Source organism: Salinisphaera sp. T5B8, assembly GCF_040361255.1.
GTDB lineage: Bacteria > Pseudomonadota > Gammaproteobacteria > Nevskiales > Salinisphaeraceae > Salinisphaera.
In genome coordinates this window covers 57,672-114,476 of the sequence record NZ_APNG01000015.1, presented here as the reverse complement: position 1 = coordinate 114,476, position 56,805 = coordinate 57,672, and the positions used below count along the sequence as shown (strand labels likewise).

Genomic DNA, 56,805 nt, shown 5'->3' with positions numbered 1-56,805 from the left:
GGTGCCGCCTCCTTCAATCGCTCATACACCAGAAATGAGCGTAGCTCCGCCACTACCCATCTCCCCTAGACTATTTCCAACGATTTCTATCCCCTTAGAACATTTTTCCGGTATCAACTCATATAGTTCTAAGTAGTTAGAAACAGCAACTGTTAACGCCTTATCCCATACAGCCCGTATTTCTCGGTTATTCTTGGCCGCCCGAAGATTAGCTTCAGTTTCCTCCAATCCCGGCCCGTAATTTTCAATCATGTCTCGGTATGTGTAGTCGACGAGATAAAGACCAGGGTGGTTTGGGTGAATTTGTATCATAGGCGGCTTTCCGTAATAACCTGGGCCCTTGGTCCCGCATGCGGCCGTAGCAAGGGCTATCAGAGCAATTACCGCCGCTTTTCGGCCCATCGGTTTCTCCGACTATCCTTGCAAATGGTGTACGAGAACGTCACGGGGTCAGGCTCGGCATTTTGCGCACAATTCAAGAGCCGACCCCATAACTACCCCATAAGCTGGCTGGTCTTGTATTACAAGATCTGCTTCTGCACTTCATGACCGTTTTGATAGGCGTTATTGAACAAGAACGTCTTCAACGGCCGTGTGTACGCTAGAGGGGAGCCCGTTTCATACGGGCTCCCTTGCCCTGGAGCAGGTCTTTCTTACCGTGAGCCCGCGCGCCAACGGCGACGCATGAGCACCAACACTGCCGCCATACACAATACCGCGAACAACGGATCGAACGGCACGTGCGCATCCGTCATGGTGCAACCGCCCCCGCCGCCGTCGCTATCGTCATCGCTGCCGCCGGTGCCGGAGTCCGAGCCGCTATTTGCTTGACCAACCGCGAACACGACGCGATCGGTGTTGTTCCCGTTACTTTCGTTCGAGTCGAACTGATCGGCGCTAGCCTGCACGCTCGCCTGCAAGGACGACTTGTTGTCGTCGGGCGCGGTGGCGGTGATACGCGCCGACACGCTTTCGCCTGTGTAGAGCACGCCGTTTAGCGTACAAGTGACCTTGCCGTTGGCGGGCTGGCCGCAATCGAGCGAACGCCCCGTCGGGGCCGCCGTATCCGCTACCGCCACACTGCTCATGTCGGCCGGCAGCACAGCGGTCACGGTAAGACCTGTAGCGCTTCCGATCGCGCGGTTGACGATGTCAGCCGCGGCCAACGCGCTGGGCAGCGGGGCAACGGAGTCGTGATTGTTATCCACGAGCACGTCAAAGGCGACGACCGAGCCGGGGTCTACGGTATCCGAAGCCGTCGTAATGGTTGCTGCGATATCGACATTTTCTCCACCGACGAACCGGCGCAGAAAGACACTTCCGTTGTCGTCGAATCCATCCTCTGTTACTAACGTTGCGTAGTCCCAATCAGCATCTGAGGAGATGCGTACGAGATCCGGATCGTCCCCGCTGTAGGCCACCACCGGATCGGTAAGCGATCCATCAGTTGCCAACCTTCGTACAAATACGTCGTCGTCCCCCTCCACTACCAAAACGAAACCGCCAACACTTGAAGCGACCGCCCACGACGTCTGCAAGGCGGTTGAAATAGTGAATTGATCACCTTGCGGGACGCCGTTCGCGGAATAGAGTCGACCTACGACCGTGTCATCGATAGCACTGGGCTCCCAGGCCACGAGTATCGTTTCATTCCCAGCGATCTCTACTCTGAGAGCCTCGCGACTGGGAAAGCTCAAAGTCCCAACGGTTTGCTGCGCGCCAATTTCGCTTCCATCAGCTGCGAAACGTCGCAGAATGATCGAGTTGGTCGAATTCGCGCCTTCCACGAAATAGGTCACAGCGAAATCGCCCGATTCTGATATGGCGATATCGCCGCCATTGGCGGTGGCATTGATCTGCTGCTCGGTGCCCGCGGGGTTGCCGCTGGCATCAAAACGCTGCGCAGCCCAAACCGACGCAGAATTGCGAATCGTGGACCAGAACATTGCAAACTCGCCGCTACTGTTCATGTCGGCACGTACCGAGCGACCACCTTGTGAATCTATAACAAGCCGACTGCCGACCGTGTTTAGCTGCGTGTCATACCTCTGGCCATAGAGCGTTGTATCGGTCGATGACGCATCGCCGGTCCATAGCAGCGCGAACTGGCCATCGGCGCGCCCGACGGCGACGGCTTCTCGGCGACCACAGTCGCCACAAAGTGTTTGAAGAGTTTTCTCGTCGCTCGGCGATCCATCAAGCGGATAGCGGCGCGCGAGGATGTCACCACCATCAAACGCGAAATCGGAAAGATAGACCGCCACCGTATTATTGACGGCATCGCTGACAACATCGAGCGTCGATTGCACACCGTTGCCAGCCATATCCACCTGTTGCGAATCCTCGATCGACGTATCGAGTGTCGAACTGCTCATGGCAGCAGTCGCAAAGGTCAGCGCACTCAAACCGACGAAACTGCCCACAACGCTTCGTCGGACGATATGTCCTAATAGCATTCCCAAATCCCCCTTTTACAGAATATAAACGTCATACCGCCGTACGACCGCACCCAACTAATCACAATCACCTATGTGGCGCAATCGCGTTGCGATGTCGTGCCTACCCGCGCCGACCTCCCAAACAAAAAAAGCCCGGCCGAAGCCGGGCTTTTTCATAACGGGATAGTGGCTGGTATCAGCCGTTGGCCCGCTTGGCCTTGAGCTCGCGACGGCGCGCGTGCAGGACCGGTTCGGTGTAGCCGGAGGGCTGTTCCAGACCCTTGAAGATCAGGTCGGAGGCCGCCTGGAAGGCTACGGAATCGTCGAAGTTCGGCGCCATGTTGTGGTAGTTGGCGTCGCCTTCGTTCTGGCGATCCACCACCGCGGCCATGCGTTCGAGGGTTTCGCGAACCTGCTGTTCGTTGGTTACGCCGTGATGCAGCCAGTTGGCCACGTGCTGCGAGGAGATACGGCAGGTCGCGCGGTCTTCCATGAGCTGGGTGTCGGTGATGTCCGGCACCTTGGAGCAGCCCACGCCCTGATCGACCCAGCGCACGACATAACCCAGGATGCCCTGGCAGTTGTTGTCGAGCTCTTTCTGGATCTCGTCGTCGGACAGCTCACGATCCAGCAGCGGAATGGTGAGCAGGTCGTCGATATAATCCTCGTGGCGCGATTCCAGCTCGGCCTGGCGTTCCAGCACGTCGCAGCGATGGTAATGGATCGCGTGCAGCGTGGCGGCGGTCGGCGACGGCACCCAGGCACAGTTGGCACCGGCCTTGGGATGGCCGATCTTGGCTTCCATCATGTCGGCCATGTTATCCGGCGCGGGCCACATGCCCTTGCCGATCTGGGCCTTGCCGCGCAGCCCGCAGGCCAGGCCTGTGTCGACGTTGTTGTCTTCGTACGCTTTGAGCCACGGCTGGGACTTCATCTCGCCCTTGGGCAGCATCGGGCCGGCTTCCATGGAGGTGTGCATCTCGTCGCCGGTGCGATCGAGGAAGCCGGTGTTGATGAAGATGGTGCGCTCGCGGGCTTCCTTGATACAGGCCTTGAGATTGAGCGTCGTGCGCCGCTCTTCGTCCATGATGCCCATCTTGAGCGTGTTCGGCGCCATGCCGATGGCCTTTTCGACGGCGTCGAACAGTTCCACCGTGAAGTTGACCTCGGCCGGGCCGTGCATCTTGGGCTTGACGATATACACACTGCCGGCACGGCTGTTGGTATGCGGGCCGTTGCGCTTGAGATCGTGCAGAGCGAGCGTGCCCGTGCACAGGGCATCGAGAATGCCTTCCGGGATCTCGTTGCCGTCGCTGTCGAGCACGGCCGGCGTGGTCATCAGATGGCCGACATTGCGCACCAGCATCAGGCTGCGTCCGGGCAGCGTGAGCGTGGAGCCGTCGGGCGCGGTGTATTCGCGATCGTCGTTGAGCTTGCGGGTGATCGTCTTGCCGCCTTTTTCCAGCGACTCCTGCAGATCGCCCTTCATCAGGCCGAGCCAGTTGCCGTAGGCCAGCGCCTTGTCTTCGGCATCGACCGCGGCGACCGAATCCTCGCAATCCTGAATCGCGGTGACGGCGGCTTCCATGAGCACGTCTTTCACACCCGCTGCATGATCCTTGCCGACCGGGTCGTTCGCGTCGATCTGGATTTCGGCATGCAGGCCATTGTTGACCAGCAGCACCGCCTTGGGCGACGCGGCATCGCCCTGGTAGCCGGCGAACTGCTTGCTGTTCTTGAGCGTGGTGTGGCTATCGCCCACGTCCACAGCCAGCGTGTCGTTGTCGATACGATAGGCGGTCGCGTCGGCGTGCGAGCCGTCGGCCAGCGGGAAGGTGTCGTCGAGGAACTTCGCCGCCCATTCGACCACTTTCGCGCCACGTTTCGGGTTGTAGCTGGTGCCCTTCTCGGCGCCGTTGTCCTCGGGAATGATGTCGGCGCCGTAGAGCGCGTCGTACAGGCTGCCCCAGCGCGCGTTCGCAGCGTTGAGCGAAAAGCGTGCGTTGGTGATCGGCACCACCAGCTGCGGGCCCGGCACCGTGGCGATCTCGGGGTCGACATTGTCGGTGGACACCTTGAAGTCGCCCACATCGCCGACGATGTATTCCAGCTCTTCGAGCAGCTTGCGGTATTCGCCCTTGTCGAAGGCATCGCCGCGGTGTTCGCGGTGCCACTTGTCCAGCGTTTCCTGGATATCCTCACGGTGGCGCAGCAGCTGCGCGTTGCGATCACCGAACTCGGCAACCAGCGAGGCCAGCGTCTGCCAGAACGTGTCGGAGTCCACACCGGTGCCCGGCAGGGCTTTTTCGATCAGGTCATACAGGGGCTTGCCAATCTGCAGGCCCGCTTTTTCGATACGGTCGGTCATAAAACGCCTTTTCTTGTGCCAATCGTCACCGTCTTTGCAGACGGCCACGAAAATTTGTCAGGCCGGCATCATAACAAAGCACTGCGGCCGTGGGTTTTACGGCGGGCTGGGCCGGCGGCGCACACGTGAACGGGTGCGTTGCTGTAGTCGGTGCAGAAACTCGCCCATGATGCGGTCGTAGAGCGCATCGCCCAGCACCGCGTCCTCGATGCCGGCATCCAGGCTCGGGTTGTCGTTGACCTCGATTACGCGAATCCCGTCGGCGGTCTGCTTGAGATCGACTCCGTACAGCCCGTCGCCAATGAGATTGGCCGCGCGGACCGCAGTTTCGATCACCTCGGCCGGCGCATCCTCGACCGCCAGGGTGGCCGAATCGCCTTCGCTGTAGTCGCCGCTGTCCTCGTGCTTGACGATCTGCCAGTGCCCGCCGGCCATCGCGTACTGACACACATAGAGCGGCTTGCCGGCGAGTACACCCACGCGCCAGTCGAATTCGGTGGGCATGAACTCCTGGGCCAGCGCCAGCTCGGAATCATCGAGCAGCCGTGCGGCGATGGCATCGAGTTCCGCGCGATCGTTGGCCTTGAATACGCCCTTGGAAAACGCGCCTTCCGGGGCCTTGAGCACCATCGGAAAACCCAGCAGCTCCGGCAATCGCTCGACCTCGCGTTCGCCAAAAATACAGGCCTTGGGCGCGGCCACCTTGTAGCGCGACAAGAGCTCGGCCAGATAGACCTTGTTGGTACAGCGCAGAATCGAGGTGGGGTCGTCGATCACCACCAACCCTTCGCGCTCGGCCCGCCGGGAGAAGGCGTACGTGTGATGGGCCAGGCGCGTGGTTTCGCGAATGAACAGCGCATCGAATTCGGCGAGGCGGCCGAAATCGCGCCGGCCGATGATTTCCACATCCAGGCCCAGGCGCTTGCCTGCAGCCACGAACTTGTCCAGCGCTTCGATGTTCGAGGGCGGCTGCGGATCGTCGGCGTCCACGAGCATGGCCACATCGAAACGCGCGGCCCGGCGCTTGCGTGCGCCGCGCCAGCCCTGGGCGACATGGGCCTGCAGGGCGCGATCGAGAAATGCCGCCTGTTCGGCGTCCAGCGAACGGATCGACAACGTCCGCAGACCATCGACGGCGACCCGGCCCTCGCGCCGACGCAGCTCCACATGCAACAGCGGCACCGCGAACTGCTCGAACAACCGGCGTGCCAGCGGTGCGAGCAACGGATTCTCGCACTGGCCCAGATATACGTTGAAGGCCGCCGGCAGCTCGGCGCGCTCGGCCTCGCTCAGGCGATCCAGATACTGGGCCAGCGCCGGAATTTCGCTGCCGTAGATGATCTTGCGCGACAAATCCTGAAGCGTGGCCACCGAGGCGAGCACACGATGCCCGCGGGCCTCGGCGAGCAGCGAGCAGTAATAGCCCAGACTCTGGTAACGCGTGCTGCGACACAAATTGATGACATGCAGCTCGGCCTCGGCAAAGGCCGGATCGGCCAGATAATCGTCGGCGAGCACGAGCCGCACCGAGGGCGCGGGCGCTTTCCAGTCCCGCAGGGATTCCACCACCACGATCGGTTCAGCCATAGAGGCGTTCTACTCGTTGTTGTTGAGATGCTTCAATTGTCGAGATGCTTTTGCAGGCGTACGCCATCTTCATGGCCACCACCGGCGCTGGGATAATAATCCGCCAGCCGTGCGGTTTCGCGATAACCCGCGGCGGCGAACAAGCCGCGCGAGGCCGTATTCGACCAACGTGCCTCGGCGCGCATGACAACACAGCCACGTGCGATAGCGTGCCGTTCGGCCTGCGCGAGCAGCGCGGCGGCTACACCGCGCCCGCGTGCGGCCGGGCCGACCGCAATCGAATACAGCCGAGCCACGCGACTGCCGCGCCGATAGAGCACGACGACATCCGCCACGATTGCATCATCGATCACGGCGACCAGAAAATCGCCATGCGCGCGGGTGAGAAGATGTCGCAGGCTACGCCCAGTCTGTGCGTCCAGCGCGAAACAGGCCTGTTCCAGTGCGACCACAGCGGCCAGATCGGCGAGCGTGGCGACACGAATCGTAGGCGATGAAAGCGCGGGCATGGCGCGAGTATACGCGCAGCAACGTGCTATTTCGGTTGCAGTTGGGCGATGAGCGTACGTGCGGCCGCGGTCGATGAGGCCGGGTTCTGACCGGTCACCAGATTGCCGGCCACCACCACATGCGAGGCCCAGTCCTTGCCGCTGGAAAACTGTGCGCCCTGGGCCACCAGCATGTCCTCGACACGAAACGGCACCACATCCGCCAGGCCCACGGCCTGTTCTTCACGATTGGTGAAACCGGTGGCTTTCAGCCCGTGCACCAGTGGCCCGCCGCTGGCGTTTTTCGCATGCCGGAGCACGCCCGGCGCATGACAGACCAGTCCCAGCGGCGTACCGGCCGAATACTGGCGTTCGAGCAGGCCGATGGAGTCTCGATCCTCGGCCAGATCCCATAACGGGCCGTGCCCGCCCGGATAGAAGATGGCATCGAAACGGTCCGTAGCCACGTCCGCGAGTTTTCGCGTTTCCGCCAGCGCGCGTTGCGCCTCTTGATCGGCCTTGAAACGCTCGGTCGCCGGCGTTTGCGCGTCGGCCGTATCGCTGGCCGGGTCCAGCGGCGGCGCGCCACCGGCGGGCGATGCCAGCACCACATCGGCGCCAGCATCCATGAAAACGTAATACGGCGCCGCGAACTCCTCCAGCCAGTAACCGGTCGTTTTGCCGGTATCACCGAGCCGGTCGTGCGAGGTCAACACCATCAGCACCTGCATGCCGCGTCCTTTGATTGAATCGAAGCGGCAACGATGCGCCCGGCTGCGGTCACATTCAATTGCCTTTTATCGGTGCGATGGATGGTGCGTATGGGCATGCGCGCCGCGCCGGGTCTGACGCATCAAACCGACCAGTGCGCGTACGAGCGCGTCCTGTACCGGCGTAAACACCACCAGCGACACCGCGACCAGTGCGGTCACCACGCCGCCAATCACCGCATCGCTGAACCAGTGCGCACCGCTGACCAGCCGCGGCAATATGAAAAGCGTCGCCAGCAGTGCCGATACCAGCCCATAACGGCGTCCGGCAAAGAACCACAACAGGAAGGTAAACGTCGCCACCACGGTGGCATGGTCGCCCGGAAAACTCTGGGTGGAATGATCCTTGGCGTCGAATGGCGTGTGCTCGGACAACAGCGTGAAGGGCTGCAATACCAGCGACGGGCTTTCGCGCGCGACATCCTTGAACAGAAATTCGCGGGTAAAGGCCACAAGCAATACCAACAGCACGCACACCACCACCGCACGGGCGAAACGCACCTCGCGCGGCGCATTGGTGCCCCGCATGACATAGCAGGCCAATACCGCGAACAGAATCAACGCGGCGATGTAATCGAACACCCGCAGATTCGCGAACGCCCAGAACAACTGCTCGGGACGGCTGGTCTGTACCAGCGAATTCAGACCGAAGGCGATATGCCGGTCCAGGCTGTCCCAGAGCATGCGTGTGGGCGACCACAGATACGACAACACCATCAGCGCGGCAATGCCATAGCTGATCAGCAACCCACGCAGATTCCAATACGGCTCGTTCATGGCAGACATGTCGGCGTACCTCGCTATCGCCACACGTTTCACGAACGAGATATTAACGATTTATTAATCCGTTGTACATGCCATCTAAATAGTGCCGGTTCTGGGCAGGCGAATCTGTACCGACAGCCCGCCCTCGGCGCGGTTGGCCAGCGTGATTTCGCCGCCGTGGCCCTGTACGACCGAACGAGCGATCGACAGCCCCAGCCCCGTTCCGCCGGTATCGCGGCTGCGTGAGCTTTCCAGGCGTACGAACGGGTCGAACACGCGTTGCCTGTCGGTTTCGGCGATGCCCGGCCCGTCGTCGGCAATACAGATCGTGACCGCTTCAGGCGTGTCGCTTAGCGTGAGTTGTGCCCGTTGGCCGTAGGTCAGTGCGTTATCAATGAGATTACGCAGTGCACGGCGGATCGCGGCCGGCCGACACACCAGTGCCACGCGCGTATCCGGCTCGAAGGCCACGGCCGCGCCGGCCGCGCGATAGTCTTCGCACAGCGCGTCGACCAGTGCCGCCAGGTCGACATTGCGGCTTGGCTCGGTCGCGGCCTCCTCGCGCATGAAGGTCAACGAGGCTTCGCTCATGCGCGCCATATCGTCCAGCGTCGCGGCCATGGCACGGGTATTGTCGTCGTCGGGCAGAAACTCCAGACGTAGGCGCAGGGCCGTGATCGGCGTACGCAGATCGTGGGCAATCGCTGCAACCATGCGCGTGCGATCGGCCACGAAGCGCGCCAGGCGCTCGCGCATGAGATTGAATGCCGCCACCGAGCGCCGGATATCCTCGGCGCCGTATTCCGGCAGCGGCTCGACGGTCTCGCCGCGCCCGAAACGCTCGGCCGCGCGTGCCAGATCGCGTAGCGGCGCAGTAATACGCCGGCTGGTCACCACCACGATGACGGCCATTAACAACCCGCTGACGGCCAGTGTCAGCAATGACGAGCGCGCCCAGTGCCGGGTCGGGTCGAACACCCGTTGGCGCGCGCGCAGCCATTGGCCATCGTCGAGCCGAACGGCCATGCGCAGGGCGTCGCCGGCCCGCCGGTTGGGCCGGCGTGCCAGCCCGGGGCCAACCGCCACACGCACGCGCGCCACGTCGATCTCCATGCTGCGGGCCATATCGCGGGCGAAACGCTTCGCGGTATCGCTGGCGCCAACGAATGTGCGGCCCGGCGTGGTGGCCAGGCGATAACGCAGATCGCGGGTCGACAGCGCGGACACGGCCTCGGCGCGCTCGTCCACAGGCACGAAATCGAGCGTGCGCGTGGCTGCGGCCACGTTATCGGCCATATTCGCGAAAATCACGCGTTCGAGAAAACGATCGCGCTCGTGCATGAACAACACGAAACTCACCAGCTGCGAAATCATCAGCGCGAGCAAAGTCAGTGCTGCGATACGCCCGGCCAGACTCCGCGGCCACAGGCGCATTCAGACCGCCTCGCAGGGCGCGGCAAACCGATAACCGCCGCCCCACACCGTGAGTATCAGCCGCGGATTGGCCGGATCGGCTTCGATCTTGCGACGCAGCCGGCTGACCTGGTTATCGATACTGCGGTCGAATACCTGCGCCTCCCGCCCCTGGGTCAGATCCAGCAGCTGATCGCGCGAAAGCACATGATTGGGATGGCGCACAAACGCGAGCAAAAGCCGGTACTCGCCGGTCGACAGGGCCACCGCCACACCGTCGTCATCGACCAGTTCCTGTTGGGCGGTATGAAACACCCAGCGATCGAATCGCCATGCGGTGCACTCACTGTGGTTGCGTTGGGCTGGCAAGGCGCTCGCCCGGCGTAACACTGCACGGATGCGCGCCAGCAGTTCCCGCGGCGAAAACGGCTTGGTGACGTAGTCGTCCGCGCCCATTTCCAGGCCGATGATCCGATCGGTTTCGTCGGCCACGGCGGTGAGCAGCACGATCGGAATGGCACGGGTTTCGACCAGCCAGCGACACAGGCTCAAGCCATCTTCGCCGGGCATCATGATGTCCAGCACCACCAGATCGAAAGCCGATTCGCGCACCAGCCGGCGCGCACTGGCTGCATCGGCCGCCGCCGAAATGCGAAAACCATGATCGCGCAGATAGCGCGTGAGCGAATCACGAATATCGCGATGATCGTCGACGACGAGAATATGCGGCTGTGGCTCGGCCATGAACACAAACAAACGAATGGCCTGGCCAATATAACGCGCCCGCCACGCGCCTTTGCGTACCGCCGTGTATCGAACATCGCCAGCGCCCGGGCGGTGACACAATTTGCGACAAATTCGCCCGCCGCCGACAGATTTCTACGACATTCCTGCGCGTAAATGAGTCACGAAACCGGGCCATACCGGCCCGTTCGACATCCAACGGAGCGATCGATGAAACACCGTCTTCTCACCACGGCCCTGGCGGCCGGCCTTGTCGGCATCGCCAGTGCCCACGCCAGCCCGATGCACGAACCCGACCAGTTGTTCAACGCGCTCGATGCCGACGGAAACGGCCAGCTGAGCCAGCCGGAAGTGGCCAACATGCCCCAGGCCATGGGCAAGCTGCGGTTTCAGAAGGCCGATAGCAACGGCAATGGCCAGATCGACAAGGACGAATTCATGGCCCAATCGCGCGAGCGCGCCGAGCGCTTGTTCAAGCGTATGGACGCCAATGGCGACGGCCATCTGGACGCCAGCGAAGCGCGGCCGCCAAAACACGCCGGACACGAGGGCGATCACGCCAAACCCGGCAAAGATGCCGACAGGGCCAAGCAGCGCGACAAGCGCGGCGAAATGTTCAAGAAAATGGATCGTAACGGCGACGGCAGCGTATCGCGGGAAGAATTCGACCAGGCCATGCAGCGCCATCGCGAGCGCATGCAGGATCACCACGACAAGCACGCATCGTAAGGCGCCCCCGGCCTGCATGCGCCCCACGGGCGGGCCGGATTCGGCCTGCCCTTACCGCCGGCGTCATCGCCGGCTCGTTTTCACAGCCGGTAGAATGCGTCCGAGTCTCCCGTGATCTGGTCATCGCCCATGCGCCTTGCCGCTATTGCCTGCCTGTGTGTGGCGTTCGCCGGCTGCGCAACCACACCACTCGACCAACTGGCGCAACCGGCATTCGAACTGCCTGCGCGCTTCGGCGCCCAGGGTGAGGCCGGTGTGGCCAGCCACTGGTGGACGGCCTTCGACGATCCGGGGCTGAATGCGCTGACCGAGCGCGCCCTGGCCAACAACTTCACCCTGGCCTCGGCCTATGCGCGTGTAGAACAGGCCCGCGCGACGCTGGCCAGCGCCAACGCCGATCTGTTCCCCAGTGTCGACGCCAGCGTCGAGCAAAGCGCGACCCGACGTTCGAATAGCGGCGCCGAGGTCAGCGGCAGCACCGCGGGCAGTAACGGCGTCGTGCTCGACAGCGGTGGCTCGAACTGGCGCGATACCCGAACGTTGCAGTTCTCGGCTGCCTACGAACTCGATCTCTGGGGCCGGCTGCGCAATGCCCGCAGCGCGGCCGTATTCGATGCACGCGCGAGTGCCGCCGACTATCAGGCGGCCGCGATCACGCTCACCGCCGATCTGGCCAGCAACTGGTACCAGCTCCAGGAACTGCGCGCACGCATTGCCCTGCTCGAAGACCAGATCCAGACCAATCGCGATGTGCTCGATCTGACCACTTATTCATTCACGCATGGCCAGGCCCAGGCCGCGGATGTGCTGCGCCAGCGCCAGGCGGTGGAATCGGTGCGCGGTCAGCTCGAACAGACCCGGGCCAGCGCGGCGGTGGTCGAACACGCGCTGGCCACGCTGGTGGGCGTCGCCCCGGAGCACTTTCAGCCGCCGCAGGGCGAGCTGATCGCCCTGCCCGCGTTGCCGGATACCGGCGTGCCGGCGACCGCGCTCATGCGCCGGCCGGATGTACGCCAGCCGTTCTATGCGCTCGCCGCCGCCGATCGGCGGGTCGCGGTGGCCGTGGCCGAACGCTACCCGCAGCTGTCGTTGTCGGCCAGTCTGTCCAGCAGCAACGACTCGGGCGATCTGTTTTCCAACTGGATCACGCAGCTGGCCGCCAATCTCACCCAGCCGATCTTCGACGCCGGATCGCGGGCGGCCGAGGTCGATCGCAGCGAGGCGGTCGTCGCCGAAGAAGTGGCCGACTATCAGCAAAGCCTGCTCGAGGCCTTGCAGGAGACCGAGGATGCGCTGGCCAACGAATACCGCCAGAAGCGCTATCTCAAACGCCTGGATGAACAGCTGCGTCTGTCGCGCGAAAGCGTGGCCAACCTGCGCCTGCGCTATCTGCGCGGGGCAACCGACTATCTCGATGTACTCGATGCCCTGCTCACGCGCCAGAACCTGCAGGTGGATTATCTGGCCGGCCGCCGACAGTTGCTCGACTACCGTATCAATCTCTATCGCGCGCTCGCCGGCGATATCGACAGTCTGCCCGATGCCGGCATCGATACCCCGGACGTCCCGCTACGCGCCGCCGCCGACGAAGATCGTCCATGAACACACCCGCCTCGAAAAGCCGTATCCCGCGGCTGCTCTGGATCGCCCTGCCCGCGCTGGTGCTCGTCGCAGGGGTAATCATCGCGTTCGCCATACTCGGCAGTGCGCCCAGCGCGCCCAAGGGCAAACCGCGCGAGCGTCAGGCACGGCTGGTCACGGTCACGCCTGCGGAAGCCGCACCGGCCACGCTGGATTTCTCGGCCAATGGCACGGTCGAGGCCGCGGATTCCACTACCCTGCGGCCGCGTGTCTCGGGCCAGATCGTGGCCCTGACCGACAAGCTCGCGCCCGGCACCCGCTTCGAACAATCCGACGTGCTCGCCCGTATCGATCCCACCGACTACGAGCTGGCGCTGGCCAGCGCCCGTACCGACCTGGCCAATGCCCGTGCCGCGCTGCGTGTCGAACAGGGTCAGCAGGCGGTGGCCAAGCGCGAACTGGCGCTCGTGGGCAGCGAGGTCAGCGCCGACGAACGCGATCTGGCCCTGCGCGGCCCGCAGCTCGAACAGGCCCAGGCCGATGTCGAGGCCGCGCGCACCGCGGTCGAACAGGCCCGGCTCGATCTCGAACGCACGAAGATCCGGGCGCCCTTTGCCGGCATCGTGACTGAACGCAGCGCGTCGCTTGGCGATGTGGTCACCACCAGCGATACGCTGGCCACGCTGGCGGCGACCGATACTTACTGGGTCGATGTCTCCATGCCGGTCGATCAACTGCGTTTCATTCATGCCGCCGACGCCCAGCGCGCCGGCACCCCGGCCCAGATCTACTATCCGGACGGCTGGGGCGCCGATGCCTTTCTGCCCGCCGAGGTGCTGCGTATCCAGCCTTCACTGGAAACCTCGGGCCGCATGGCGCGGGTGTTGCTGCAAGTGCCCGATCCGCTGGGCGACAACACGCCCGCGGATACGCAGCTGCTTATCGGCGCCTATGTCCGCGCGGCCCTGGAAGCGCGCCTGCCGGCCGACAGTGTGCTTATCGACTCGGCCTTCGTGCACGAGGACAACAACGTCTGGGTGATGGACGACAACGACCACCTGGATATTCGCAGCGTGAATATCATCTATCGGGATGCCAACCAGACGGTGGTTTCGGCCGGGCTCGCGCCGGGCGAGGCCGTGATCAGCAGCGAACTGACCGCGCCCATTCAGGGCATGCCGGTACGGGTGGAATCCCCCAGCAGCGACGCCCCGTCCAAGGCCGGCAACGCAACCGATAAGCCGGCCATGGCCGGCGACACGATCGACGACACGGACAAACTCGGCCTGCGCCTGAGCGGGCCACCGGCTGATCTCGGTGGCGGCTCACAGACATTGGCTAAGACGACGGAGCCCCGTTCGTGAGCGACACCCCGCGCCGCGGCCCGATCGCCTGGATGGTGGCCAATCGGGTCACCCCGAATCTGCTCATGCTCGTGCTGCTGGCCGGCGGCCTGCTGATGACCACGCTCATCAAGCAGGAAGTCTTTCCCGAGTTCAGCCTCGACATGGTCACCGTCTCGGTCGCCTATCCCGGCGCCACGCCGGAACAGGTGGAACAGAACATCGTGCTGGCCATCGAGGAGAAGGTACGCGATGTCTCCGGCATCGACGAAATGACCGCGGTGGCCTCGGAGGGCAGTGCCACGGTCACCTTGGAGTTGTCGGAATCGGCTGACGGTCAGGCCGTATTCCAGGATGTCCAGCAGGCGATCAGCCAGGTCACCACCTTTCCCGACGATGCCGAAAAACCGGTGATTTCGCTGTCCGATCATCAACGCGATGTGCTCGATGTACAGCTCTACGGCGATGTCAGCGAAAACGCCCTGCGTGCCTATGCTGAGGAAGTACGCGACCGGCTGTTGCAGTCGCCGGATATTACCCAGGTCGAACTCGAAGGCGCACGCGACTACGTGTTGCGTATCGCCATCTCGCAGCAGCGGCTGCGTAGCTTCGATCTGACCCTGGGCGAGGTCGCCGATACCGTGGCCGCCTCGGCAGTGGATGTCGCCGGCGGCAGCGCGGATACCGCCGCCGGCGAAGTATTGCTGCGCCTCAAGGGCCGGCGCGATACCGCCCGCGAGTTCGAACGCATACCGCTGGTGACCACCGCCGATGGCACGGTGGTGCGGCTGGGCGATGTCGCGCACGTGGAAAGCGGCTTCGAAGACAGCAAGACCGAAGCCACCTACGACGGCGCGCGCTCGATCGGTATCGAAGTGTTTCGCGTGGGCAAGCAGACGCCGATTTCGGTGTCCGAGGCCACACGCAAGGTGATGGCCGAGCTGGAAAACGATTTGCCGCCCGCGCTGCACTACGCGATCAACGGCGACAGCTCGGAAATCTATCAGCAGCGCCTCGAACTGCTGCTCAAGAACGCGTTCATGGGCCTGGTGCTCGTGCTGGTCGTACTCAGCCTGTTTCTGGAAGTGCGGCTGGCGTTCTGGGTGACCATGGGCATTCCCACGGCCTTTCTCGGGGCCTTTTTGTTCCTGCCGTTGATGGGCGTAACCATCAACATGATCTCGATGTTCGCCTTTATCATCGCCCTGGGCATCGTCGTCGACGATGCCATCGTGGCCGGCGAAAACATCTACGAACAGCGCGAGCGCGGGGCGAGCGTGATGCAGGCAGCCATCGCCGGCGCGCGCGATGTGGCCATGCCGATCTCGTTTTCCATTCTTACCAACGTGGTGGCGTTTCTGCCGCTACTGCTGGTCCCGGGTTTTCTCGGCAAGCTGTTCGGGGTGATCCGATGGTCGTGATCACCGTATTCCTGGTGTCCTGGGTCGAGGCGCTGTTCATCATGCCCGCGCATCTGGCCCATGGCCGAACGCGCCAGCGCAACCGCCTGTCGGCCGCGATTCACGCCCGCCAGCAGGGGTTTTCACGCGGTTTTTCGCGGTTCGTAAGCGATTATTACGCGCCGTTTGCGTCGAGGCTGGTAGTGCATCGCTATCTCACCTCGGCGCTGGGCGTGGCGGTGCTGCTGATCGTGCTCGCCTGGGCTTTTTCCGGACGCATGGGCTTTGCGCTAATGCCCAAGGTGGAATCCGATCGCGCCCAGGCCACGCTCACCCTGCCCTATGGCAGCCCCATGGATCGGGTGCAGGCCACACGCGATCGCCTGCAAGCCGCCGCCCAGCATGTCATCGACAATAACGGCGGCGATGATCTGGCCACGGGCGTATTCGCCACCATCCAGGAAAACGTCATCGAAATGCGCGTGTATCTGCAACCCGCGGATGTACGCCCGATCAGCACGGCCGCCTTCATTACCGCCTGGCGCGAACAGCTGGGCGATGTGGCCGGACTGCAGTCGGCCCAGTTCCAGTCCGATGCCGGCGGGCCCGGGGCCGGCAAGGCGATCACCGTGGAACTGTCGCATCGGGATACCGATACCCTCGACCGCGCGGCCGAAGCCCTGGCCACGCGGCTGGGCGAGTTCGCCGGTACTACCGATATCGACGACGGCGTAGCCGAGGGCAAGAACCAGATCAGCTTCACCCTCAACGAGGCGGGGCGCTCGCTCGGGCTGACCAATGCCAGCGTCGGCGCCCAGGTCCGCGCGGCCTTTTACGGTGCCGAAGCCCTACGTCAGCTGCAGGGGCGCAACGAAGTCAAGATCCTGGTGACATTGCCCGAGGCGGAGCGCGACAGTGCGGCGGCAGTACGCAATCTGCTCATTCGCACGCCCGATAATACCTACGTGCCGCTGGCGCAGATCGCCGATATCGACTACACCCGCGCGTTTACCCAGATCACGCGTCGCGACGGCCGGCGCAGTATCGAAGTCAGTGCCAACGTAACCCCCTTCGATGCCACCAGTCGTATTACCCAGACCCTTAACGCCCAGACGCTGCCACAGCTGGCAAAAGATTATCCCGGCCTGACCTACGGCTATTCAGGGCGTCAGGAAGACACGGCGAATTCAGTGCATGCCCTGTTCGTGGGCTTTGTCTTTTCGATGGCGGGTATCTACATGCTGCTGGCGATTCCCTTTGCCAGTTATATCCAGCCCCTGATCGTGATGATCGCGATTCCGTTTGCCGTGGTGGGTGCGATTCTCGGTCACGAGATCATGGGCTACTCGTTGTCGGTGATCAGCCTCATGGGCGTACTGGCGCTGGCCGGCGTGGTGGTCAACGACTCACTCGTTCTTATCCACTATGCCAATACCCTGCGCAATCAGGGCGAGCGCCCGGCCGATGCGGTGCGCCTGGCCGCAGTGCGGCGTTTTCGCCCCATTCTGCTGACCACGCTCACCACCTTCGGGGGGCTGGCGCCGATGATTTTCGAAACCTCGCTGCAGGCGCGTTTCATGATCCCGATGGCGATCTCGCTGGGCTTCGGCATTCTCTTCGCCACCGCGATCACGCTGGTGCTGGTGCCCTGCTTCTATGTCATCGTCGAAGATCTGCGCTATGCCATGGGACGGGGCGAGCCAGCCTGACGCGCGTTTCGATCGGCTTCGTCGCGTTGATCGCATTCGTGCTTGATCTCGCGAATGATGGGCAGAATATCCATGAAGTGTTCGATCAGGCGCGGCTCGAAATGACTGCCGGCGCTGGCCTGCATGGTCTTGACCGCCTTGTCGATCGGCCACGCGGGTTTGTAGGGCCGTATCATGGTCAGCGCATCGAAAACATCGGCGACCGCGGTCAAGCGTGCCGATTCGGGGATATCGGTGCCCGACAGCCCCTCCGGATAACCCGTGCCATCCCATTTTTCATGGTGGTATAGCGCGATTTCGGCGGCCATGCGAAACATCGGCCCGGAGCCGTGCTCGAGAATGCCGTAACCGATTCGCGAATGCGTTTTCATGACCGCCCATTCGCGCTCATCCAGACGGCCGGGCTTGCGCAGTATCGCATCGGGTATGCCGATCTTGCCGATATCGTGCAATGTCGCCGCGAGCTCAAGCTGAGTGGCGTCTTCGTCGTCCCAGCCGCTGGCTCTCGCCAGCGCCGAGGTATAAGCCGCCATTCGCCAGATATGCAAGCCGGTATCGGCATCGTGGTAATGGCCCGCGTTGCCGAACATGTAAAGCGTCTCGCGATAGGCGCGATCCACCTGGCTGGCGTGAACCAGCGACAAATGGGTGCGCACCCGCGCGCGTACGATCGCCGGTACCAGCGGCTTGGTGATGTAGTCGACCGCACCCGCGGCGAAACCGGCCGTTTCGTTACCGATATCGGTCATATGGGTCACGAAGATGACCGGGATATCGCGGGTCGCCTCGTTCTCCTTGAGCTGGGCGCACACCTCGTAGCCGTCGATATCCGGCATACGGATATCCAGCAGCACCATTTTCAATCGCTGCCGCTTGCACACGTCGAGGGCCTCCTGACCGCTGGTCGCGAATATCAGGGCGTGCTCCCCACCGAGTATCTGGCGCATCGCAGCGAGTGTCTCCGGTTCGTCGTCGACCACGAGAATTCGTCTTGCTGTCATGGCGCCTCCCCCAATTCGATATCCAGCGTCGCTGCCAACGCGCGCGTGGCGCGCTTTCCGGCAGCAAAATCGAAGTTCTCCAAGGCCGTATCGATCTCGACCAGCGCCTGTGGCGGCACATGCGCGCCCAGCGTCTTGAGCCACGGCTCGACCGCGGCAGGGTCGTTATCGTCAAAGCCGACGAGCAAACCTCGTAATGCCTGCTCGATTATGACGTAATCACCCGCACCTTGTCCGGCCTGCGGCGCAGGGGCCGCTACGAACGCATAGCGGGCGATCCAGGCGTTGGCGCGCGACAGCGCCGCTTCGAGCGCATCGAATGTGGGTTCCGTATCGCGCTGTGCGACCAGGGCAACTTCCAGCCGACAGGCGCATTCCTGAACCTCTTCGAGCCCGAGATTGGCGGCCGCGCCAGCCAGGGTATGGGCCATGGTCGGCGCGGCGCCGGGAGCCATCTCACGCATAACCGGTACGCTTTGTGCGTACTTGCGTATGAACCGGCGCAGATAACGCTGGTAGATCGCTTCGTCTTCCCATATCGCGAGCGCACGCTCGAAGGCGACGACGGGTTGCCTGCGTTGAGCATCCGGGCCGGGGTCGGGCCGCTCGGTGGCGGCTTCCATGGCATGTGCCGGGCGCGCGTGCCCTACACAGCGATCGATCACATCCACCGCCTTCTGGGCATCGAAGGGCTTGGGCAAAACATCGGTCATGCCGGCCGCGCGGGCGTCGTCATATTTGCCAGACTGCATGCCGGCACTGGAAGCCACGATCGGCACATCGGCGCAGGTTGGCATGGCGCGAATAGCCCGGCAGGCCTGATACCCATCGACACCCGGCATCTGCAGATCCATGAGCACGATATCGACTTCGTCGTGATAGGCATGCATCCAGTCCACGGCTTCCTGGCCATCGGCGACCAGCACCACTTCGGCGCCTTCGTGGGTGAACACACGGGCCAGGAACTCGCGGTTGATGTCGTTATCGTCGGCCACGAGAATTCGAACACCCTTGAGTCGATCGCCGGTGTCACGCGCGACGGGCATCGCTCCGTGGCGATCGCGCAATACTTCGGTCACCGCATCGTAGAGCGTCGACGAGGTGACCGGTTTCTGAATCAACGGTCCGACGATGTTCGCCTCGCGTTGCACCCGCAAACGTTCGGCCACCTCCTGGCGCGCGGCCTGGCTGACCATCACGATCACCGGTTCCATGTTGCCGGGGTCGATCGCATGGATCTCGGTGACGATTTCGATGATGTCGGCGCCGGGCATAGCCCAGTCCAGCATGAGCACCAGCGGACGGTTCCTGGCCGAGCGCTGCTTACGCGCATATTCGACCAGAGCCGGGCCGTCGACCACAGCAGCCGCATCCCAGCCGAGGGCCTGTACGGTATTGCGCAGGCCGGCCCGTGCGACGGCGTTATCGTCGGCCACGGCCACTTCGATATCGGTCAGGTCGCGACATCCCTGCACGTGCTCGCCTTCGCGTTCGAAATCGAGGGTGAACCAGAACTCGCTGCCTGCCCCGGGGGTACTCGACAAACCCATCTCGCCGCCCATCATGGCGACCAACCGTTTGCAGATCGTCAGCCCCAGGCCGGTGCCGCCATAGCGCCGCGAGGTTGAAGAATCTGCCTGGGCGAACTGGTCGAAAATGCGTTGGCGCTGATTCGGCGGAATACCGATACCGGTATCACGGACCGCGAATCGCAGGGACACACGTTCGCGTTCGAGATCGAGAATACTGACCGACACAGCCACATGGCCATGTTCGGTGAACTTGATGGCGTTGCCGGCCAGGTTGATCAGCACCTGTTCCAGACGCAAGGGATCGCCGATCAGTCGATCGATCGGCGCAGGCGGCGGGATGATCACCAGCTCGATATCCCGATCCTGGGCGTTGGCCGCCATGATGGTCGCCAGATTGTCGAGCACATCCGCAAGATTGAAGGCCTTGTTTTCCAGTACGAGACGGTCGGCCTCGATCTTGGAGAAATCGAGGATGTCATCGATGATGCGTACGAGTGACCGGCTGGCGGCGTCCATCTTGCGCAACAGCTGGCGGCCGTAATCGCTCAGGCGCTCCTGGGCGAGCAGATAGATCAGACTGGAGACCGCATTCATCGGCGTACGAATTTCGTGGCTCATGTTGGCCACAAAATCGGCCTTGGCACGCGCGCCGGCCTCGGCGGCATCAGCCCGCGCGGCCAACGCCCGGTTAAGGCGCCCGATACGCAACTGCGACCATGCGATCCAAGCGCTCAAGCCCCATGCCACCAATAGCACAATCACAATGACCGGTACGAGCGAACGCCATACCCGGGCGCCGATCATCGCGACTTCGTCCCGCGCAATCTGGATCGCGACATACCACATATAGGGCTGTTCGCTATGCACGCCCGGCGCCTGCGCATCGTTTTGAATACTCGCACGCACCGGGGCGAGCGGATCGATCCGGGTCCATATCCACAGCCGGTCGTCGATCAGGCGACTACCGGCCGGACCGCTTTGAATCACCTGCCAGATATCAGGGTAGCGTTTGCCGAAACGCCGATTCGAGGACAATTCGAAACCCCATTCATCAGCGCGCTCGGGGCTGTGCAACCAGTAGCCGTCGCGGTTGAGCAGCATCAGCTGGTCGGAAAACTCGCCTGCCGCCAGGGCAAACGCATCCAGCCACTCGCGTCCGAGCACATTGGCGACTACCAGCCCGCGTCGGCGGCCACTCGCGTCGAACAGCGGTGTGGCAAAACGGATGACCGGCTTGTGGGGTAGCTCGAGCTGGCCTTCTTCGATATTCAGATTCAATGGCGATACATAAATCTCGCCATTCGCCATTGCCAGGCCAGAGCGCACGTAAGGGCGCTCGCTTTTGTCTTGCAACAGCTCGCGCGCGCGTACCGCGATCCGCCCCTGTTCGTAGTCGACGCGTAGCCGCTCGCTGCCGTGGCGGTCGATCCAGCGTAGCTGCGCAATACTGCGATGCGCGCGCATGTAATCGCCGAACTGATCGGCCAGGCGCGCGCGGTTGGCTACCGAGGGCTGCTGCAGCACACCGCTGGCCAGGGTCAGGTTCTTGAGAAAGACAATATCCTCGGCCGCCACCCGCAAACGCTCGCGTAATGCCTGTGCGGCCACTTCCGCTGCATAACGCGCTTGCTCCAGGCTGCCCTGCTGCTCGTAGCGTATCTGCGACTGGGCATAAAAATAACCGCCGACGCCAACCAACAGCGCGAAACTCAGTGCCAACAGCGCAAAGTTGAATAACGCCGATTTCAAGGTGGGCCACCACGGCTATATGCGAATGCCCAGGCGCCAGAATCGCGGCGCACGCAGGTATTCCGCGCCGCCGGCCCTACCCACACGGCATACATTCGAAGCGGCCACGATTCGTTCACTACGAAGCCCCCGTCGAGATTTGTGCTTTGCCTCGGCTCAACCAAGAAAGCACGGTCGCGGCCATTGCATCAACTCGTTGGGCACGCCAATGCCGTTCGGACGACGCTTGCAGCGGTGCGAGCAGCCCGGCTCAGCAAACCCCGTGGCGGGCTCGAACAAGTCTCCCGAAGGCACGGCTGGCGCCGTCGACACGCCGGTCGATGCCATGAAACAGGTACGCCTGCTGGCAGCCAGCGGGTATCCTGTAGTGCCCTGGTCTGTGCAGAACACGATGACGCTACGCAAGATTCCGTCGCTCGCTCTGGCGATTATGCTCTACGGCATGCTCAGTGCCTGTGCCGGCGCGCCATTGCCCTCGGCAGACAACGGTGCGGCGCGCGCGGTTGCCGTGCCCGGTGACGACGGCGTGCTCGTAGAGCGTCTACGCGCGAGCCTGCGCGAACGCGGCTGGGCGCTGATGTCTTACGACGCGGCGGCACTCGAACGTAGCCGTGCCTACGACAGCCTGGCCCGCCAGGCTAAATACCGACTCACGCTCTCCGAAGACCGCATCGGCAACTGTCGCGGCGGCACCCCCAGTTATCTCTACAACGCTGCCATGATCGAAAACCTCAGCGGCGATGTGGTTTTCGCGCTGACCGGCGCAAACTGCCTGGATACGGTAATTTCACGCTTTGCCGACGGACTGGACCGCAACGATCTGATCGTGCCGCGTATCGGCGCCGGCGGCTGAGCCCGCGCCGGCTGATCAACCCGGCACAAAATAGATGGATTTTTCGGGTTGAACGCACACCTTTGCACACAGGCGCGTCGCAGCCACTGGTTGCCACGACATGCACATAAATAGTGGCCAGGCCTCGGCGTTCTTGATTACGCAGACAGATAGGTAACACGACAATCACTTTCCGCAGATCAACACAGATCTGAGCAAAGGGCTGGCGACGTCGGGTTTGTGCGGGGCCGCTTTTGATCTGCGTGAATCGGCGTCGATCTGCGGACACGGCTTTGAGAAACGTAGCCCGTAGCATGAACCGGCGCGCCAGGCCGGCGGCGCCCGACCGGCACGTTTACCTTGATCCTGCGTGACATTCGTTTGGTGTCTCTCGAGCAGGCAGGTTGGCCGCCAGTGAACGCGAAGCCACGCGAATAAGGCGCAAAGACAGATCACGCGAAGGCCAGGCGGCCTGATTGATGTTCACGCCGCGTGCTGCTCAGCGCACTCATCGGTAACACGACAATCACTTTCCGCAGATCGACACAGATCAACACAGATCTGGGCAAAGGGCTGGCGACGTCGGGTTTGTGCGGGGCCGCTTTTGATCTGTGTGAATCGGCGTCGATCCGCGGACACGGCTTTGAGAAACGTAGCCCGTAGCGTGAACCTGGCGCGCCGCGCCGGCGGCGCCCGCCGGGCACGTTTACCTTGATCCTGCGTGACATTCGTTTGGTGTCTCTCGAGCAGGCGGGTTGGCCGCGAGTAAACGCGAAGACAGATCGTTCTAAGGCCAGGCGGCCTGATTGATGTTCATGCCGCGTGCCGGGCTGCGTAGATGATCAAGCCGGTGCTAAATTTCTCGACGGCGTCGAAAACCACGCACCTCGCCCGCTGCTTTGGCGCCGGGTTATCAGTCCAGCGGCGGCTCGGCCTTGAGACTGGCAGCCAGCCCATCGTGAAAATCCGCGAACGCGAATTCATAGCCGCTGTCCTCGCGCAGGCGCTGGTTGCTCAGCCGCCGCGACTCGCGCAGAAACGATAGACGCATCGCCGAAAAACGCTGCTCGGCCTCGGCCCAGGAAATACGGGGCGGCGGCTCAACATCGAGCATATGCGCGAGGGTATCGTAATACACGCCCAGACCCGTCGGATGGCCATCGCTGGCGTTATAGACGTTATGCGACAAGCTCTGGCTACCGGCCAGCCAGGCGATGGCGGCGAGATCGTCGATATGAATCCGGTTGCTCCAGCCACCGTCGGCGTCATCGAGAATCGGCGTGGCGTCACGTAGCCGCTCGATCGGCAGCCGGTTTGGCCCGTAGATGCCCGGCGCGCGCAGTATGCGCGCCTCGCGCGCGAATGCCAGGATCTGGCGTTCGGCGTCGACACGTCGTTTGGCACGCTCGCTTTCGGCATTCACCGGGCGTGTTTCATCCACCCAGTCGCCGCCGCAATCGCCGTACACGCCGCTGGTGCTGATATAGACGGTATAGGCCGGCGTCGCGTCCAGCGCCGCGAGTACGCGGGCCATGCGCGTATCGGCCTCGCCTTCGCGTTGTGGCGGGGCGAAATAAAACAGCCGGTCGCAGGCACCCAGATCGAGCGTATCGGTATCGAGATCGAGCATCTGCGCGGTCGCGCCAACCCCGCGTACCCGCGCCGCACTGGCGGAACTGCGCACCACGCCGGTGACCGAATCGCCGGCGGCGACCGCGCGTGCGGCAACCCGCACGCCGGTGTCGCCACAGCCCACGATCAGGCTATGCATCGTCGCGCAATTCCAGGCCTCGGCGATAGGCCGAGCGCGCTTCTTCCTTTTCGTTGATTTCCTCGAACAGCCGGCCCAGCTCGAGCAACGCATCCGGGCGCGACTGGTTCTTCTGGCTGGCTTCGAAATAGCTGCGGGCCCGTCCCCAAAGCCGATTGCGCAGGCACAGGCGGCCAGCCACCAGCAACAGTTCGGGCTCTTCGCCGTACTGCTTGAGCCAGTTTTCGACCGTGGCCAGCTGGGCCGTACGATCGGCACATTCCAGGTCGCCAAACAGCAAAACCAGCGACGCGCTCCATTCCTGCTTGAGCGTTTCGCGCACCACATCGGCGGCCTGTTCGTCGGCGCCGGCCTGCTTGAGCAGCTTGGCATAGCGCTCGACCATGCTCGGGCGCGAACGCAGGCGCTTGGGCACGCGCTTCCAGGCCGTGGTCAGGGCAATGGCATCTTTCTGCTGGTTGTGGGCCAGATCGTCGTTCCAGGCATCCACGGCCAGCCGATCGATATTCTCGGTGGGCATCTCGCCGTATTTGTACAGCGCCGGCACCAACGCGCGCAGCTGCTTGTAGTCGCCCACGCTCGCCGACTGCGCTGCATACAGCTGCAGGACCTGCGGATGGGTCGGTTCCATCTGATACAGCCGGGCGAGGCTGGCCATGGCTTCGGCACTCTGGCCCTGCTGGATCTGCAGCTGGGCCTGGGTGAGTAATACCGCCAGTTCGCTCGCGCCCTTGCGTGAGGCAGCCAGCTCGAGAAACCGGTCGCGGTCGGACACGTGGCCCTGGAACTGGGCCGCGCGTGCGGCGAGCAGATAATTCAGCCCCGGCGCTTCATGGCGATCGGCCAGACGGCTGAGCTCGGTCTGGGCACGCGCCCAGCGCCCCTCCAGTAACAGCTGCATACCGTCATAAAGCGAATGCCGCGCCTTGCGTTCGCGGCGTTTGGCCAGCCGGTTGCGCAACGAGCGCGGCAGCAGCACGCCGGCCACCACGAGTTTGTAGAGACCGATCGCAATCGCCAGCACCACGACCAGCGCGGCCACCGCGAACAGCAGCGAGGTTTCGACTTCCCAGCCGCCGAAGGACAGCAGCAGATAGCCATGCTGATCGCGAAAGACCAGCGCAATGACAATGCCGAGAATCAGGAATAGGCAGAAAGCCAGCAGCGTACGGCGCATCAGGCACCTTCCTGGCCGGTCGCCTGACCGGTACCTGCGTTATCGCTTTCGCCACCGGCGCTACCGGCGCTGCTATCGCCCGAGCCGCCGCGACGCGACTTGAGTTGCTCGAGCAGTACCAGGCTGCGAGAAATATCCGGTGTATCCCAGTCGAGCTTGACGTTGCTCATCTGATCGAGCCGCTCGCGCATGTTCGACACGGGCGCAGCGTCGGTATCGTAGTAGTCGGCAAGCCATTCGCGCGCAGTGGCCAGACTCTCGCGATAGTTCTGGGTATCGCGTTCGAGCAGCGCTAACCGGGCACTGCGCAGTTCCAGCTGCAGATTCTGATTCAGGAAGAACGCCTGATCCGGCGGCAGCAACGCGCGCTGCGTACCATCCGAACGGCGAATGGTGAGCATGCCGGACAGGGCATCGCCAACCGAGTTCTTGAAATGATCCCAGCCCTGGCTGAACTGCGACTGGAATTCGTCGAAGCTCATGCCCTCGTCGCTATCCGCGTCCTGCGACGCCTGTTCCTGGTTTTCGTATTCGCCGGGCACGCTCGAGGCCAGCGGCAGGTTGGGCACCTGTTCGATCAGCGCGGCCAGCTGTAACGACAGCCCTTCGATATCCGGCGACGGCAGCGCCTGCAGCGCGGCGATCTCGTTGGCGATTTCGCCGCGAATATCGAACAAACGCGGATCGTTCTTGCGCGCGATGGCATCGCTGGCCATTTCCAGCGCACGGGCTGCGCCCTGCGGGTCGTCATAGAGCTGGACACGCTGATTGGCAACGCGCAGCAGCGATTCGATCTGATCGAGTTGCAGCCGGTTGGCGCCGTCATTGCGCGCATCGGAGAGCTCCGCCAGCTGGGTCTGGGTCGTTTGCAGCGACTCCTGCAGCTCGGAGAGCGTCTGGCCACGCCGATCGAGGCGCGAACCCAGATCGTCGAGATCCGAATTCAGCGACTGCAGTCGCGAATCGAAGCGCGACAGCTTGGGCATGACGATGTCCTGCACGCTGGATTGCACGCTCTTTTCGACCGTATCCAGACGCGAGTCCGCCGAGGCCAGACGCTGTTCGCCACGATAGAGCAGCCAGCCGGATATGACCAAGGCGATTGCCGCGATCACCACCGCGACGATGGCGATGATGGGCGGCTTGCTGGCGCCACCGCTACCGGAACCGGCCGCGGTCGGCCGGTTGGGCGTCGCCGAGCCGGCTGCGGCGGCCTTCGGTGTCGACGTACTGGCCGAGCTCTTGGTCGTACCGGTCGTACCGGCGCTGGCTGCGCTCGACGATGCAGTGCCGGACTTGGGCGTGCCGGTGTGGGTCGGCGTATTCGACGACGAACCCGATGTCGTGCCGGACTTGGCCGTACCCGAGGCTTTTGCGCCCGACGCGCTCTGCTTCGTGCTGGCTTTGCCGGCGCTGTCCTGCCCGGAACGGGACTTGTCGGCCGCTTGACCGCCGGACGATTTCGCAGCGCCGCTCGTGGTACTGGCCGGTTTCGACGCGCTGGCTGCGCTGTTGTCCTGGTCAGCGCCCTTGCTCGAAGGGGCGTCGTTACGCTTTTCTTCACTCATGTGGTCGCGGATTCCCCCGGTAGCCGATAGCCCGTAGCGATGGCTGCTATTGTCGGTCGCCCGTCGACAGCCGCGCAAGCGCGGCCACGATGGCCTCGCCGCTGATGTTCTCGACAATCAGCGGTGCATGCTGCCAGTACAGGCGTTGATCGGCCTGTTTTACCACACGCGCGCTTGGCGCCACCAACCGACAGCGTTGCAAGGCGGCCCGCAAAGCCGCGTTTTGCGGTGTACTGGCGATATCCGCCAGATGCGACAACGCTTCACCACTGGTCACGATCGCGGTATCCGCCCGCGCGGCGATCTCTTCGAGCCGCTCGCGCTCCGGCGTCAACCAAAGCCGGCGATAAAGCGCGATCTTTTCAACCCGTGCGCCGCGTTCGCTCAACGTATCGACCAGCAGACTGCGCCCGCCCTCGCCGGACAGAATGGCAATATCCAGCCCGGCCACATCGGTCAGCGCGTCCATCGCAAGCAACGCTTCGCTGGTGAACGCACCCTGCGGACGGTGTACGGCCCGCCCGGCCGCGGCTTCAAGCGCATCCGCGCTCGCCGCGCCCACGCCGTAGAGCTGCCCGGCCGGTTCGAAGTCCGGCATGATTTGCCAGGCCGCATCAACAGCATTGGTGCTGGTGGCCAGCAACCGATCAGCGCTACGCGCGCGGGCAAGCGCCTGCCGGGCAGCGGCGCGCTCGGACGTGGTTTCGATCGCCAGCAGTGGCTCGACGATCACCGTCGCACCGGCCTGCTCGAGTTGGCGGGCCCAATCCGCGCTTTGATGCGCGGCGCGGGTCAGCCAGATCGTTTGCCCGGCCAGCGGCGCATTCATCCCAGATCAGCGAGAATCTTGTCCGCGCCAGCGGCCAGCAGCCGCTCGGCCAGCCGGTGACCCAGTTCGGCCGCTTCGCCGGTCGGGCCGCTGATTTCGTCGCGCACCATGACACTGCCATCAGGCTTGCCGACACAGGCGCGCAGGCGCAGCGTCTGGCCGTCATGAACCGCGTGGGCGGCGATCGGCAGATGACAGCTGCCCTCGAGACGTGCGTTGACCGCGCGCTCGGCATCGATCCGGATATGCGTGTATTCGTCGTCCAGGGCGGCGATATGGGCGGCGGTTTCATCGTCGTCGGCCCGGATCTCGATACCCAGCACGCCCTGGCCGATCGCCGGCAGGCTTTGCTCCACGGTCAGTTCGCTGGCGATACGCGAGGCCAGTTCGAGGCGTTCGAGACCCGCACAGGCAAGCACGATGGCATCGAAATCGCCGCGGTCGAGCTTGGCCAGACGCGTTTGTACATTGCCGCGCAGGCTCAGGATTTCCAGATCCGGGCGCAGATGCTTGATCATGGCCGCGCGGCGCAGGCTGGAGGTGCCCACGCGCGCCCCGTCGGGCAAGGATTCGAGCGTGTCGTAATGATTGGACACGAACGCATCCAGCGGGCTGCCGGGCGCGAGCACGGTCGGCAACGCGAAGCCCGGCGGCAGTTCGGCCGGTACGTCCTTCATCGAATGCACCGCCATATCTGCCTCGCCGTTTGCGATCGCGGCTTCGAGTTCTTTTAGAAACAAGCCCTTGCCGCCGATCTCGGCCAACGGCCGATCGAGTACGCGATCACCCTCGGTACGAATGGGCAACAACACGACGTCGATATCGGGCAGCGCGGTCTGCAGGCGCACCTGTACGTGTTCGGCCTGCCACATCGCAAGCTGGGACTGGCGGGTGGCGATACGCAGGGTTTTGGACATGAACGAAAGCCTTGTTGAAGTACGCCGGACCGCGGCGCAATGAAAATCGATGAGCCGGCGCGGATTCTACTGCTGCTCGACGAGCGCGCGTACCTCGGCCAGACGGCGTCGGCTGACCGGTACCGGCTCATGCACGTGGCGCAGGGTCAGCGTCGCGCCCTGTTCGCCGTCCAGACGCAGGCCGGTGATATGGCGCTTGGCAACCAGCGCCTTGCGGTGCACGCGCATGAAGGCATCGCCCAGCGTCTGTTCGAGTGCGAGCAGCGACTGCTCGATGAGCAATTCACCCTGCATATGATAGACGGTGGTGTATTTCTGATCGGCCCAGAAATACAGAATATCGCTTGCGGCCACGCGTTCGATGCCATCGCGGGTGCGTGCGCTGATATAGGCCGGGCCGTGGCCCGTGACCACGTCGCCGAGTGCGGCAACCTGCGCACGGCTGGGCCGACGCGCGCGCGCCAGTGCGGCGGCCAGATCGTCGCGGCGTACCGGTTTGAGCAGGTAGCCGGCGGCATGGTTGTTGTGCGCCGACAATGCATGCTCGCTGTGCGCGGTCACGAAGATCACCGCCGGCGGCACGTCGGCATCGGCGAGTTCGCGGGCGACCTGCAGGCCATCCATGCCGGGCATGTGCACGTCCAGCAATATGGTATCGGCGCTGGTCTGGTCGATACAGGTCAGCGCGCTGGCGCCGTCACCGGCTTCCCCGACCACATCGTAACCGGGAAAGGCCTCGATCATGCGGCGCAGGCGTTCGCGCGCCAGCGGCTCGTCGTCGACGATCACGATTCGCATCTACGTCCTGTCATCGCGCCTGGTTCGCGCCCTCTGGATTCAACCGATCTGCGGTACGACCATGACGACTGTAAAGCGATCGGCCTGTTCGTCAACGCGCAGTACCGCTGCATCACCGTAGCGCAAAGCCAGCCGATTGCGAATATTGGCCAGCGCCTGGCGGTTGCCGGGCACGCTGGCGGTGTCGCCGGCGAGCGGGTTCGACACCTGCACGACCAGCGTGTTGCCCTTGCGCTTCGCACTGATGGTGACCGTACCGCCGGTGGGCAGGCGCGCCACGCCGTGGCCAATGGCATTTTCGACCAACGGCTGCAGCGACAAGGCCGGCAGCCGGCAACGCCGCGCATCGGCGGCGATATCGATATCCAGACGCAGGCGCTCGCCCAGGCGCAGCGACTCGATACCCACATAGGCATCCACCAGCGTCATTTCCTCGTCCAGCGCCACCTCCGCCGGCCCCTGTTCGGAAAGCCGCGCGCGCAGCAGCACGGCGAGATCCTCCAGCGCGGTTTCGGCATCGTCCGGACGAACCGCGATCAGCGCTGCCACGCTATTGAGACTGTTGAACAGAAAATGCGGCTCGATACGCGCCTGCAACGCCTCCAGCCTGGCCCGCACCTCGGCCTGGGCATGGTTCTGCCAGGCAGAACGCAGCCAGAAATAACGCAGCGCCAGCGCAGACACGACCGCACAGATGCCTACGCTGCGAGCGAGAAAGCCGTCGTGCGACGCGTCTTCGAGCAACAGGGCAAACCCCGAATAACGCCCCGCCACGAAGGTGATTTCGGTAATCGAGAGCGTAACCAGCAACAACACCAGATAGGCCAAGAGCGCCATGCCGCGCGCCGACATGCCACTGGCATAGCGCTTGATCAGGCACAGCGCAGCCGCACTGCACACGCCGATCCATTGCAGATAGATCGACAGCAACAGAAACCGGCGTGGCAGCTCATCGGTGAGCGAGCCGCCCAGCGCGAGCACGACCGCCACCGCCTCGCAGACCACCAGCACGCGCAGCACCCGCGCACCGGTACAGAAATCCGGCAGAAATTCGACAGGTTCGCGGGCGTTCGACATCAGCAAAGCTTATGCCGAATCATCGCTCACCGTCCGTGGCCTCATTCGCATTGCCCAACCCAGCAGAAAAACAACAGGTCTTTTATCGGCGCGAAAAGCCGCGGCTGCAAATGCGCGCTTTACCCCGATCAATAGGCCGAACCGCCTGCAACGCATGGGATGCAGCGATCGCGTTGCTATACTCGCGCGCCAGAAGCGGCGTATTGCGCCGCACACCACTCGATGCAGCAGCGAGCACAGCGCATGACCCAACACACCCGCCACAACGCCGGCCATCAGACCTGGGGCGGCCGCTTTTCGGAAAGCCCCGACGCCCGTGTTGCCGCGTTTACCGAATCCGTATCCTTTGATGCCCGTCTGGCGGCCCACGATATTCGCGGCTCGGTCGCCCATGCCCGCATGCTCGCGAAAGTCGGCGTACTCACCGACGCCGAGTTCAGCGAAATCGAAGCCGGCCTGAAGGCCATCGGCGCGCGTATCGCCGCGGGCGATTTCGAATGGGACCCGGCGCTCGAAGACGTACACATGAATATCGAAGCGCGTCTGACCGCCGACATCGGCGCGCTCGGCAAGAAGCTGCATACGGGGCGCAGCCGCAACGACCAGATCGCCACCGATATCCGCCTGTGGCTGCGCGATGCCATCGATGCTCTTATCAGCGAGCTTGAACGCCTGCGCGGCGCGCTCATCGATGTGGCCGAGCGCGAGGCCGATACCATCATGCCCGGCTTCACCCATATGCAGGTCGCCCAGCCGGTGACCTTCGGCCACCATATGCTTGCCTGGCAGGCCATGCTCGCGCGTGACACCGAACGCCTGCGCGATATCCGCAAACGGGTGAATCGCCTGCCGCTGGGCGCGGCCGCGCTGGCAGGCACGACCTTTCCCATCGACCGTGAGATGGTCGCCGCAGAACTGGGCTTTGACAGCGTAATCGACAACTCGCTGGACGCGGTGTCCGATCGCGACTTCGCGATCGAGTTCGTCTCGGCCGCCGCGCTGATCATGACCCATCTGTCGCGTCATTCCGAAGAACTGATTCTCTGGATGAGCCCGGCCTTCGGCTTCGTCGACCTGCCGGATCGCTACTGCACTGGCTCGTCGATCATGCCGCAGAAGAAAAACCCGGACGTGGCCGAGCTCGTACGCGGTAAGACCGCCCGTGTGAATGGGCATCTGGTGAGCCTGCTCACACTCATGAAAGGCCAGCCGCTGGCCTACAACCGGGACAATCAGGAAGACAAGGAACCGATCTTCGACGTCGTCGACACGGTCATGAACAGCGTCGTCCTGTATGCCGACATGATGCCGCATGTGGTGGTGCACGCCGATGTCTGTCGCGAAGCCGCGCGCAAGGGTTTTTCCACTGCAACCGATCTGGCCGACTATCTCGTACGTCAGGGTGTAGCGTTTCGCGATGCGCATGAAATCGTGGGCAAGAGCGTGCAGTACGCCATTCAGGCCGGATGCGATCTGGCCGAACTCGACCTGGCCACGTTGCGCGGTTTTTCCGAGGCGATCGGCGAAGACGTCTACGAAGTGCTCACGCTGGAAGGCTCGGTTGCCGCACGTGATCATATCGGCGGCACCGCGCCGGCCCAGGTGCGCGCCGCGGCCCACCGCGCACGCGCGGCGCTGAACTAGTCGATCACGGAACCCGACGGCTACGCCACGGTCTTATATTCATTGCCAGATACACCGGAGAAGCATGTCACGTCGTCTTTATTTCCTCGTACCGAATATCGATACCGCCCACGCGGTGGTCGACAAACTCAAGCAAAACGATGTATCCGAAGACGATATGTCGGTCGTCGCCCGCGATAGCGTACAGACCAGCGGCCTGCCCCAGGCCGATGTGTCCCAAACCTCCGATCTGGTCGGTTCGGCCGAACGCGGCGCCGCCGCCGGCGGGGTAACGGGCGTGGTCGCAGGCCTGGCTGCCATGGCCTTTCCGCCGGCCGGTCTGGCCATCGGTGGCGGGCTGGTCGCGGCCACCGGTGTCGTCGGTGCCGGCTTTGGCGCCTGGGCCTCGAGCATGATCGGCATTCGCCACGACAACGAACAAATCGAAACCTATGAAAAAGCCCTCGACGACGGACAGGTTCTGATCATGGTCGATGTCGCCGCCGAACGCGTCGACGAAATCGAACGCGTCATCCAGCAGGCCGCACCGAGCGCCAAGATCGAAGGCACCGACGCCCAGGGCAAGAGCGCCAACTGATACCGGCGTCGCCCCGCTCGCTCTTAACAAGGCCGGCAATCATCGCCGGCCTTTTTTTCGGCCGCGACCTTCTGGGTCGTCGTTAGCGAAAAAAATTGTCCGCGAATGAACGCAAATAAACGCGAATGAAAGCCGATTTCTGGATGCTAACCGGCGATCACGTCGCGTAGTACCGCCATGGCCCACGCCCTGCCCTATTTGCATTTATTTGCGGACTAACCCTGCCATCGCGGCTCTCTGGGCTTCGTTCCCCGGAACGATCCGCAGATTACGCCGATTTCACAGACTGAAGACGGCAAGTCACGCCTATCGGCGGCACGTCGCTATCGTGGCCTCGGGCAATCGACCTTAATGCCGACTCGATCAAATCTGCGCAATCTGTGTAATCTGCGGATCAACAAGACGCAGGCTAAAAGTCAGCCCACGTCGTCGTTCAGACGTCTCTCATGGCATGCGGCGCGCCTTCTTATTATTTGCGTTTATTCGCGTTTATTTGCGGACTAACCCTGCATACCCGGCCTCCAAGCTTCGTCCCTCGGAGCGATCCGCAGATTACGCCGATTTCACAGATTCAAGACGGCGAGTCACACCTACCGGCAGGAAGTCGCTATCGCGTCAATGCCGACTCGACCAAAATCTGCGCAATCTGTGTAATCTGCGGATTTTCCTTCAAAGAAATGTCTGCGAATCAACGAGACGCAGGCTACAAGCCCCGTCCACTTGCGCGGTCACACCTCTCACATGGCGTGCGGCGCGCCGTCTTATTATTTGCGTTTATTCGCGTTTATTTGCGGACTACCCCTGCCATCGCGGGCCTTCAGGCTTCGTCCTCGGAGCGATCCGCAGATTACGCCGATTTCACAGATTAGAAGACGGCAAGTCACGCCTACCGGCAGCACGTCGCTATCGCGTCAATGCCGACTCGATCAAAAACTGCGCAATCTGCGTAATCTGCGGATTGTCTTCAAAGAACCTTTCGAAAAAGTTCTGATGCCGCGGCCAAGATCAGCGGTCGAACAGATCGCGGCGGGCGCGGTAGAGCGCAGAGATGTCTTCGTCGCCGTAACCCTGTTCGATAAGCTGTTCGTACTCGGCCCGCGTCTGGGCCGACAGGGGCAGTTTGCCGCCGTTGAGCTCGGCCATGTGCAGGCAGATGCCGAGATCCTTGTGGTGGTGCTTCATCTTGAAACCCGGGTCGAAGATATCCTTGACCATGGTCTTGCCGCGGTGGTTGACGAACCAGTTACCGGCCGCGCCGGAGCCGACCACGTCGACGACCTTGTCCAGCGGCAGATCGAGTGCGGCGGCAAAACGCATGCCTTCGCATACGGCCTGATTGATACCCGCACACAGAATCTGGTTGACCGCCTTGGTCGCCTGGCCGGTGCCGACCTCGCCCATATGGGTAATGCTCTTGCCCATGGCGTCGAGCACGGGCTTGACGCGTTCGAAAACCGCCTCATCCGCGCCGACCATGATCGAGAGCGTGCCGTTCTTGGCGCCTTCCGTGCCGCCGGAGACCGGCGCATCGACGAATGCAGCCCCTTTTTCGGCCACACGGCGGGCCGCTTCGCGGGCCGTATCGCTGGCCACCGTCGAGCAGTCGATGACGACATGATCTTCGCCCAGTTCCGGTACCAGCGCATCGATCATGGCGAGCACGTCGTCGTCGGCACTCACACACATGACAATTGCCTGGGCGTGCGCGGCCGTTTCGGCGGGCTTGCTGACGGCGTCGACGCCGTATTCCTGGGCGAAGGCGTCGGCTTTTTCGGCCGTGCGGTTGTAGACCGCGGTCAGCAGGCCCGCGGCCTGGAGGTTGGCGGCCATGCCGTAGCCCATGCCGCCGAGGCCGATAAATGCAGTTTTCATAGCGAACGTGTGTCGGGAAACGAAGCCTCGATGATAAAGTTTGAAACCCCGGTGGCCAATCTCGTAACGCAATGAAATTTTCACGGCGCACAAAAGGCGCTCTTGTCGCGCTGTGCCTGTTCGCCGTGCTGCTTGCGGCTGCCGCGCTGTGGCTGCCTTCAATCGTTGTACGCGGGCTGACGCTGCACTATCTCGAGCAGGCCGGCATGCAGGCCACGATCGGCGATGTCGATGTCAATATCGTGACTGGCACCGTGGTCTATGACGATATTCAGGCCAGCGCCGCCGAAGGCGAACAGATCGCCATCGGCCGACTGGCGCTGTCGCTGGCGTACGCGCCGTTGTTGTCCAAGCGGGTGGTGCTCGAACACCTGGCCATCGAAAACGGCGCGTTCGATATCCATCGCGACCGTGACAATACGTTGCGCGTGGGCGGTTATCCGATCGGCGCAAGCGATAGCCAGGCCACATCGCTGGACTGGGGTATCGCCCTGCAACACGTCGTGCTGCGCGGGCTGCGCGTGCACTACAGCCAGCCCGCCAACGGCGAGCAGCGCGCCATTGATCGGGAACTCGTGCTCAACGATTCCAACGCCCGCGATGTGGTCAGCTGGCAGCAGAACAACGACGTGCCCATGGACGCCGATGTCAGCGTCGGCGACAGCCATATCCGCCTCAGTGGCCGCGTGACACCTTTCGGCGATCGCATCAGCGGTCATTTCGAACTGGTGACCGAACGGTTCGCGCTGGAACTGATCGCGCCGTTGGCCTCGGCCGGCGGGTTGCGCGAACTCACGGGCCTGGTCGACAGCGATCAGCAGATCGATTTCGAATACGACTCGGCGAGCGCACTCGCGGTCTCCATGGATGGCAAGGCCCACGGCCGTCAATCGGTACTGGCACTCAACAACGGGCCTCGCCTGCGCAGCGGCGGACTGAGCTGGCAGGGCAAGATCGACATGCAGCTGTTTCGCGCGCAGGGGCAACCGGCCACGATCACGAGCAATGGCGCTATCGATGTCGATGGTTTCACCCTCGACAACGGCGACAGCTTTCAGCTCGAACAACCCAAGGCCCATTGGCAGGGCAAGACCACACTCACGCTGGCCAAGGCTACCCAGCTGGCACTCGACGGCGCCTACCGGGCCGACAAGCCGGTACTCAAAAGCGGCGCGACCACGCTACGCACGGCCGGGCTCGATTGGAAAGGCACACTCGACAGCGCGTTCGCCCCGAACACCAGCGAACTGAAGCTCAGCGGCCGTATCGATGCCGAAAAGCCGACCCTTGTCAGTGCCGGCACCACGGTAAAGAGCCCGCGGCTGAGCTGGCAGGGCCCCATCGATACGCGGCTGGCCCAAAGTACGCATATCCACGGCGATGGCCGGCTGGACAGCGGCGCGCTGACGATCGATAGCGACAGCCTGCACGCCGACACCGCCGCCGTGAACTGGCAGGGCAAAATCACCTTCGCCGGGCTCGACGATATCGACACCGACGGGCGTCTAAAAAGCGATCGCCTGGCCCTGGCCTCGCCCGGCGCGCTGGACATGGTGCTGGCCAAGCTCGACTGGCAGGGCGCGATCGATATCGACACCGGCGCGACCACCCGTATACAAAGCGATGGCAAGCTCGACGCGATTCGGCTGACGTTCGATGTGCCTGAATCAGCGCTGTTCGAAGCCAACGATGTGAGTTGGCGTGGCAGCACGGTATTCGATATCGCCACGCTATTCGCACGGCAGGCACGGGGGCGCGTGATCGGCAACGACGCACGGCTCGAGCTACCCGGACAACCGCTGGCACTAACCGCCGACCGCATCGTGTTCAACGGCGCGTACAGCGAACAACCGGCCGGCGGCGCGCTCAGGCTCGCCATGGACGGCGATATGGCCAGCCAGAATTTCCGCGCCCAGAACACGGCACTCGATGCGCCCTGGCTGGCGCTGCGCGATACCGAAGTGCACCGTCTCGTCATCGACGGTATCGACGATATCGCCTTCGACAGCCTCAGCAGCAAGGGCGTACGCGTACTCGGCGATACCGATACCAGCGCAGCCGTGCTACAGGCCGTATCCACCACGGTGCGTGGTTTTCGCCTGTCCGATCTGGCCTATTACCAGGTCGGCAATATGGACATTGACGGCGCCAATATTCATGTTCGCCGTGATGCCAACGGCATGGGCGTGATGGCGCAATATTTCGCCGGCCCCGACGATGACGCGACCGACAACGCCACAACCGACGCCGAGCCCGGCCCCGGCACCCGCTACGCGATCGATCATCTATCGCTGACCGGTTCGCAGATCGTGTTCAACGATGTCGCGGTCACGCCGAACGTATCGCTACGCGGTTCGGAACTGGAGTTCAATCTCGACGGGCTGGATACCGGCCATCCCGATCAGGATGCCAGCTACCGGCTGGCGCTGGATGTGGGCGAATATGGCCATCTCGACAGCCGCGGCAAGATTGCGCCGCTGGCCACCGGCGGGCTGGAAATGGATATCGATGCCTGGCTGCGTTCGCTCGCGCTGACGCCGCTGTCCGGTTATCTCAATGCCGCGATGGGCCGGCGCATCGCCAACGGCGTGGCCGATGGCACACTCAATCTGTCCGCCACCAACGGCCAGCTCGACGGTATTCTGGATACGACGTTGTCGAATTTTCGGCTGATCGAGACACCCGGCGAAGAAACCGAGATCGTGCTGGGTATTTCCATGGATACCGCGCTGGCACTGGTGCGCGGTCAAAGCGATACCATCCACTTTCAAACCGCAATTCTCGGCGACGTCACCAACCCCTACTTCTCGATTCGCAACCTGGTCCGCGAAGCCGTGCTCGCCGGTCTGCGCACCGCGATCATGAGCGACTACTCGCCGGTGGGGCTACTCAACAAGGCCAAGAACGCGCTGCTGAGCATCGGCCGGTCGCTGGTGTCGCAACCGGTGGTGTTCGTGCCCAATCGCGACTATATCCGTCCCGACGATCGGCCCTATCTTGGCAAGATTGCCCAGAAGATGACCGAAAAGCCGGGCCTGCGGCTGACCATCCAGGGCCATGCCACGCCGGCCGACGCCAAGGCCATGTCGCTATTCGGCAGCGCTACCATCGATAGCGACAACGAAGATGCGCTGCATGCACTGGCGCGCCGCCGTGGAAAAGCGGTACGCGATTATCTGGCCGCACGCGATGTCCTGCCCCAGCGCTTCACCCTCGCCGACCCGGTGATCGATCGCGACGAGGACGCCCAACCGCGCGCGACCTTGTCGTTATCCGCCAAGTAAATACGCCAGGGCACCGCAGCACGCAGCCCCTGTCAAAAAAAACTGAGTCGTCTGCCTCATCCGCGGATTTTGTATTAAAAACAGTCCGCGAATGAACGCCAATAAAGGCGAATGGAGGACTGTGCCAAAACTGGTCCTGCACGAGCGCCGGGCGTCGTTGCCCGGACAACGATCCGCAGATTACGCCGATTTCACAGATTGATTTGAGACCCTATGACGCCAGTAGCGGATCGCGCGTGTCGTCAGACCGTGGCGCCGAAACACGCAGCGACTATCAAATAATCTGCGTCATCTGCGCAATCTGCGGATCCTGTCTTGAAAAACAGTCCGCTAATGAGCGCCAATAAACGCGAATGAAAGACATGGGCCCCGTGGGTGTCGATTCGGCATTGCTTCCAGCCTAATCAACGGCACCCTGCCCGAAACCTGTCCCTGTACGAGCACTGGGCTGCGTTGCCTGGACAACAATCCGCAGATTACACCGATTTCACAGATTGACTTAAGAACGCCGGGAGCCAGTAGCGGATCGCGCGTGTCGTCAGACTTGGGCGCCGAAGCACGCAGCGACTGTCAGATAATCTGTGTCATCTGCGCAATCTGCGGATCCTGTCTTGAAAAACAGTCCGCGAATGCACGCCAATAAACGCGAACAAAAGACGTTAGTGAACAGAGCCTGGCGACCAAGTCAGGTATTGCTTGGCCACCTGACTTAGCTTCAAAGCCACCTCGTCGGCCTTATTTGCGTGCATTCGCGTTCATTCGCGGACCATGCTTTGCTTCAGCAGCGCTTACGATTCGACAAGGTAGGTGTAGCCCGCAAGCCCGGCTTCGAGCAGGGCTTCGGTTTCGCGCTTGAGCCGGCCGCTCAGGCCGGAGGCGGCCAGCTTGCGCCGGTAGGCCGCGCGCAGATCGTCGGGCTCGAAATGGACATAGCGCAGCAGTTCGTCGGTGCGATCGCCCTGCTCGGCATCGGCCAGGCGCCAGCCGCTGTCGCTCGCGTCGTCGATTTCGATATTGACCACATCGGTATCGCCGAACAGGTTGTGCATATCGCCCAGGTTTTCCTGGTAGGCGCCGACCATGAAGATGCCCAGCCGATAGGCTTCATCCTGGCGTAGCGCATGCAACGGCAGCGTGGTATCGACGCCGTTTTCGTCGACATAACGGTCCAGCCGGCCATCGGAATCACAGGTCAGGTCGCACAGCCGAGCGCGCTCGTCGGGGCGCTCGTTGAGTCGCGCCAGCGGCATCACCGGAAATATCTGATCCAGCGCCCAGACATCGGGCACCGACTGGAATACCGAGAAATTGACGAAATACTTGGCCGCCAGCTTTTCCTGGGCAGCGGCGACGGCGGTGCGTTCGTCGTCGTTTTCGGGGGCATGCGCAGCCACCGCACGATAGGTCGATATTGCCTGTGCCTCGGCCTCGGCGCGTTCGGCCAGACCGATATCGCCGGCCAGAAAACGCGCCTGCGTATCGGCCATTCGCCGTTCGGCGCGATCGAGCGTGGCGCTGGGCGACAGCGTCGAATCAAGCGCATCCGGCGCCGGCGTACTGGCCAGTTCGCTGTCGATGACCTGAGTGAGCAGTACGGCATGGTGGGCAGTCAATGCACGGCCGGATTCGCTGATCAGATCCGGCATGGGCAGGTCGAAGCTGCGGCACACCCGTGCAAGCGCGCCGACCACGGCGTCGGCATAGTCGGGCACGCCGTAGTTCATGGAACAGAACGAGCGCGCGCCGCGGCCTTCGTAGTCAACCGCCAGCCCGCCACCGACATCCACGCATTCCAGCGGCGCGCCGAGCGCGCGCAGGCCGCGATAGAGATGGGCGGTTTCGTCCATCGCCCGCGACAGCGCGCCGTGATCGGCCACCTGCGAGCCGACATGCACATGCAGCATGCGTACGCAGTCGGCATAGCCGAGCTGTTGGAGCTGTTCGAGCGCGGCCACCACCTGGGTGGCGGTCAGGCCGAACTTGGATTTCTCGCCGCCGGTGTTCTGCCAGTGGCCCGCGGCGACACTGGCCAGGCGCACCCGCAGGCCGATGGTCGGGCGCAGGCCCAGTTCGTCGGCGATTTCGGCAATGGGTTCCAGCTCGGAGGGCTTTTCCACCACGATATACACGCGATGGCCGAGTTGCTGGCCGATCATGGCCAGGCGCAGAAAGGCCCGGTCCTTGTAGCCGTTGCACACGATCACGCTCTGCGGCGCGGCCAATGCGAGCACGGCCATGAGCTCCGGCTTGCTGCCGGCTTCCAGCCCGGCACGCACGCCGCCCGAAGCCACGAGCTGTTCGACGACCGCGCGCTGCTGATTGACCTTGACCGGATAAACCACCGTATAGCGGCCATCGTAGTCGTGGCGTTCGCGCGCGGCTTCGAACGCATCGCAGAGCCGGTTGATACGGTCGCCGAGAATATCGGTAAAGCGCGCCAAAACCGGCAAGCGCAGGCCGGCCTGCTGGATTTCATCGGTCAAGCGGTCGAGATCGATTGCCGGCCCGCCCTTTTGCGGCGTGACGGTCACCGCGCCACGATCGTTGATATCGAAATAGCCGTCACCCCAGGTGGCGACGCGATAAAGCGCGCGGGCGTCATCGATCTGCCAGTCGGCAGCGGCATGCGGGGTTGGTTGGGGTCGGGACATGGACATTGTATTTGCGTGGCTGGCTTATACTGCGAGGCGATTCTGGCTTGATGGACGCGCGTACGCGCAGACAAGGACAACGCATGGTACTCGACGAGAACTGGTATACCGAAGCAAGCAACGATCTGGGACTGGGCTTTTCGTTACGCATCAAGGCCAAGCTGCATGAAGAACAGTCGCCTTATCAGACCATTGCCGTGTACGAAACCGAGACCTTCGGCCGGCTTCTGACCATCGACGGGCTGGTGATGCTCACCGACCGCGACAATTTCGTCTATCACGAGATGATGACCCACCCGGCCCTGTTCGCCCACGGCGCAGCGAAAAACGTGGTGATCATCGGCGGTGGCGACTGCGGCACCCTGCGCGAAGTGCTCAAGCACGAAAGTGTCGAGCGTGCCACCCAGATCGAGATCGACGAACGCGTGACCCGCATCGCGGAAGAATATTTTCCCGCGCTGTGCGATGCCAACGACGATGCACGCGCCACGCTCGCCTTCGAGGACGGTGTGGCGTGGATGAACAACGCCCCGGACGCCAGCGTCGACCTGATCATCATCGACAGTACCGACCCGATCGGCCCGGCCGAGGGCCTGTTCAATGAAGCGTTCTACAAGCAGTGCCACCGCGTGCTTGCCCAGGGTGGGCTGCTGGTCCAGCAAAGCGAATCGCCGTTGGTACACAGCGAACTGATCGGGGAAATGCATGGCGGGCTGCGCGCGGCCGGCTTTGCCGATACCCATCTACTGAGCTTTCCCCAGCCCAGTTATCCCACCGGCTGGTGGTCGGCCACACTGGCCGCGCGCGATACGCGCACGTTGTACGCACCGCAAGGCGATCTGACCTTGCAGACGTTCTACTACACACCGGCCATGCATAACGCCGCGTTTGCGCAGCCGGCCTTCATGGCCCGAATTCTGGCCGACTGAACAGGCGACGGCGCCAGCCATAGCGCCGGCGCCGCGCTCGTTGCGTCTTATTCGCCGGCCTCGCCCAGCGCCTTGTCGAAGGCATCCGATTCGTAGAACGCGCCCAGACGCCGGCGTACCAGCTCCTCGAGCAGCCCCCTTTCGGCCAGACCTTCGATCACCGGCGGGGCCAGGGTTTCGGCCTCCTGACGCAGCAGATCGCGATTGACACCGACGTCGCCCAATACGTCGGCCAGCGTACGGCTGCCGTTGCGCTCGAAATACGACACCACCGCAGCATCCACCAGTTCGCCGACGTACTGGGTCTCACGCAGTTCCTGCCAGATACGCAGCCCGTAATCGATGAGCTTCTGAAGCTCGTCGCTGTCGACCACATCCTCGATCGACAGCTTCTTGTCCTGGACCTCGGCCCAGATTTCCGCGGCGATCGCGCGGATGCGCTCTTCGTCGAGGGATTCGATCAACAGTTCCTGACTGCGCGCCAGCGTCTTGGCCGTATTGTTTTCGATATAGGAGCGCACCCGTTTTTCCACCTGCGCTTCCAGGCCGGGCATACGTTTGCTCAGCGCACTGCTCGAACCCTTGAGCAAGGACGACACACCGGGAATCGACTTGATGGCACCGGTGTCGGAGAAGATGTAGTCCTTGATGCCCTGATAAAGCACATCCGAGGCCAAGGCGGTATAGACCGGGCTATCCAGCGCGCGGGTAATCAACCGCGCACGCAAGGCCTCGAGTTCGACGAACAGCGATACGCCATCGTCGAACAGCTGTTCGTCAATAACATCCTGTACCCGCGTATTCTTGTTCACATCGTGGCAGATCAGGTCGTCGGCGATACCGCCGATCACGCCGGCCAGATCGTCGGGCAGTGACATGTCCAGGGCCAGGCGTTCGGCCGCGCCGCGTACCGTATCGACCGAAACAACGGTTTCCAGACTCGTCTGATCGGCCCATTGCCAGAACGCATCGACTTCGTCCTGCAAGCGCTTGACCGCGCCCTTTCCACGCCATTGGTCGAGCTCGAAGGCCACGTGGGCTTCGAAGATTGCTTGCGCGGTCGAATTCATCTTTTGCGACTGTGTCATAGGTCAATGCAACGATTGGATGGTTCGGCGAGCTTACGCGTTATTGGCGGGCCACGAAATATCCATGTTCATGCCTTGCGGCCAGGGCGGCCGCCGGCGCATACGCCAGTTCGTTAAAAACAGCTGCCCAACCGGCCGACCGGTATTGCGCGCTACACGTACACCACGCTGGGCGCGTTCCTGCGCGCCAGAAATTCCTTAGGTATTAGCCCGTATTGAGCCGGTGCGGGCAGGCGCTTACGTTGACGATGCTGTTTTACACATGAGCAAGGACAACGCCATGAACGAAGATCAATTCGAAGGCAAATGGGACCGTATGAAAGGCAAGGTGCGCGAGCACTGGGGCCGCCTGACCGATGACGATGTCGAAGAGGTCAAGGGCAAGCGTGAAAACATGCTCGCCAAGATCCAGGAAAAATACGGCGACACCAAGGAAGCGGCGGAACAAAAACTCGCCGAATTCGAACGCAAGTTCTAGCTCGCCGCGGGCTTGCATACCGGCGCCGGTAACGGCGCCGGGTCGTTTTCAACCGGAGGCAAACGATGCGAAACGACGACTATATAACGCGTACGAGCCGTCCCGAGCCGCGCTACCTGCGCCGGGATCCGGTCGTACATTCGAATACCCATGACCGCTGGCAGGGCCCTCTCGACGAAGTGGCACTGTCGAGTTTCGAACGCGACGGTTTTCTCTGGTTCGAAGGCTTTTTCTCTCAGGAACGCATGACGCCGTTCTTTGACGAGCTCGAGCAGATGAGCCACGACGAAAAGCTGCTCAAGCAGGATGGCGTGATCCGTGATCCGAAATCGGGCGCGGTGCGTTCCGTGTTCGACATGCACCGTATTTCCGAGCGCTTCGCCGAGCTCACGCGTGACCCGCGTATTCTGGGCATGGTGCGTCAGCTGCTCGGCGGCGACGTGTATATCCACCAGTCGCGAATCAACGACAAATACGGTTTCCAGGGCGCCGGTTTCGACTGGCATTCGGATTTCGAAACCTGGCATGCCGAGGATGGCATGCCGCGCATGCGCGCGATCAGCGCGTCGATCATGCTCACCGACAACAACGAATTCAACGGCCCGCTGATGCTCATTCCGGGCTCGCACCATCAGTTCGTGCCCTGTGTCGGCCAAACGCCCGATGACAACTGGAAGAGCTCGCTCAAGGCCCAGGAAGCCGGCGTGCCGAGTCAGCAGAACCTGCAGGCCCTAGCCCAGCGTGGCGGCATTCAGGCGCCCAAGGGCCCGGCCGGCTCCCTGCTGTTGTTCGAATGCAACGTATTGCATGCGTCGAACTCCAATATGTCGCCCTGGCCGCGCTCGAACCTGTTCTTCGTTTACAACAGCGTCGAAAACGCGCTCGAGCAGCCCTTTGCGGCGGATAAGCCACGGCCGTCGTTCCTGGCCAATCGGGATCGGCCCGAGGCCTTGGAAATGCATGACCCGTACCGGGATGTTCGATTCGCCAAGTCGGCGTGAATATGTAACCGTTCGATAGCGTGGCGGCGTGCGCGTCGCCCGCTCGTATTCGACCCCAAGCCAAGGAGAAAATCATGGCGCAACAATGGATCGTTGTGGGTGATGCGGCGCGTGCCCGCATTTTTGGCCGCAACGGCGCCGGTAGTGGTCTGACGCTCGTCGACACCCTGACCCACGAAGAAAGCCAGGCCCACGAAGGCGATCTGCGTACCGGCGGCAAGGGTGAAGTACACGACAGCGGTGGCTCGAGTGTGCATCAGGCTGATCCACAGACCAGCACGTCGGAAAAACATGCCGACATCTTCGCCAAACAGGTCGTCGAGCGGGTCAAGGCGGGGCACAACGACGATGCCTTCGACGCACTGATCCTCGTGGCCGATCCCTCTTTCCTCGGCCGGCTGCGTGACAAGCTCGACGGCCCGCTGGAAAAGACGGTCACCAAGACCATCGACAAGAACTGGGCTCAGCACGACGCCGAGCAGATCGAAAAACAGCTGGCCAATCAACTGTAATAGGTCTACGACAATATTTACTTGCCGAATACAAATTTCCGGCATACTGGCCATGCAGCATGCTTGCGCCACGGTCCGACCGTGGCGCTCTTAATCAGGGCGCTGCACACACAATCAAGGAGAACATCATGCTGGGTTGGGCAATCACTTTCTTCATCGTCGCTATCGTCGCGGCGCTGTTCGGCTTCGGTGGCATTGCCTCGGGCGCGGCCGGCATCGCGAAGATTCTTTTCTTCATCTTCCTGGTGCTGTTCGTGATCGCGCTCGTATCCAACGCGGTGCGCGGACGCGGGCCCAAAATATAGGCTAGGCGCAATATCCGGACGCCGCCGCCTGTCGGCGGCGTCCATGCCCGTGTCAGTCTTCGGGCGTATCCACGAGGTGGCCTGCCGAAATCCAGATACGCACGAGGTGCGGCAGCGATTCGGCATTGAGCTTTTGCATGATATGCACACGATGGGTTTCGACCGTGCGTGCGCTGATCCCAAGCTGACCGGCGACCTGCTTGTTGGCCAGGCCTTCGACGATCAAGGCCATGACCTGTTTTTCGCGCGGGGTAAGCAATTCGATGAGCGTGGCATGCTGGCGCGCTTCGCGCAGCGCCAGATCGTCGGCATCGGTGGCGCGGGACAACCGGCGCACCTTTTCCAGCATGCCTTCCGGTGAAAACGGTTTTTCGACGAAATCGACCGCGCCCAGTCGCATCGCGGCCACCGCGTGTTCGATATCGCCATAGGCGCTCATCATGATCACGCTGAGCGCCGCGTTTCGTGACACGAGTTCCCTTTGCAGGGCGAGGCCGTCCATATCCTTCAAACGCAGGTCGATAAGTGCAACACCGCGACGCGGCGCACGCACATTCAGGAAGGCTTCGGCACTGGAGTAGCACTCGACATCGAAACCCGCATCGCTTAGAAGCCCTTTAAGCGATTCGCGAATCGCCGGATCATCATCGACGATATGTATGACAAACGACACCGCGCCCCCAATCTGCTCTGAACACTATGACCTTGGCTAGCGACGATCTTTTTAATGTATTGAGCCTATTTTGACAAGGCAAAACAGCCGATAGAGCATCCGACCCCCGTATTTACGCGCCGCGATGGAATGACGCCATGAACAACATCGAGTTCGAAAACGCCAACCGCGAACAACCCGATACGCTCGAAGCCGCCCACGCGCGTATCGCCCAGCTCGAACAACAGCTGCAAGCCGAGCAACAAAAGCGCCATCATATCGAAGCCAACGAGCGCTGCTTTCGCGAACTTGCCGAGCATATCCAGGAAGTTATCTGGATGACCGACGAAACAGGCGATCGGCTCGTCTATGTTTGTCCAGCCTACGAAAAAATATGGGGACAGAACTGCGAGGATCTCTACGACGATCCGAGCGAACGGCTCGCACGCGTACATGAAGAAGACAAAAACCGGGTGCTCGAGGCCTTTCAACAGCAGGCGCTCAGTGGCGACTACGACGAGATCTATCGCATCGTCCGGCCCGACGGCGAACTACGCTGGATTCGTGATCGCGCCTTTCCCGTGGAAAACGATCGCGGCGAGGTTTACCGGCTGGCAGGGCTGGCCCTGGATATCACCGACCGGATCGAATTCAACGATCGTATCTCCAACCTGCAGAGCAGCATCAACAGTCATGACCGCATGAGCGTGTTCGCCACGCTCGGCACCGGCCTGGCGCACGACCTGAGCCAGCCGCTGACCGCGGCCCGCAACTTCATCGCCCGTGCGCGTATGGGCTTTACGTCCGACGCCGACGAAATGCGCCAGACCCTCGAACGCGCCGACAGCGAAATCTCGCGCGCAGTGGCCATTATTCATCATCTGCGCGATTTCGCCCGCCAGGGGCGGCCCACTCGCAAGAACCAGCTGCTGGGCCCGATCATCGACGATGTGCACCAGATCCTGGACCCCGCATTGCGCGCCAACGACATTCGCTACGACGGCCCGTCCGTGGCGTCGCTGGACGGACTCTGCCTGCCGGTCGACGAAGTATTTATCCAGCAGATACTGCGCAATCTGGTCACTAACGCGATCGATGCCTTCTCGGAAGGCCAGACGGCATCCAAAACGGTCGCCGTCAACGTGGTGACCGACAACGCCGATCATATCGATATCGAAATCAGCGACAACGGCCCCGGGGTGGATGAGTCGGTCGAGGTATTCGAGCCGTTCACCACCACCAAGGCCGATGGCGTGGGCCTGGGCCTGGCCGTCAGCCGCACGCTGGCGCGCAGCCACGGCGGTGACCTCATACTCACGTCACACGGTCGTGCGGACGCTGACCCCCATCACGATCGCACCGTGTTCACCTTGCGCCTGCCGCGACGTCAGGCAGCGTAGAACCGCCGGGTACTAGATGGATCCGGATCGCGAGGCCGCCGGGCCCAACCGCCCGGCGGCCGCGCACGTCGTATTCAGCGCGGCGGATGCATGATTCGCATCAGCACGGCCACGCCCAGGCCCCAGCAGCCGTTGAGCGCCAGGCCGATGCCCACCCGCGCCATGCTCAGGTGATCGAAGATTTCGGCCATCGACTGGCCCTTGAGCCACTGCACGACAAACAGATACACCAGCGTCGGGCCGATCGCGCCGAGAATGATCGCGCCCACGTAATAGCCGGCGGCCAGGGCACGACGAATCAAAAGCCATAGGAGCATGCCCCATAGCCCGCCCCAGAACGCCAGGGATATGACCGAAGGCACGCCGAAGGGCGGCACCGGCGCCATGTTCCAGGTATTCGCGCCCGACAGCACGCCGGCCGCGACGAACAGCCACAACAGGCCCTGATGAAACGTCAATGTGGATACAAAACCGGCAATAAAGGCTTTGATGAACGCGAACATGATCTCCCCTTGAAAGGCTTTTAATCTGCAACCGTGCGCTAGCGCCCGCGCACGGTGTCGGCGGTTTGGTTGAACAAACGCTGGCGTGCTTCTTCGGTCTTGGGCTGACCACCACGCCACTGCTTGCCAAGATCGACCCCGCGCTGCACGGCCGGGCGCTGCTTGATACGCGCCCGCCAGGCCGCCACGCGCGGAAATTCGTCGAGCGGCTGGCCCATGGCCTTGGCGATGAGCACCCACGGCCAGTTGATGATATCGGCGATGGTATAGATTTCGCCCACCAGATAATCGCGCTCGGCAAGGCGGCGCTCGAGCACCCCCAGACAGCGGTGATATTCGCCGGTATAGCGCTTGTAGGAATACGGGTGCTCGCCCGGGGCGTAGTTGACGAAATGACTCATCTGCCCGCCCATCGGCCCGAGATTGCCGACCTGCCAGAACAGCCATTCGTCGATTTCGGTGCGCAGGCGTGCGTCGTCGGGCATGAGTTGCCCGCTCTTGGCCGCCAGATAGCGTGCAATCGCGCCCGATTCGAAGATCGATAATGGCGTATCGCCATAGCCGGGTGCCGGGTCGTGGTCGACGATGGCCGGCATGCGGTTATTGGGCGAGATTTCCAGAAACGCGGGCTCGAACTGATCACCCGCGTTGATATCCACCGGAATCAGCCTGTAGTCCAGCCCCAGCTCTTCGAGCAGGATGGATATCTTCCAGCCGTTGGGCGTGGGCCAGTAATAGAAATCGATCATGACGCCTCTTGGTTCGGGCCGATCGCCCCGGATCGGGCGAGCGTATCGATATCCGACTCGGAAAACCCGTGCTCGGCGAGCACTGCGCGCGTATCCGCGCCGAGCGCGGGCGCGCCGCGATAATCGGCGACCGGCATGGCCGAAAAACGCGCGGCGGGACGCGCCTGTCGCAACCGCCCCGCCTCGGCGTGATCGGTTTCCATGACAATGGCGTTGGCCGCGATCTGATCGTGCGACAACAAATCGGTACGGGTGAGCACCGGCGCACAGGGCACACCGTATTCGCTCAGTCGCGCAAGCCAGTGTTCGGCACTGTTTTCGGCTAGCTTTTGCTGGGTGAGTTCGAGTCGCGCGTCGATATGGTCCTGGCGGTCTGCGGGCGTGGCAAAGCGCGGGTCGTCGTTCCATTCGGGCGTATCGAGCGCGCCAATCAACGCCTGCCACTCCTTGTCGGTCTGCACGGCCACGCTGATATAGCCCGTGGTGGTTTCGTAGATGAGGTCGATGAAGCTGGCGGCCTTGGCCTGATCGAACTCGTCGCCGACGAACGTCTGGCTGTTCATGTCGGAATGCCAGAGAAAATCGATGACTGCATCGAGCATCGACACGCGCACATGCTGGCCCGGTGCACCGTTGGCACGCGCGAGCAGCGCGGCGGTAATCGCCTGGGCCGCGATGTAGCCGGTGAGCTTGTCGGGCACGATGGTACGAACCAGGCGCGGACGCGCAGTATCGGCGCCGCCCTGAATACTGGCCAGACTCGATAACGCCTGGACCAGCGGATCGTAGACCGGATAGCTCGCATACGGCCCGGCATCCCCAAAACCGCTGATCGAGCAGTAAATGATGTCCGGGGCGACCGCCCGTATGTCGTCTTCGCCAATGCCCATGCGCTCGGCCACGCCGGGGCGAAAATTCTGTACGAATACATCCGCATCCGCACACAGGCGCAGCAGCGCATCACGCCCGGCCTTGTCCTTGAGATTGAGCGCGACCGAGCGCTTGTTGCGGTTGTTGTTGAGATAACTCGCGGAAAAACCGTTACGCCGATTCGAGGCAAGCCGCGTGTAATCACCCACCTCCGGGCGTTCGATCTTGAGCACATCGGCGCCCTGATCGGCCAACTGCATGGTCGCCAGCGGGCCGGACACCATGGCAGTGGTATCGATGACGCGATAACCGGACAAAGGCTGTTTCATGACGCCAGTTTAATGCCCCGCGGGCACGTCGCCAACGCAGCAGGCTTTCAAGCAGGGCCGCGCTTGGCGACAATGGCGCCTGTTTGTTTTCCACCTCGGCCAGGATTTTCAATGAGCACGATCGGCACGCCCGGTTCGGATACCGGCACACGCGTCATGCTGCTGGGCAGCGGCGAACTCGGTAAGGAGGTCGCGATCGAACTCCAGCGCCTGGGCTGCGAAGTCATTGCGGTGGATCGCTATGATCGCGCGCCGGCGATGCAGGTCGCGCACCGCCACCATGTACTGGATATGGGCGACGGCGATGCCCTGCGCCAGGTCATCGAATCCGAGCGCCCGGCATTGATCGTGCCCGAGATCGAAGCCATCGCGACCGCAACGCTGATCGAACTCGAAGATGAAGGCTATACCGTGGTCCCCACCGCCCGCGCGGCTCGTCTGACCATGGATCGCGAAGGCATTCGCCGTCTGGCCGCCGAGGAACTGGACCTGCCCACCTCGCCCTACCGCTTTGCCGGAACCGAGGCCGACTATCGCGCCGCGATCGAGGCCATCGGCCTGCCCTGCGTGGTCAAACCGGTGATGTCGTCGTCCGGCAAGGGCCAGAGCACGGTGCACAGCGAATCCGACATCGACCGCGCCTGGACCTACTCGCAATCCGGCGGGCGCGGCAAGCGCGGCGACAACTCGCGCGTGATCGTCGAAGGTTTCATCGAATTCGACTACGAAATCACCCTGCTGACCGTGCGCCATGTGGATGGCACCAGCTTTTGCGCGCCGATTGGCCATCGGCAGGTCGGCGGCGATTACCACGAGTCCTGGCAGCCGCAGCCCATGAGCGAAGCCGCGCTCGCCGAGGCGCAGCGTCAGGCGCGCGCGATCACCGACGCCCTCGGCGGGCACGGCCTGTTCGGCGTGGAATTCTTCGTGGCTGGCGACCGCGTCTGGTTTTCGGAAGTTTCGCCGCGACCCCACGACACGGGGCTGGTGACCCTCGTCGGCCAGAATCTGTCCGAATTCGCACTGCACGCCCGCGCCATTCTCGGTTTACCCATTCCGTATATCGAACAGCGCGGCGCCTGTGCATCGGCTGTGATCATCGGCGAAGGCCAGAGCCGACAGATGCGCTACCACGGTCTGGCCCAGGCGCTGGCCGAGGCCGACACCGAATTGCGTCTGTTCGGCAAACCCGAAATCGACGGCGCGCGGCGTCTGGGGGTGGCGCTGGCACGGGCGCATGACATCGACGAAGCACGCGCCAAGGCCCGGCGTAGCGCGGCCTGTGTCGATATCGATTATTAAACCGACACGAAAATACGTGATTTTTCGGATTGATTAAGCGCGCATGTGGCGCTACATGCCCGTCGCGAGAGCATTTCGATAGCGGACGAATAAGGAAAAAAATATTTCCGGTTTGTCGTGATTCATATACGGGAAAGCTTCGCGTGCTTTATACTTTGGTCCAAGTTCTGCCGGGGGCGTGATCCTCGCGTAGTAAAGCAGAGCTTCATTTACCGAACTCAAGGAGTCGACTATGCAAAAGAAACTGACCACCCTGCTGCTGGCCATGATGCTGGGCCTGGGCACGCTGAGCCTGGCCGCCTGTGATAACGATGGCCCCGCCGAAAATGCCGGTGAGAGCATCGACAATGCCACCGACAACGCGCAGGACAGCATGGAAGATGCCGGCGACGACATCCAGGACTCCATGGAAGACGCGGGCGATTCGATGGAAGACGCGGCCGACGACAACAGCTAAGGCTGGTCTCGCCGCAATCCGCGGATTGCGAAAAGCCCGTCGCGTATGCGGCGGGCTTTTTTTGTGCCCGCTATCATCAGCGTGACCCCTGGCGCGCCAATGCCAGATAGACATCGGCCAATGCCTTTGAAAGGCACAACCGACTGGAGCCCGGATGACGTACGCACAGCAACACGATAACGCCCCAGCTGCCCTGGTAACCGGCGCTGCGTGCGGTATCGGCCGCGCCGTCACGCGCCGGTTGCTCGATGACGGGTTTATCGTGGGCGCACTCGACCACGACGGCCAGGCACTGGCCGATCTGTGCCGGCAGTTGGCCCGGCACGAACCGGACGTCGAGCGTCGCGTGGTGCGGCTTGTCGCCGATGTGGCCAATGAAGCCGCCGTCATCGACGCAATCACCCGCCTCACGGACGCCTGCGGTCGCCTCGATGTGCTGGTCAATAATGCCGGCATTGCCGATCCGTTCAACGCACCGATCGAAGCGCTGTCGCTGGAAGACTGGAACCGCGTGATCGGCGTCAACCTCAGCGGCTACTTTCTGTGCGCGAAACATTGCACACCCTGGCTACGCCGAAGCGGCGGCAGCATCGTCAACATGGCCTCGACCCGGGCCTATCAATCCGAACCCCACACCGAAGCCTATGCCGCCAGCAAGGGCGGTATCGTGGCCCTGACCCATGCACTATCGGTCAGCCTCGGCCCGCAGATCCGGGTCAATGCGGTGGCACCCGGCTGGATCGACGTACGCGACGAACAACCGCAGGCCGAGTCACCCGATGCGCTGCGCGCCATAGACCACGAACAGCATCCAGCCGGACGGGTCGGCCGTGGCGCGGATATTGCGGCCATGGTGGCTTTTCTATGCAGCGATCAGGCGGGATTCATCACCGGCCAGACGCTGGTGGTGGACGGCGGCATGACGCGCAAGATGATTTATGCCCACTGATACAACCGCCTCAAATTAGATTGTGCACAATACTTGTGTTCGACGGCGATCGCCCGTAACGTTCGATAGCACACCAATCGCATGAGGAGTTCTGTATGCCCGTTCGCAAGGCTGACGCGCAGTGGCAAGGTGATTTGAAATCCGGCAAGGGCTACATGTCGCTCGAAAGCGGCGCCTATGAAGGCCAGTTCTCGTTCAAGACCCGTTTCGAGGATGGCACCGGCACCAATCCGGAAGAGCTGATCGGCGCAGCACACGCCGGCTGCTTTTCGATGCAGTTCTCGGCCATGCTCGCCGAAGCCGGTCATACGCCGGATTCGGTGAAGACGCAGGCGAAAGTGCATTTTTCGGTCGACGGCACGCCCACGATCGAGCGTATCGAACTCATCACCCGCGGCCAGGTGCCCGGCATCGAGGCCAGCGAGTTCGAGGATATTGCCGCCAAGGCCAAGCAGGCTTGCCCGGTATCGCGCCTGTACCAGGGTGCCCAGATCGATCTGGACGCCAAGCTGGAGAACTGATCGACGCGATCACACAATCCCGTTGATCGAAAAAGCCGGGCGCTGCCCGGCTTTTTCATGGCCAGTCCGGCCGCCAGCGGCGCGTTTCTACCGCCGAATGGGCTTTTTCAGGCGGATTTTCTCGTCATAGGCATTGTTTTTTTCCAGATCGTCGCAACGTCTTGTCGTTCATACGCGACAAAACAGAGCGAACCAACATGGAAGCCAAGCAGGACAGCGTCGTAAGCATTTATTACGTGCTGCGCGACACGGACGGCGAAATCATCGATCAGTCGAGCGAAGGTCAGCCGCTGGCCTATCTCCACGGCCACGGCAACATCGTGCCGGGGCTTGAAAAGGCGATCGAAGGTCATGCCCAGGGCGATGAAGTCAAGGCGACCGTCGAACCGGAAGAAGGCTATGGCCCCTATCGTGAAGAGCTGGTGCAGAAAGTCAGCCGCGACGCCTTCCAGGGCGTAGACGAACTGGCGCCGGGCATGAGCTTTCGTGCCGAGTCGGATGCCGGCCCGATGATCGTGACCGTCAAGGAAGTCGAAGGCGAGGAAGTCACCGTCGACGGCAACCACGTGCTCGCCGGTCAGACGCTGAACTTCACCGTCAATATCCACGACGTACGCGAAGCCAGCAGCGAAGAAATCGAGCACGGCCACGTGCACGACGGCTCGACCCACGGCTAGCGCCGTTTGGTCAGCGACTACGCGGGTGCGCTCCATGCGCGCCTGGCGGGCAAGGTGCCCATCGGCGGCACGCGCCCGCACAACGTAGTCCGCTTTGGACAGCCGCGTAAACTGGCGCGGCCGTGACCTTACGGCCGCGCCAGACATATAACGGATACGTTCGCACGCGGCCTATCGACCCAATACATTAGGTGATTGTCATGGCCGATCCCGTTCTTCTGATAACCGGCGCTTCCAGCGGCATCGGCGCAGCGACTGCGCGGCATGCCGTCGCGCAGGGTTATCGCGTGGCGCTGGCCGCGCGTTCGATCGACAAGCTCGACGCGCTGGTCGACGAACTCGGCAGCGAGGCCGCCCTTGCGCTTGAATGTGACGTAACCGACAAGGCCTCCCAGCAAGCCATGGTCGAGCGCACACTGGCGCACTTCGGCCGGATCGATGCCGTTTTCGCGAATGCCGGTATCGGCGGGCGTCCCGGCGGCTTCTGTGGCGCCGATAGCGATGTCTGGAAGGACATGATCCTGACCAACGTCTACGGCGTCGGGCTGACTATCCAGGCCTGCGCGCAGGCGCTCAAGGACAGCCGTGGCCACCTGTTGATTACCGGTTCGGCCGCCGGACGCACGACCATCCCCGGTTCCATGTACAGCGCCACGAAATGGGCTGTCTCCGCAATCGGCTACGGCGTGCGCGAGGAACTGCGGGGCACGGGCATCCGGGTCACGCTCATCGAGCCGGGCATGGTGGATACACCCTTCTTCGACGACAAACCGGAGCACGCGCTGACCGATCACGATATCGCCGAGGCGGTGTTGTTTTCGCTATCGCGTCCGGCCAGTGTCGACGTCAACGAAATTCTGGTGCGGCCCACGCCGAAAATCGACAGCTGATTGGCGGGCCCGATCACCGGCCATAAAAAAAACCGGCGCCCGAGGGTGCCGGTTTTTTTACGTCAGGCCTGTTCGCCCGCGCGATCGTCTATTCGACCAGCAGAAACCCTGCGATCCAGCCGGTACGGCCATCGTCGAAGCGAATACGCCGCCAGTCCTTTTCGCGCCCGGTCACCATCACGCGTTCGTTGCGCTTGGCCTGGAACTTGACCCCGTGGCCGGTCGACGGGCCCGAGCGCACGTTAACCACATCGCCACCGATATAGCGCGTCGGTCCGGTTTCAGGCACGCCCTGGGGCAATTCGGACCCAGCATCATCGCCCGAGGGCGGCGCTTCGCTGCCCTGATTCGAGGCGTTATTGGCCGAGGCGTTGGCCATGGGCGCGCTCGAGCCGGCCAGCAGGAAGTCCGCGACCCAGCCGACCGTGTAATCGTCCCCGAATACCACCTGCGCCCAGTCGTCGCGCGAATCGAGCACGGCCACCCGCGTATTGCGATCGGCCTGGCGCAGTACGCGCCCGCGGGTACTCGGCTGGCTACGGATATTGACGTTATCACCATCGATACGCGATTGCGGCAGATTTTCCATGATCTGCGGCAGGTTGTTCTTGGCCGAACCGTTGCCGGCTGCGGCCGCCTTGGCCGCCCAGCGCGCCGCTTCGGCCAGATCCTGGCGTACCCCGTTGCCGCGCACGTACAACACGGCCAGATTGTTCTGTGCGGCCGGCTCGCCATGCTCGGCGGCGCGCTTGAACCATTCCGCAGCCTTGGCATCGCTCTGGGGCACGCCATGGCCTTCCTGATACATGATGCCGAGATTGTGTTCGGCCTTGGAATAATTCTGGGCGGCGGCCTTTTCGTACCAGTCCCGCGCCTGGGCATAGTCCTGCTCGACGCCATAGCCCTCGTCATAGAGCACGCCCATGTTGTACTGGGCATTGGCATTGCCGTTCTCGGCCAGCGGCCGCGCGCTCTTGAGCACCTGTGCGGCTTCGGCATCGCTGGGCGCCTGCTGCTGGGCGGCAGCGCCCGTGGCCCAGGCCAGCGCGCTGATGGCTATCACGGCAAACCGTGCGATCGCTATCTTCTTCATGGTCAATCCTTGCATCGCGGTCGAACGGTCGACCGCCTACCCCTCTTTTAAGAACGCTTTTTACCAGACCCTGAATCGCGATCAAATAGCGCGCGCCCGGCCCGCTTCCCCCATGGTGCTATGTGTGCGCCGAGTCCTGCGGCGCATGTACGCCGTAGCGTACACGAGCCCAGACGTACATTGCTGCACCGCCGAGCATCCATACCCCGAATATCAGCCATTCCACCGGCAGCAGCGCCGACGGACTACCGGGCAGATACAGCACGACCAGCGCGATCGATAGCACAATGGCAACTATACCGACGACTTTGCCTGCAGGCACCACAAACGGTCGCGGCATGTCCGGCTCGCGATAGCGCAACACCAGAAACGATGCCGCCACGAACAGATACGCGAGCACGATACCCAGTCCGCCGGCATCCACCAGCCAGACCATGGCGCTGCGCCCGAGAAACGGCGCGAGCGACGTCACCACGCCGATAAGCAGAATCGCATTCGCCGGGGTGTTGTAGCGCGGATGCAGTTCGCCGAATACGCGCGGCAGCATATCGGCCTTGGCAAGCGCGTAAATTGCGCGCGAACCGCCGATATAGAAAGCATTCCAGCTGGTAATGATACCGGCCATGCCCGCCAGCACCATCAGCTTGCCCGCCCAGGCGCTGGAAAACGCCGCTGCCATGGCATCCGGCACCGCCAGCGAATCCGGATCGATCCCATCGGGCGAAAGCACATAGCCGGTGCCGAAGATGATCGCGGCGTACCAGAACACCGCCAGCAGTACCGAAAACACCAGCAACCGGCCGATATCCCGATGCGGCAGATCGATTTCCTCGGCGGCCTGCGGGATCACGTCGAAACCCACGAACATGAACGGCACCATCACCAGCACGCTCATGATGCCGCCCGCCACACTGACCTCGCCGGTGAAAAGCGGCGCCAGATTGCCACCCTCGCCGCTGAACAGCGCACCGGTGAGAAACAGCAGACCCACCGCCACGATCATCAGCGTCACCAGCTTCTGCACCAGCGCCGCGGTCCGGATACCAATATAGTTGACCCACATCATCAGCAGCGAGCCGGCGACACCGACCGCCACCCATGTGGCCTCGACATCCCAGCCGGCGATCGTCCACAGATGGCCCATGCTGTAACCGGGCAGAATGTTCTCCACGACCGTCGGCAAGGCCACCGCCTCGAAGGAGACGACGGTCATATAGCCGAGCACGATCGCCCAGGTGCATACGAACGAAGCCAGATGGCCGAGCCCGCGGTAACTGTAGACATGCTCGCCACCGGCCTGCGGCATCGCTGCGGCAAGTTCGGCGTAGGTCAGCCCGACGAGCACGATGGCCACGCCGCCGATCAAAAACGCCCCGACCGCGCCCAGACTGCCGGCCGAGAGAATCCAGGTGCCGGTCATCACGATCCAGCCCCAGCCGATCATCGCGCCGAACGCCAACGCCAGTACGTCCTTGCGCGCCAGTAC

Annotated in this window: 49 protein-coding genes (1 of these 49 cut by a window edge); 22 read left to right on the top strand and 27 right to left on the bottom strand. The window is 62.7% G+C overall.

What is annotated here, in order from left to right; genetic code table 11:
* Positions 1 to 21: 21 nt before the first annotated feature.
* The 9 genes from T5B8_RS14110 to T5B8_RS14070 form a co-directional block, all read right to left on the bottom strand.
* Positions 22 to 402 (bottom strand): hypothetical protein, encoded by a 381-nt coding sequence (locus T5B8_RS14110; protein ID WP_353179738.1) that lies wholly within the window; start codon positions 400 to 402, stop codon positions 22 to 24.
* Positions 403 to 653: 251 nt separating this feature from the next.
* Positions 654 to 2,375, bottom strand: coding sequence for a JDVT-CTERM domain-containing protein (locus T5B8_RS14105; RefSeq protein WP_353179736.1), 1,722 nt, complete (start codon positions 2,373 to 2,375; stop codon positions 654 to 656).
* 259 nt (positions 2,376 to 2,634) lie between these two features.
* Positions 2,635 to 4,806 carry a malate synthase G gene (locus tag T5B8_RS14100; protein ID WP_353179734.1) on the bottom strand — a complete coding sequence of 724 codons (2,172 nt, stop codon included), beginning with the start codon at positions 4,804 to 4,806 and terminating at the stop codon, positions 2,635 to 2,637.
* 96 nt (positions 4,807 to 4,902) lie between these two features.
* Complete coding sequence (locus tag T5B8_RS14095) at positions 4,903 to 6,393, bottom strand: RimK family ATP-grasp domain-containing protein (RefSeq protein WP_353179732.1); 1,491 nt, start codon at positions 6,391 to 6,393, stop codon at positions 4,903 to 4,905.
* 32 nt (positions 6,394 to 6,425) lie between these two features.
* The gene (locus T5B8_RS14090; protein ID WP_353179730.1) at positions 6,426 to 6,902 is read right to left on the bottom strand and encodes a GNAT family N-acetyltransferase; all 477 of its coding nucleotides are present in this window, start codon (positions 6,900 to 6,902) and stop codon (positions 6,426 to 6,428) included.
* A gap of 26 nt (positions 6,903 to 6,928) precedes the next feature.
* The gene (locus tag T5B8_RS14085) at positions 6,929 to 7,612 is read right to left on the bottom strand and encodes a type 1 glutamine amidotransferase domain-containing protein (RefSeq protein WP_353179728.1); all 684 of its coding nucleotides are present in this window, start codon (positions 7,610 to 7,612) and stop codon (positions 6,929 to 6,931) included.
* Between the two features lie 66 nt (positions 7,613 to 7,678).
* The gene (locus T5B8_RS14080; RefSeq protein WP_353179726.1) at positions 7,679 to 8,428 is read right to left on the bottom strand and encodes a phosphatase PAP2 family protein; all 750 of its coding nucleotides are present in this window, start codon (positions 8,426 to 8,428) and stop codon (positions 7,679 to 7,681) included.
* A gap of 84 nt (positions 8,429 to 8,512) precedes the next feature.
* Positions 8,513 to 9,850, bottom strand: a complete 1,338-nt coding sequence (locus T5B8_RS14075) for an ATP-binding protein (RefSeq protein ID WP_353179724.1) — start codon at positions 9,848 to 9,850, stop codon at positions 8,513 to 8,515.
* Positions 9,851 to 10,573, bottom strand: a complete 723-nt coding sequence (locus tag T5B8_RS14070; RefSeq protein WP_353179722.1) for a response regulator — start codon at positions 10,571 to 10,573, stop codon at positions 9,851 to 9,853. It lies immediately after the preceding gene.
* 210 nt (positions 10,574 to 10,783) lie between these two features.
* On the opposite strand from T5B8_RS14070, the gene T5B8_RS14065 reads away from it, so the two are divergent.
* The 5 genes from T5B8_RS14065 to T5B8_RS14045 all read left to right on the top strand — a co-directional run bounded on the left by T5B8_RS14065 (position 10,784) and on the right by T5B8_RS14045 (position 17,335).
* Positions 10,784 to 11,302, top strand: a complete 519-nt coding sequence (locus T5B8_RS14065) for an EF-hand domain-containing protein (RefSeq protein ID WP_353179721.1) — start codon at positions 10,784 to 10,786, stop codon at positions 11,300 to 11,302.
* A 111-nt stretch (positions 11,303 to 11,413) separates the two neighbouring features.
* The gene (locus T5B8_RS14060; RefSeq protein WP_353179720.1) at positions 11,414 to 12,904 is read left to right on the top strand and encodes an efflux transporter outer membrane subunit; all 1,491 of its coding nucleotides are present in this window, start codon (positions 11,414 to 11,416) and stop codon (positions 12,902 to 12,904) included.
* Positions 12,901 to 14,247 carry an efflux RND transporter periplasmic adaptor subunit gene (locus tag T5B8_RS14055; RefSeq protein WP_353179718.1) on the top strand — a complete coding sequence of 449 codons (1,347 nt, stop codon included), beginning with the start codon at positions 12,901 to 12,903 and terminating at the stop codon, positions 14,245 to 14,247. The genes T5B8_RS14060 and T5B8_RS14055 overlap by 4 nt, the downstream gene beginning before the upstream one ends.
* On the top strand, positions 14,244 to 15,647 hold the full coding sequence (locus tag T5B8_RS14050; RefSeq protein WP_353179716.1) for an efflux RND transporter permease subunit: 1,404 nt from the start codon (positions 14,244 to 14,246) through the stop codon (positions 15,645 to 15,647). The genes T5B8_RS14055 and T5B8_RS14050 overlap by 4 nt, the downstream gene beginning before the upstream one ends.
* Positions 15,638 to 17,335, top strand: a complete 1,698-nt coding sequence (locus T5B8_RS14045) for an efflux RND transporter permease subunit (protein WP_353179715.1) — start codon at positions 15,638 to 15,640, stop codon at positions 17,333 to 17,335. Before T5B8_RS14050 ends, T5B8_RS14045 begins: the two co-directional genes overlap by 10 nt.
* On the opposite strand, the gene T5B8_RS14040 is transcribed toward T5B8_RS14045, so the two are convergent.
* Both T5B8_RS14040 and T5B8_RS14035 read right to left on the bottom strand, forming a co-directional pair.
* A complete protein-coding gene (locus T5B8_RS14040; protein WP_353179713.1) occupies positions 17,305 to 18,336 on the bottom strand; it encodes a response regulator in 1,032 nt (343 codons plus the stop codon). The genes T5B8_RS14045 and T5B8_RS14040 overlap by 31 nt on opposite strands.
* Entirely contained in the window at positions 18,333 to 21,617 is a 3,285-nt protein-coding gene (locus T5B8_RS14035) for a response regulator (protein ID WP_353179711.1), read from the bottom strand. Before T5B8_RS14035 ends, T5B8_RS14040 begins: the two co-directional genes overlap by 4 nt.
* 262 nt (positions 21,618 to 21,879) lie before the next feature.
* Between T5B8_RS14035 and T5B8_RS14030 the strand changes: the two genes are divergently transcribed.
* Positions 21,880 to 22,470, top strand: a complete 591-nt coding sequence (locus T5B8_RS14030; protein WP_353179709.1) for a hypothetical protein — start codon at positions 21,880 to 21,882, stop codon at positions 22,468 to 22,470.
* A gap of 892 nt (positions 22,471 to 23,362) precedes the next feature.
* Here T5B8_RS14030 and T5B8_RS14025 read toward each other — a convergent pair.
* Genes T5B8_RS14025 through T5B8_RS14015 form a run of 3 tightly spaced genes read right to left on the bottom strand, consistent with a single transcriptional unit; the run spans position 23,363 to position 26,494 of the window.
* The gene (locus T5B8_RS14025) at positions 23,363 to 24,220 is read right to left on the bottom strand and encodes a Rossmann-fold NAD(P)-binding domain-containing protein (RefSeq protein ID WP_353179708.1); all 858 of its coding nucleotides are present in this window, start codon (positions 24,218 to 24,220) and stop codon (positions 23,363 to 23,365) included.
* Positions 24,213 to 25,397, bottom strand: a complete 1,185-nt coding sequence (locus tag T5B8_RS14020) for a heme biosynthesis HemY N-terminal domain-containing protein (protein WP_353179706.1) — start codon at positions 25,395 to 25,397, stop codon at positions 24,213 to 24,215. The genes T5B8_RS14025 and T5B8_RS14020 overlap by 8 nt, the downstream gene beginning before the upstream one ends.
* Positions 25,397 to 26,494, bottom strand: a complete 1,098-nt coding sequence (locus T5B8_RS14015) for a uroporphyrinogen-III C-methyltransferase (protein WP_353179704.1) — start codon at positions 26,492 to 26,494, stop codon at positions 25,397 to 25,399. Before T5B8_RS14015 ends, T5B8_RS14020 begins: the two co-directional genes overlap by 1 nt.
* On the opposite strand from T5B8_RS14015, the gene T5B8_RS14010 reads away from it, so the two are divergent.
* On the top strand, positions 26,487 to 26,846 hold the full coding sequence (locus tag T5B8_RS14010; RefSeq protein ID WP_353179702.1) for a hypothetical protein: 360 nt from the start codon (positions 26,487 to 26,489) through the stop codon (positions 26,844 to 26,846). The two genes, T5B8_RS14015 and T5B8_RS14010, sit on opposite strands and share 8 nt — an antisense overlap.
* A 165-nt stretch (positions 26,847 to 27,011) precedes the next feature.
* Here T5B8_RS14010 and T5B8_RS14005 read toward each other — a convergent pair whose 3' ends face one another.
* The 4 genes from T5B8_RS14005 to T5B8_RS13990 all read right to left on the bottom strand — a co-directional run bounded on the left by T5B8_RS14005 (position 27,012) and on the right by T5B8_RS13990 (position 30,586).
* Positions 27,012 to 27,794, bottom strand: a complete 783-nt coding sequence (locus T5B8_RS14005; RefSeq protein WP_353179700.1) for a uroporphyrinogen-III synthase — start codon at positions 27,792 to 27,794, stop codon at positions 27,012 to 27,014.
* Positions 27,791 to 28,711 carry a hydroxymethylbilane synthase gene (gene hemC, locus T5B8_RS14000; protein WP_353179698.1) on the bottom strand — a complete coding sequence of 307 codons (921 nt, stop codon included), beginning with the start codon at positions 28,709 to 28,711 and terminating at the stop codon, positions 27,791 to 27,793. Before hemC ends, T5B8_RS14005 begins: the two co-directional genes overlap by 4 nt.
* A gap of 66 nt (positions 28,712 to 28,777) precedes the next feature.
* Positions 28,778 to 29,509: a LytR/AlgR family response regulator transcription factor gene (locus T5B8_RS13995; RefSeq protein WP_353179696.1), complete on the bottom strand. Its 732-nt coding sequence runs from the start codon at positions 29,507 to 29,509 to the stop codon at positions 28,778 to 28,780.
* A gap of 39 nt (positions 29,510 to 29,548) precedes the next feature.
* On the bottom strand, positions 29,549 to 30,586 hold the full coding sequence (locus T5B8_RS13990; RefSeq protein WP_353179694.1) for a sensor histidine kinase: 1,038 nt from the start codon (positions 30,584 to 30,586) through the stop codon (positions 29,549 to 29,551).
* 243 nt (positions 30,587 to 30,829) lie between these two features.
* Between T5B8_RS13990 and argH the strand changes: the two genes are divergently transcribed.
* Complete coding sequence (gene argH, locus T5B8_RS13985; RefSeq protein ID WP_353179692.1) at positions 30,830 to 32,230, top strand: argininosuccinate lyase; 1,401 nt, start codon at positions 30,830 to 30,832, stop codon at positions 32,228 to 32,230.
* A gap of 64 nt (positions 32,231 to 32,294) precedes the next feature.
* Positions 32,295 to 32,807: a DUF1269 domain-containing protein gene (locus T5B8_RS13980; RefSeq protein ID WP_353179691.1), complete on the top strand. Its 513-nt coding sequence runs from the start codon at positions 32,295 to 32,297 to the stop codon at positions 32,805 to 32,807.
* A gap of 1,005 nt (positions 32,808 to 33,812) precedes the next feature.
* Here T5B8_RS13980 and T5B8_RS13975 read toward each other — a convergent pair.
* Positions 33,813 to 34,679 (bottom strand): NAD(P)-dependent oxidoreductase, encoded by an 867-nt coding sequence (locus T5B8_RS13975; protein WP_353179690.1) that lies wholly within the window; start codon positions 34,677 to 34,679, stop codon positions 33,813 to 33,815.
* 71 nt (positions 34,680 to 34,750) lie between these two features.
* On the opposite strand from T5B8_RS13975, the gene T5B8_RS13970 reads away from it, so the two are divergent.
* A complete protein-coding gene (locus tag T5B8_RS13970) occupies positions 34,751 to 37,963 on the top strand; it encodes a DUF748 domain-containing protein (protein WP_353179688.1) in 3,213 nt (1,070 codons plus the stop codon).
* Positions 37,964 to 38,751: 788 nt separating this feature from the next.
* On the opposite strand, the gene speA is transcribed toward T5B8_RS13970, so the two are convergent.
* Positions 38,752 to 40,620, bottom strand: coding sequence for a biosynthetic arginine decarboxylase (gene speA, locus T5B8_RS13965; protein WP_502950801.1), 1,869 nt, complete (start codon positions 40,618 to 40,620; stop codon positions 38,752 to 38,754).
* Positions 40,621 to 40,697: 77 nt separating this feature from the next.
* On the opposite strand from speA, the gene speE reads away from it, so the two are divergent.
* On the top strand, positions 40,698 to 41,543 hold the full coding sequence (gene speE / locus T5B8_RS13960; RefSeq protein WP_353179685.1) for a polyamine aminopropyltransferase: 846 nt from the start codon (positions 40,698 to 40,700) through the stop codon (positions 41,541 to 41,543).
* 47 nt (positions 41,544 to 41,590) lie between these two features.
* On the opposite strand, the gene T5B8_RS13955 is transcribed toward speE, so the two are convergent.
* Positions 41,591 to 42,631 (bottom strand): hypothetical protein, encoded by a 1,041-nt coding sequence (locus T5B8_RS13955; protein WP_353179683.1) that lies wholly within the window; start codon positions 42,629 to 42,631, stop codon positions 41,591 to 41,593.
* Positions 42,632 to 42,911: 280 nt separating this feature from the next.
* On the opposite strand from T5B8_RS13955, the gene T5B8_RS13950 reads away from it, so the two are divergent.
* From T5B8_RS13950 to T5B8_RS13935, 4 genes are all read left to right on the top strand, one after another.
* Positions 42,912 to 43,109 carry a CsbD family protein gene (locus T5B8_RS13950; RefSeq protein ID WP_353179681.1) on the top strand — a complete coding sequence of 66 codons (198 nt, stop codon included), beginning with the start codon at positions 42,912 to 42,914 and terminating at the stop codon, positions 43,107 to 43,109.
* 65 nt (positions 43,110 to 43,174) lie between these two features.
* Positions 43,175 to 44,110: an ectoine hydroxylase gene (gene thpD, locus T5B8_RS13945; protein ID WP_353179680.1), complete on the top strand. Its 936-nt coding sequence runs from the start codon at positions 43,175 to 43,177 to the stop codon at positions 44,108 to 44,110.
* 74 nt (positions 44,111 to 44,184) lie between these two features.
* On the top strand, positions 44,185 to 44,622 hold the full coding sequence (locus tag T5B8_RS13940; RefSeq protein ID WP_353179679.1) for a host attachment protein: 438 nt from the start codon (positions 44,185 to 44,187) through the stop codon (positions 44,620 to 44,622).
* A 128-nt stretch (positions 44,623 to 44,750) separates the two neighbouring features.
* Entirely contained in the window at positions 44,751 to 44,927 is a 177-nt protein-coding gene (locus tag T5B8_RS13935) for a DUF1328 domain-containing protein (RefSeq protein WP_209059367.1), read from the top strand.
* Positions 44,928 to 44,979: 52 nt separating this feature from the next.
* On the opposite strand, the gene T5B8_RS13930 is transcribed toward T5B8_RS13935, so the two are convergent.
* Positions 44,980 to 45,600, bottom strand: a complete 621-nt coding sequence (locus T5B8_RS13930; protein ID WP_353179677.1) for a response regulator transcription factor — start codon at positions 45,598 to 45,600, stop codon at positions 44,980 to 44,982.
* 137 nt (positions 45,601 to 45,737) lie between these two features.
* Between T5B8_RS13930 and T5B8_RS13925 the strand changes: the two genes are divergently transcribed.
* The gene (locus T5B8_RS13925; RefSeq protein WP_353179676.1) at positions 45,738 to 46,979 is read left to right on the top strand and encodes a two-component system sensor histidine kinase NtrB; all 1,242 of its coding nucleotides are present in this window, start codon (positions 45,738 to 45,740) and stop codon (positions 46,977 to 46,979) included.
* Positions 46,980 to 47,053: 74 nt separating this feature from the next.
* Here T5B8_RS13925 and T5B8_RS13920 read toward each other — a convergent pair whose 3' ends face one another.
* The 3 genes from T5B8_RS13920 to T5B8_RS13910 are packed head-to-tail and all read right to left on the bottom strand — an operon-like array spanning position 47,054 to position 49,430.
* Positions 47,054 to 47,482 (bottom strand): hypothetical protein, encoded by a 429-nt coding sequence (locus T5B8_RS13920; protein ID WP_353179674.1) that lies wholly within the window; start codon positions 47,480 to 47,482, stop codon positions 47,054 to 47,056.
* Positions 47,483 to 47,520: 38 nt separating this feature from the next.
* A complete protein-coding gene (locus T5B8_RS13915) occupies positions 47,521 to 48,231 on the bottom strand; it encodes a glutathione S-transferase family protein (protein ID WP_353179672.1) in 711 nt (236 codons plus the stop codon).
* On the bottom strand, positions 48,228 to 49,430 hold the full coding sequence (locus T5B8_RS13910; protein WP_353179670.1) for a CaiB/BaiF CoA transferase family protein: 1,203 nt from the start codon (positions 49,428 to 49,430) through the stop codon (positions 48,228 to 48,230). Before T5B8_RS13910 ends, T5B8_RS13915 begins: the two co-directional genes overlap by 4 nt.
* Before the next feature lie 111 nt (positions 49,431 to 49,541).
* Here T5B8_RS13910 and purT point away from each other — a divergent pair, with 111 nt between their 5' ends.
* From purT to T5B8_RS13880, 6 genes are all read left to right on the top strand, one after another.
* Complete coding sequence (gene purT / locus T5B8_RS13905) at positions 49,542 to 50,732, top strand: formate-dependent phosphoribosylglycinamide formyltransferase (RefSeq protein ID WP_353179668.1); 1,191 nt, start codon at positions 49,542 to 49,544, stop codon at positions 50,730 to 50,732.
* Positions 50,733 to 50,964: 232 nt separating this feature from the next.
* Entirely contained in the window at positions 50,965 to 51,189 is a 225-nt protein-coding gene (locus tag T5B8_RS13900) for a hypothetical protein (protein ID WP_353179667.1), read from the top strand.
* A 154-nt stretch (positions 51,190 to 51,343) separates the two neighbouring features.
* Positions 51,344 to 52,138 carry an SDR family oxidoreductase gene (locus tag T5B8_RS13895; protein ID WP_353179665.1) on the top strand — a complete coding sequence of 265 codons (795 nt, stop codon included), beginning with the start codon at positions 51,344 to 51,346 and terminating at the stop codon, positions 52,136 to 52,138.
* Between the two features lie 95 nt (positions 52,139 to 52,233).
* Positions 52,234 to 52,659, top strand: coding sequence for an OsmC family protein (locus T5B8_RS13890; RefSeq protein ID WP_353179663.1), 426 nt, complete (start codon positions 52,234 to 52,236; stop codon positions 52,657 to 52,659).
* Between the two features lie 197 nt (positions 52,660 to 52,856).
* Positions 52,857 to 53,336, top strand: coding sequence for a peptidylprolyl isomerase (gene slyD, locus T5B8_RS13885; protein WP_353179662.1), 480 nt, complete (start codon positions 52,857 to 52,859; stop codon positions 53,334 to 53,336).
* A gap of 200 nt (positions 53,337 to 53,536) precedes the next feature.
* A complete protein-coding gene (locus T5B8_RS13880; protein WP_353179660.1) occupies positions 53,537 to 54,226 on the top strand; it encodes an SDR family oxidoreductase in 690 nt (229 codons plus the stop codon).
* A gap of 88 nt (positions 54,227 to 54,314) precedes the next feature.
* Here the strand turns inward: T5B8_RS13880 and T5B8_RS13875 are convergent, their stop codons facing one another.
* Both T5B8_RS13875 and T5B8_RS13870 read right to left on the bottom strand, forming a co-directional pair.
* Complete coding sequence (locus T5B8_RS13875; RefSeq protein WP_353179658.1) at positions 54,315 to 55,319, bottom strand: SH3 domain-containing protein; 1,005 nt, start codon at positions 55,317 to 55,319, stop codon at positions 54,315 to 54,317.
* Positions 55,320 to 55,437: 118 nt separating this feature from the next.
* Positions 55,438 to 56,805 carry the 3' portion of an APC family permease gene (locus T5B8_RS13870; RefSeq protein ID WP_353179657.1) on the bottom strand. 36 nt of this gene lie beyond the right edge of the window, so 1,368 of the gene's 1,404 nt are visible here — the last part of the coding sequence; its start codon lies beyond the right edge, outside the window; its stop codon occupies positions 55,438 to 55,440.

Bases quoted from the DNA above. Each gene is read 5' to 3' on its own strand.
- T5B8_RS13950 (WP_353179681.1), top strand. From the start codon at position 42,912: ATGAACGAAGATCAATTCGAAGGCAAATGGGACCGTATGAAAGGCAAG.
- T5B8_RS13995 (WP_353179696.1), bottom strand. From the start codon at position 29,509: ATGCGAATCGTGATCGTCGACGACGAGCCGCTGGCGCGCGAACGCCTG.
- T5B8_RS13975 (WP_353179690.1), bottom strand. From the start codon at position 34,679: ATGAAAACTGCATTTATCGGCCTCGGCGGCATGGGCTACGGCATGGCC.
- purT (WP_353179668.1), top strand. From the start codon at position 49,542: ATGAGCACGATCGGCACGCCCGGTTCGGATACCGGCACACGCGTCATG.
- T5B8_RS13895 (WP_353179665.1), top strand. From the start codon at position 51,344: ATGACGTACGCACAGCAACACGATAACGCCCCAGCTGCCCTGGTAACC.
- T5B8_RS14005 (WP_353179700.1), bottom strand. From the start codon at position 27,794: ATGAATGCGCCGCTGGCCGGGCAAACGATCTGGCTGACCCGCGCCGCG.
- T5B8_RS14075 (WP_353179724.1), bottom strand. From the start codon at position 9,850: ATGCGCCTGTGGCCGCGGAGTCTGGCCGGGCGTATCGCAGCACTGACT.
- slyD (WP_353179662.1), top strand. From the start codon at position 52,857: ATGGAAGCCAAGCAGGACAGCGTCGTAAGCATTTATTACGTGCTGCGC.
- T5B8_RS13920 (WP_353179674.1), bottom strand. From the start codon at position 47,482: ATGTTCGCGTTCATCAAAGCCTTTATTGCCGGTTTTGTATCCACATTG.
- T5B8_RS14010 (WP_353179702.1), top strand. From the start codon at position 26,487: ATGACCAAGGCGATTGCCGCGATCACCACCGCGACGATGGCGATGATG.
- T5B8_RS14100 (WP_353179734.1), bottom strand. From the start codon at position 4,806: ATGACCGACCGTATCGAAAAAGCGGGCCTGCAGATTGGCAAGCCCCTG.
- T5B8_RS14110 (WP_353179738.1), bottom strand. From the start codon at position 402: ATGGGCCGAAAAGCGGCGGTAATTGCTCTGATAGCCCTTGCTACGGCC.
- T5B8_RS13890 (WP_353179663.1), top strand. From the start codon at position 52,234: ATGCCCGTTCGCAAGGCTGACGCGCAGTGGCAAGGTGATTTGAAATCC.
- T5B8_RS14095 (WP_353179732.1), bottom strand. From the start codon at position 6,393: ATGGCTGAACCGATCGTGGTGGTGGAATCCCTGCGGGACTGGAAAGCG.
- T5B8_RS14020 (WP_353179706.1), bottom strand. From the start codon at position 25,397: ATGCGCCGTACGCTGCTGGCTTTCTGCCTATTCCTGATTCTCGGCATT.
- T5B8_RS13915 (WP_353179672.1), bottom strand. From the start codon at position 48,231: ATGATCGATTTCTATTACTGGCCCACGCCCAACGGCTGGAAGATATCC.
- T5B8_RS13955 (WP_353179683.1), bottom strand. From the start codon at position 42,631: ATGACACAGTCGCAAAAGATGAATTCGACCGCGCAAGCAATCTTCGAA.
- speA (WP_502950801.1), bottom strand. From the start codon at position 40,620: ATGTCCATGTCCCGACCCCAACCAACCCCGCATGCCGCTGCCGACTGG.
- T5B8_RS14065 (WP_353179721.1), top strand. From the start codon at position 10,784: ATGAAACACCGTCTTCTCACCACGGCCCTGGCGGCCGGCCTTGTCGGC.
- hemC (WP_353179698.1), bottom strand. From the start codon at position 28,711: ATGTCCAAAACCCTGCGTATCGCCACCCGCCAGTCCCAGCTTGCGATG.
- T5B8_RS14090 (WP_353179730.1), bottom strand. From the start codon at position 6,902: ATGCCCGCGCTTTCATCGCCTACGATTCGTGTCGCCACGCTCGCCGAT.
- T5B8_RS14070 (WP_353179722.1), bottom strand. From the start codon at position 10,573: ATGGCCGAGCCACAGCCGCATATTCTCGTCGTCGACGATCATCGCGAT.
- T5B8_RS13925 (WP_353179676.1), top strand. From the start codon at position 45,738: ATGAACAACATCGAGTTCGAAAACGCCAACCGCGAACAACCCGATACG.
- thpD (WP_353179680.1), top strand. From the start codon at position 43,175: ATGCGAAACGACGACTATATAACGCGTACGAGCCGTCCCGAGCCGCGC.
- T5B8_RS14080 (WP_353179726.1), bottom strand. From the start codon at position 8,428: ATGAACGAGCCGTATTGGAATCTGCGTGGGTTGCTGATCAGCTATGGC.
- T5B8_RS13990 (WP_353179694.1), bottom strand. From the start codon at position 30,586: ATGTCGAACGCCCGCGAACCTGTCGAATTTCTGCCGGATTTCTGTACC.
- speE (WP_353179685.1), top strand. From the start codon at position 40,698: ATGGTACTCGACGAGAACTGGTATACCGAAGCAAGCAACGATCTGGGA.
- T5B8_RS13900 (WP_353179667.1), top strand. From the start codon at position 50,965: ATGCAAAAGAAACTGACCACCCTGCTGCTGGCCATGATGCTGGGCCTG.
- T5B8_RS13875 (WP_353179658.1), bottom strand. From the start codon at position 55,319: ATGAAGAAGATAGCGATCGCACGGTTTGCCGTGATAGCCATCAGCGCG.
- T5B8_RS13910 (WP_353179670.1), bottom strand. From the start codon at position 49,430: ATGAAACAGCCTTTGTCCGGTTATCGCGTCATCGATACCACTGCCATG.
- argH (WP_353179692.1), top strand. From the start codon at position 30,830: ATGACCCAACACACCCGCCACAACGCCGGCCATCAGACCTGGGGCGGC.
- T5B8_RS13970 (WP_353179688.1), top strand. From the start codon at position 34,751: ATGAAATTTTCACGGCGCACAAAAGGCGCTCTTGTCGCGCTGTGCCTG.
- T5B8_RS13940 (WP_353179679.1), top strand. From the start codon at position 44,185: ATGGCGCAACAATGGATCGTTGTGGGTGATGCGGCGCGTGCCCGCATT.
- T5B8_RS14085 (WP_353179728.1), bottom strand. From the start codon at position 7,612: ATGCAGGTGCTGATGGTGTTGACCTCGCACGACCGGCTCGGTGATACC.
- T5B8_RS14105 (WP_353179736.1), bottom strand. From the start codon at position 2,375: ATGAGCAGTTCGACACTCGATACGTCGATCGAGGATTCGCAACAGGTG.
- T5B8_RS13980 (WP_353179691.1), top strand. From the start codon at position 32,295: ATGTCACGTCGTCTTTATTTCCTCGTACCGAATATCGATACCGCCCAC.
- T5B8_RS14025 (WP_353179708.1), bottom strand. From the start codon at position 24,220: ATGCATAGCCTGATCGTGGGCTGTGGCGACACCGGCGTGCGGGTTGCC.
- T5B8_RS13880 (WP_353179660.1), top strand. From the start codon at position 53,537: ATGGCCGATCCCGTTCTTCTGATAACCGGCGCTTCCAGCGGCATCGGC.
- T5B8_RS14045 (WP_353179715.1), top strand. From the start codon at position 15,638: ATGGTCGTGATCACCGTATTCCTGGTGTCCTGGGTCGAGGCGCTGTTC.
- T5B8_RS14040 (WP_353179713.1), bottom strand. From the start codon at position 18,336: ATGACAGCAAGACGAATTCTCGTGGTCGACGACGAACCGGAGACACTC.
- T5B8_RS14055 (WP_353179718.1), top strand. From the start codon at position 12,901: ATGAACACACCCGCCTCGAAAAGCCGTATCCCGCGGCTGCTCTGGATC.
- T5B8_RS13935 (WP_209059367.1), top strand. From the start codon at position 44,751: ATGCTGGGTTGGGCAATCACTTTCTTCATCGTCGCTATCGTCGCGGCG.